We start from the raw sequence: 56,021 nt of genomic DNA, 5'->3' as shown, positions 1-56,021 counted from the left end.
GGCGGCGATCCGGTCCCTCGGGCTGCGGCCCGAACGGCTGGAGCGGATCGTCCTCACGCACTGCCACGGGGACCACACCGGCGCGGCCGGGGAACTGGCAGCGCGCTGGGGCGCCCGGGTGCTGGCCCACCGCCTGGACGCGCCCGTGGTCCGCGGCGAGGTGCCCGTGCCCGAGCCGGTCCTGCTGGACTGGGAGCTCCCCCTTTACGCGCACGCCCTGACCGTCCCCGCGGCCCCGCCCACCCGGGTCGACCAGGAGCTGGAGGACGGTGACGCGCTGGACTTCGGGGACGGGGCGTACGTCGTCCACGCGCCCGGCCACACCGACGGCAGCATCGGCGTCCACCTGCCGCGGCACGGTGTGCTGTTCACGGGTGACTGCGTCGCCGCCGTGGGGCCGCTGATGCTGGGCGTCTTCAACGTGGACCGGGCACGGGCGATCGAGTCCTTCCGCCGGCTGGCGGCGCTCACTCCCTCGACGGCCTGCTTCGGGCACGGCGACCCCCTGACGACGGACACGGCCGCCGCGCTGGCCACGGCCGCGGCGGAGGCCGGGACCGAAGCGGGGGCGGGCGCCCCGGCCGGCTGAGGCGCCCGCCTCCCCCGGCCCCCGTCCCGCGTTCCGCCGGCCCCCCCCCCGGCCGGTCAGCCGACGGGAGCGCCCGCCTCCAGGTACAGCGGCCGGCCGCGCTCCCGGGCCCGCAGGGCCCCGCGCAGCCGCTCGTACCGGTGCCGCGGCAGCAGGTCGGCGGCCTCGTCCTCGGTGACGAAGCGCCACGCGCGCAGCTCGGGGCCGGGCAGCCGGAGCCGGGCCGCCGCCGCGTCCGAGAGGCGGCCGCCGTCGAAGAGCAGGCGCAGCCCGCCGTAGCCGGGCGGTTGCGGCGGCTCCCAGTCGATCACGAGCAGGTCCGGCGTCCTGTCCAGGACGAGCCCGAGCTCCTCGGCGACCTCCCGGACCCCCGCCCGCGCCGGGGCCTCTCCCGCCTCGACGACCCCGCCCGGGAACTCCCAGCCCGCCTTGTACGTCGGATCCACCAGGAGCACCCGGTCCCGCTCGTCGAAGAGCAGCACCCCGGCCGCCACCGTCTCCCGCGTCGGCTCCGGGGTCTGCACGATGTCGCAGACCGGCGCGGTCTCCGTGCGGACGGCCTCGGCGATCCGCTCGGCGGTCTCCCGCGGGGTCAGCACGCCGTTGTCGATGACGTGCGCGTCCGCACTGAGCCAGCCGAGCGCCTGCCGGTAGGCGGGAAGGTGCTCGTACGCCCACTGGCGGGCCCGCAGGTCCGCCTCCGGCGGGGCGCCCGGCTCCTCCCGGGTCGCGATCCGCTCCCGCAGGATCGTTTCAGCCGGAGCGAGCAGCACGTGCCGTACAGCGATCCGCCGCGCCGCCAGACCGCCGAAGACCTCGTCCCGGTACTCCTGCCTGAGCAGCGTCATCGGCACGACGAGCACCCCGCCCAGCTCCCCGAGCAGGGCCGCCGCGGTGTCCACCACCAGCCGCCGCCAGCTCGGCAGGTCCTGGTGGTCGGAGACCTCCGCCAGCCGTTTCGCCGGCAGCAGCACGCGCAGGGCGTCCGCGATGAGCTCCGGGTCGAACAGGGTGCCGTCCGGCAGGATCCCGGCCAGTTCGCGGGCGGTGCTGGTCTTCCCGGCACCGAATGCGCCGTTGATCCAGACAATCACGTCTACCCCTCTCCGCATGGCTCGTCCGGAGCCCCCAGTGGACTGCCCGCCCCACCCTGCCACGGAAACCTCACTATCGGCCGAGTGCTTATCCTCAAGGTCAGAGCCCTGCCCGCCACCTCCGGAGGTTTTCCCGCCGTGCCCCACAACCGCCATTCGTCCCAGCTTCGTTACGGCAGCAGGCCGACCATGAAGGACGTGGCGTCCCGGGCCGGCGTGGGACTGAAGACGGTGTCCCGGGTCGTCAACGGCGAGGCGGGGGTCACCCCTGACACCGAGAGGCGGGTCCAAGAGGCCATCGACGCCCTCGGTTTCCGCCGCAATGACAGCGCGCGCGTCCTGCGCAAGGGCCGTACCGCCACCGTGGGCCTGGTCCTGGAGGACCTCGCCGACCCCTTCTACGGTCCCGTGAACCGGGCGGTGGAAGAGGTGGCCAGGGCGCACGGAGCCCTGCTCATCAACGGTTCCAGTGCCCAGGACCCCGAAAGGGAGCGCGAGTTGGCCCTCGCGCTGTGCGCCCGCCGGGTGGACGGACTGATCGTGATCCCGGCCGGGGAGGACCACCGTTACCTGGAGCCGGAGATCCGGGCAGGGGTGGCCACGGTGTTCGTGGACCGGCCGGCGGGCCGGATCGAGGCGGACGTCGTACTGTCGGACAACTTCGGCGGCGCCCGGGACGGCGTGGCCCACCTGATCGCCGCGGGCCACCGCCGGATCGGCTTCATCGGGGACCACCCGCACATCCACACGGCGACGGAGCGGCTGCGCGGCTACCGCGCCGCGATGGCGGAGGCGGGGCTTCCGGTGGCCGGATCCTGGCTGTCCCTCGGCTCCACGGCCCCGGAACCGGTGACGGCGGCGGCCCGCCGGATGCTGGCCGGCCCCGAACCGGTCACCGCCGTCTTCGCCGGCAACAACCGGGTGACGGTCACGGTGGTACGCGTGCTCGCCGACCGGCAGCGTCCCGTGGCCCTGGTCGGCTTCGACGACTTCGAGCTGGCCGACCTGCTGCGCCCGGGCGTCACGGTCGTCGCCCAGGACGCCGCCGCCCTCGGCCGGGTGGCCACCGACCGCCTCTTCCAGCGCCTGGGGGGTGCCGATCTCGCACCGGAGCGCATCGAGCTCCCGACCCGCCTGATCCCCCGCGGCTCGGGCGAACTCCCCCCGACCGACTGACCTTTCACCGAACCAGCCCGCGCAGCCCGGGCACGGCCGCGGGCTGCGGGTGCGGGTACTGCGCTGCTGGTTGGTGCCGCCGGTGGGGGTGCGTACGGCCCGGGGTGGGTGAACGCGGGCCGGGCCGTGCGTGCCGGTCGGGGTCAGGCGCTCGCCGTCAGTGTCGCCGAGCGGCGCGGGATGGCGAAGGCGTCCAGCTCGGCGCGGGTCAGGCCGGTCAGGGCGGCGACCTCCTCGGCGCCGACCGCCCCGCAGTCGAGGCCGCGGACCAGGTAGCCGGCCAGGGCCTTGGCCGTGGCCGGCTCGTCCATGACATCGCCCTCGATCTTGGCGACGTACGCCTTCAGGCGCGCGGCGGCGGTGGCGAGGCCCTCGCGGTAGAAGGTGAAGACGGCCGCGTAGCGGGTCGGCAGGTGCGCCGGGTGCATGTCCCAGCCCTGGTAGTACGCCCGGGCCAGCGCGCGGCGGGTGAGGCCGTAGTGCAGCTTCCAGGCCTGGTGCACGTGCTCGGTGGTGCCGATCGGCAGGACGTTGGTCGATCCGTCGGACACGCGCACACCGGTGCCGGCGGCGGCGACCTGCATGATCGCCTTGGCGTGGTCGGCGGCCGGGTGGTCGCTCGACTGGTACGCGGCGGAGACGCCGACGCAGGCGCTGTAGTCGAACGTGCCGTAGTGCAGGCCGGTGGCGCGGCCCTTGGAGGCCTCGATCATCCGGGCGACGGTGGCGGTGCCGTCGGAGGCCACGATGGACTGGCTGGTCTCGATCTGGATCTCGAAGCCGATCCGGCCGGGGCGCAGGCCGCGGGCCGCCTCGAAGGCCTCCAGCAGCGCGACGAAGGCGCTGACCTGCTCGGCGTAGGTGACCTTGGGCAGGGTCAGGACGAGGCCCTCGGGGAGGCCGCCGTGCTCCAGCAGGCCGGAGAGGAAGATGTCGGTGGTGCGGATGCCGCGGTCGCGGACGTTGGACTCCATGCACTTCATGCGGATGCCCATGTACGGGGCGTTCGTGCCGTTGGAGAAGGCCTCGGAGACGAGTCGCGCGGCGCGGGCCGCGGCCTGGTCCTCCTCCTCGTCGGAGCGGACGCCGAAGCCGTCCTCGAAGTCGACGCGCAGGTCCTCGACGGGCTCGCTCAGCAGCTTGGCGCGGACGCGGTCGTAGACCGGTACGGCCAGCTCGTCGGAGATGCCGAGTACCGCGGCGAACGTGGCGGCGTCCGGGGCGTGCTCGTCCAGGGCGGCGAGGGCCTGGTCGCCCCAGGAGCGGATGGTGTCCGCGGCGAAGACGTCGCCGGGTACGTAGACGGTGTGGATGGGCTGGCGGGTGCCGGGGTCGCCCGGGTAGTGCCGCGCGAGCTCCGCGTCCACCGGGGCGAGGGAGGCGCTGATGCCCTCGCTGACCGCGTCGGCGAGGCTCGTCGCCACCTTCTCCTGCTGACCCATCGTGCACTCTCCTCTTTTCCGCTTCACGGAAGGTTAGATCCGCATGGCAGAATTTAGTCATGCGGTTCCGCTCCGTCAATGGTCACCCGGTCGCCGTGGACAAACGACTCGGGGCCGCGCGGTGAGAATCACCACACGGCCCCGAAGAGGCGAAGCTGGGAAGAGAAGCGCAGGTCAGCCCTTGCGGGACTGGATCTCCTCGGTGAGCTGCGGGACGACTGCGAACAGGTCGCCGACCACGCCGTAGTCGACGAGGTCGAAGATCGGGGCCTCGGCGTCCTTGTTGATGGCGACGATGGTCTTCGAGGTCTGCATGCCGGCCCGGTGCTGGATCGCGCCCGAGATGCCCGAGGCGATGTACAGCTGCGGGGAGACCGACTTGCCGGTCTGGCCGACCTGGTTGGAGTGCGGGTACCAGCCGGCGTCCACAGCGGCGCGGGAGGCGCCGACGGCCGCGCCGAGGGAGTCCGCGAGCGACTCGATCACGTGGAAGTTCTCGGCGCCGTTGACGCCGCGGCCGCCGGAGACCACGATCGCGGCCTCGGTCAGCTCGGGGCGGCCGGTGGACTCGCGCGGGGTGCGGCCGGTGACCTTGGTGCCGGTGGCCAGCGCGCCGAAGGTGACGGCGAGCGCCTCGACCGCGCCGGCGGCCGGAGCGGCCTCGACGGGGGCCGAGTTCGGCTTCACGGTGATGACGGGGGTGCCCTTGGAGACGCGGGACTTGGTGGTGAACGACGCGGCGAAGGCGGCCTGCGTGGCGACCGGGCCCTCGTCACCCGCCTCCAGGTCGACGGCGTCGGTGATGATGCCGGAGCCGATACGGACGGCCAGGCGGGCCGCGATCTCCTTGCCCTCGGCGGAGGACGGGACGAGCACGGCGGCCAGGGAGCCCGCGGCGGACGCGGCCTCGTAGGCGGCCTGGAGCGCGTCCACCTTGGGTACGACGAGGTACTCGGTGAACTCGGGGGCGTCGGCGGTGAGGACCTTGACCGCCCCGTGCTCGGCGAGCACCGCGGCGGTGGCGGCGGCACCGGCGCCCAGGGCGACGGCGACGGGCTCGCCGAGGCGGCGGGCCAGCGTCAGCAGCTCAAGGGTGGGCTTGCGGACGGCGCCGTCCACGTGGTCGACGTAGACGAGAACTTCAGCCATGGGACTGCTCTCCTGCGATTGCGAAGTGTCTGGGGGCTATGGAGGGTCGACCGGGGTTCTAGATGAACTTCTGGCCGGCCAGGAACTCGGCCAGCTGCTTGCCGCCCTCGCCCTCGTCCTTGACGATCGTGCCGGCGGTGCGCGCCGGACGCTGCGCCGCGGAGTCGACCGCGGTCCAGGAGCCTTCCAGGCCGACCTCGTCGGCCTCGATCTCCAGCTCCTCCAGGTCCCAGGACTCCACCGGCTTCTTCTTGGCGGCCATGATGCCCTTGAAGGACGGGTAGCGGGCTTCGCCCGACTGGTCCGTCACCGAGACGAGCGCCGGGAGGGAAGCCTCCAGCTGCTCGCTGGCGGTGTCGCCGTCACGGCGGCCGGTCACGGTGCCGTCCGCGACCTTGACCTCGGAGAGCAGGGTGACCTGCGGGACGCCCAGGCGCTCGGCCAGGATCGCCGGGAGCACGCCCATGGTGCCGTCGGTCGAGGCCATGCCCGTGATGACCAGGTCGTAGCCGGCCTTCTCGATGGCCTTGGCGAGCACCAGCGAGGTGCCCATGACGTCGGTGCCGTGCAGGTCGTCGTCCTCGACGTGGATCGCCTTGTCGGCGCCCATGGACAGCGCCTTGCGCAGCGCGTCCTTGGCGTCCTCGGGGCCCACCGTCAGCACGGTGATCTCGGCATCGTCGGCCTCGTCGGCGATCTGCAGCGCCTGCTCGACGGCGTACTCGTCGAGCTCCGACAGCAGGCCGTCGACGTCGTCGCGGTTGACGGTCAAGTCTTCGGTGAACTGCCGGTCGCCGGTGGCGTCGGGCACGTACTTCACACAGACAACGATCCTCAGGCTCACGCCGGCTCTCCTACCGCATCGTCTTTTCTGGTACCGCCTTGTGCAGGCAGCATAGGCGCCTCGTCGGGCGGATCCCGGTCGGGGCGGCCCGCGCTCCGAAGGGAATGTTACTCGTCAGTACATCGTGGGTCCCACCAAGAGGCAAGGCCGCTGAACTGTGATCTGCCCAACGCCGCCCGCCACGCCCCAGCAGGGACGATTCAGTCGCGCAGCGCGTTGAAGCGCCCTTGGTGGTACAGCAGGGGACGGCCCTCCCCGGCCGGGTTCCCGGCGACCGCCTCCGCGATCACCACCCGGTGCGCCCCGGCCGGCACCCGGGCCACCACCCGGCACACCAGCCAGGCGAGTACGCCGCCCAGTACGGGCACCCCGTACGGCCCGGCGGCCCATTCGGTGCCCGCCCCGAAGCGGTCGGCTCCGCTACGGGCGAACAGACCGGCCAGCTCCCGCTGGTGCTCGCCCAGTATGTGGACTCCGAGGTACTCGCGATCACGCACGGCGGGCCAGCTGGAGGCGCCGGTGCCGATGGTGAAGGACAGCAGCGGCGGATCGGCGGAGACGGAGTTGAGCGAGGTCGCGGTGAAGCCCACCGGCTGCCCGTCGTCCTCCGCGGTGACCACCGCGACGCCGGCGGCGTGCTGCCGGAAGACGGAGCGCAGGAGGTCCGGCGAGCCGGGCAGGCCGGCGTCGGGACGGGGGGACGGAGCGGTCGGGGCCGTCATGGGGGATCTTCCTTCTGCCACGGGAACGCGGACGCTGTCGCTGCCTGGGTCGGGGACGCTCAGTGACCCGGACAGCGCGCGCCGGCGTGGCGGACCAGGTCCACGTGGACCCGTCCGTAGAGCAGGAGTTCATGCCGCATACCGCCAGCCTGGCGATCTCCCGTGTACACAGTCAAGCGGGAACGGCCAGATGTCAGGCGCGTCACGCTGCGTGGGGGCGCGCGCACCGGCGCGCCCGGGCCGGCTCGCGGGCCGTCCGACGCCTCATACGGCGGCGCCCAGGGCGGCGATCACATCCGCCTTCCGGGGCATGCCGGCCGCCCGGCGCACGATCCGCCCCGCCGAGTCCAGGACGAGCACGGTCGGGGTCTTCTCGATCGCCAGGGCCCGCACGAGGTCGAGCCGGTGCTCGGCGTCGATCTCGATGTGCGCGACCCCCTCGACCATCGCCGCGACCTCGGAGAGGATCCGCCGGGTGGCCCGGCAGGGCTGGCAGAACGCGCTGGAGAACTGCACCAGGCTGGCCCGCTCCCCCGGGCGCGCGCCCAGTTCCGCCTCTCCCAGCCGCCGCGGTCCCCCGGCTCCCGGCCGCACCCGCCCGCCCCGGTCGCCGTCTTGCCCGCCCCGGTCGCCGTCCAGATCGCCGTCCCGTACGCCCCGTACGTCCCGCCCGAGCACGCGTACTCCTCTCGCCGCCATCGCCTCGCCGCCCGCCATCCTCGTACGCTCATCAGCTGATCGGAGCGCCCGCACCCCCTCCAGGTGCCCGGCGTGACGAGAATCTCCCCTGGCACGGGCGTCTGGACTGGTCACCGGCGCCCGTTTGGGGCACGATCCCCATGGCCGCGTACCTACGCTGCCGTAACTTATGGCCGGGAGCACCTCCCCAGGCAGAAAGCGGGGTCTCCGCACCATGGCTGAACTCATCTACCCCCCGGTGATCGGCGCCGCGCACTCGCTGTTCCGGGCGCTCGACATCCGCATCGACATGCAGGGCACCGAGAACATCCCGCGCAAGGGCGGCGCCGTCCTCGTGTCGAACCACATCGGCTACCTCGACTTCATCTTCGCCGGCCTGACCGCCCGGCCGCAGAAGCGCCTGGTGCGCTTCATGGCGAAGGAGTCGGTGTTCCGCCACAAGGTGTCCGGTCCGCTGATGCGCGCGATGAAGCACATCCCGGTGGACCGCGAGCAGGGTGAGTCGGCGTACCAGCACGCTCTCCAGTCCCTGCGCTCCGGCGAGATCATCGGCGTGTTCCCGGAAGCCACGATCTCCCAGTCCTTCACCCTCAAGAGCTTCAAGTCCGGCGCGGCGCGCATGGCGCAGGAGGCCGGGGTCCCGCTGATCCCGGTGGCGCTGTGGGGTACGCAGCGGCTGTGGACCAAGGGCCGCCCGAAGGACCTCAAGCGCAGCCACATCCCCGTGACGATGCGCGTCGGCGAGCCGATGGACGCCCCCACCGACCAGTACGCGGGCGCCATCACGCGCCGCGTGCGCGACCGCGTGCAGGAGCTGCTGGACGCCGCGCAGCGCGCCTACCCGGGCAAGCCGGCGGGACCGGACGACTCGTGGTGGCTGCCCGCGCACCTGGGGGGCACCGCGCCGACCGCGGCGCAGGTACGCGAGGCCGGCTGATACCGGCGGTCGTCCAGGGGCCCCGCAGCGGACGCGCCGTGACGGGGACGCGCCGGGGCGCCGGCGGGGTGCTCAGTGCGGGTCCTCGGCGTGCGCGGGCATCTCCCGCGCGTGCTTGATGATCTCGGCGGCGCGCGGCCGGGTGGAGCCCGCCCGGCCGCTCCGCAGCGGGATGCGGGACGTGGCTGCCGGCCTGGTCCTTGCTGGTCGCCGACCCGGCGTCCCCCAGCTCGATCGACCCGCCGGCCTGCGAGCGCGGCGTCGAACGCGGCCTTCCCTCAGTCCTCGGCCCCCGCCCGCCGGCGGCGCCGGTGCGCCGCGACCCGGGCGCGGCCGGAGCAGGCGGGCGAGCAGTACCGCCGCGCGCTGCCCGGTCCGGTGCCGAGGAAGAGCCGCCCGCAGCCGTCCGCGGCGCAGGCCCCCCAGGCGATCCGCCCGTGCGCGGTGAGGAGTTGGGCGAGCGCGAGGGCCCCGGACGCCAGGAACCACTCCCCCCACCCCGCCTCCCCGCCCCGGTCGACGTGCAGGTGCCAGGGGTGGCCGTCGTGCCGGGTCAGCCGGGGCCGGGTGCCGTACTCGGCGAGCAGTGCGTTGAGGGCCCGCGCCGCACGGTCCTCGTCGGTCTCGGCGAGTACGTCGCCCATGCGGCGCGCCGCGGCCCGCAGTTCGGCTGCGTCCGCCTCGGGGAACGCTGTCTCGGTCAGGTCCTCGGGGCGCTCCCCGTGCCCGGCGAGGATCTCCGCCAGCGCGGCGCGCGGGAGGTCGGGGGCCGCGCGGACCGCCTCGGCGATGTCGAGCAGCCGCCGGACCGCCGCGAAGCCCGTCTGCCCGACTCGGCCGGAGCCCGAGTTCCCCATGCCGGCTCCTTTCGCCGTACACGTCTACCGCGTAACGTCTTTCTCCTGTATCACGTTACACGCTCAGGAGGGGGTTCCGGATGGGCGGGTTCAAGCGGTACCTGGCCGCGGCGCTGGCAGCGCGGTTCGCTTCGGAGGGCATGGCCATGGCCGTGGTGCTGCTGGCGCTGGAGCGGACCGGGGACGCGGCGTACGGGGCCTTCGTCCTCACGGCATGGCTGGCCCCGCACGTCCTGGCCGCCCCGCTCGCGGGTGTCGCGGCCTCCCGGACCCGCCGGCGGCGGCTGTTCCACGTCGCCGCCCTGGGCGGGTTCACCGCCGCGGTGGCGGCCCTGGGCGTCCTGCTGGGCCGGGCCCCGCTGCCGGTGGTCCTCGCGGTCGCGGTGCTGGGCGGCAGCTGCGGGCCGATGGTCACCGGCGGGCTCTCCAGCCTGGTCACCGGCCTGGTCCCGGCGGGCGCCGGCCGCGACCGGGCCTACGCCTGGGACGCCTCGACCTACAACGCCGCGTCCGTGACCGCGCCCGCCGCCGTCGGCCTGTTCGCGGCACTGGGCTCCACGGGCCCCGCCCTGGCGGTGCTGGCCGGATCCGGGGCGGTGGCGGCGGCCCTGGCCGCGACCCTGCCGTTCCGGCCGCCCGGCGCCGCCGAGGCCGGCGCGGCCCGGGACGGCGTCGTCGAGTTCGGAAAGGTCCGGGACGGCGGCGCGGCCGGCGGGGGTCGCGACCGGCCGCGGGCCGGCATCGGCGCCGGGCTCGCCGCGCTGTGGCGGGTCCGCGAGCTGCGCGCCGTCACAGGGGCGACCACCCTGGCGTTCGTCGGTCTCGGCTCCCTCACCACGACCTCGGTCCTGCTGGCCGGCGGCCTGGGCAGCCCGGGCGCCGGAGGCGTGCTGATGACGGCCTTCGCCGTGGGCGCGCTGACCGGCTCGCTGACGCTGGGCCGGATGACCGCCGTCGCGCCCGGCCGGCTGGTCCGCTGGGGCCTGGCCGGGACCGGCGCGGCGCTCGGCGCCGCGGCGCTCGCACCGTCCGTCGCCCTCGCGGCCGTGTTGTTCGCGGTGGCCGGTGTCTGCGACGGGCCGCTGCTCACGGCGACCCTGCGGATCCGCTCGGAGCACGCTCCGGACCCCGTACGGACCCAGGTGTTCACGCTGGGGGCCGGGCTCAAGCTGACGGCCGCGTCGGCCGGGGCGGCCCTGGTGGGACTCGCGGCGGACGCGCCCGCGCCCGCGCTGCTGGCCGGGATCGCCGGACTGCAGCTTCTGGCGGCCCTGCTGCACAGGGCGGTGGCCGGGCGGGGCCCCGTACGGCCGGCGGCGGAGTCTGAAGCCGTGTCGGGAGCGCGCGCCACAGCGCCGCGCGGTCGACGGAGGTGCGGAGCGCCGTGAGGGGAGCGGGGTGCGGTGCGGCGTACAGCTCGGGGTGGTCGATTTCCCCGAGCTCGGGCCGTACGGCGAACGCCAGCCGCTCCTCGTCGAGGTCGAACCGGGCGTCCACGCCGGGCCGGTTGCCGCGTGCGTCCACCCTGGACCAGCGCGTGGCGCCGGGCAGCCGCAGGGCGGCCAGGCCGTGCAGGACCGGGTTCGCGCCGTCGTCGTCGGTCAGGCGCTGGTAGCAGAGCCCGGCCGGGATGCCCTGGGCGCGCAGCAGCGCGACGAGGGCGTGCGCTTTGGCGTAGCAGATGCCGTTGCGGGTGCGCAGCACGTCGGAGGCGCGCCAGGCGACCCGGTCGTCGCCCGAGTCCGCCGAGTGCGGGATCGCGTCGCGGACGAACGTGAAGGCGGCTTCCGCGTATGAGTATGCGTCGCCGGTGGTGGACCACAGCGCGTCGGAGGTCTCCTCGACGATGGCGTGCCCGTGGTCGATCACCTCGTCCGAGGCCTGGTACGCACGGATATCCGGGTTCAGTTGGATCAGCTGCATGCCGCGGAGCATAGGTATGCCCCCGACCGCGAATCAATGGATTTACGATCAGAGGCATACCTATGCGAATTCGGGGTCAGCGCGACAGCTCTTCCTTCAACGCCTGGAGGAAGCCGTCCACGTCCTCTTCCTGCGTGTCGTAGCCGCACATCCAGCGGACGTCGCCGGCGACCTCGTCCCAGAAGTAGAAGCGGTAGCGCTTCTGCAGACGCCGCGACACCTCCTGCGGAAGCCGCGCGAACACGGCGTTCGCCTGGACCGGGTAGAGGATCTCCACACCGTCGCAGCCGCGCACGCCGGCCGCGAGGCGCTGCGCCATCGCGTTGGCGTGGCGGGCGTTGCGCAGCCACAGGTCCTTGGCGAGCAGCGCCTCCAGCTGCACCGACACGAACCGCATCTTGGACGCGAGCTGCATCGACATCTTGCGGATGTGCTTCATCTGCCGGACCGCGTCCGGATTGAGCACGATCACGGCCTCGCCGAACATCATGCCGTTCTTGGTGCCGCCGTACGAGAGCACGTCCACGCCGGCGGTGTTGGTGAAGGTCCGCATCGGCACGTCGAGGGAGGCCGCGGCGTTGGCTATCCGGGCCCCGTCCAGGTGGACCTTCATGCCCTTGCCGTGGGCGTGCTCGCAGATGGCCCGTATCTCGTCCGGTGTGTAGACCGTGCCGAGCTCGGTGTTCTGCGTGATCGAGACGACCTGCGGCATCGCGCGGTGCTCGTCCTCCCAGCCCCACGCCTCCTGGTCGATCAGCTCGGGGGTGAGCTTCCCGTCCGGAGTGGGGACGGCGAGCAGCTTGAGGCCCGCCATGCGCTCGGGCGCGCCGCCCTCGTCGACGTTGATGTGCGCCGACTTGGCGCAGATCACGGCGCCCCAGCGGTCGGTCATGGCCTGGAGGGCCGTGACGTTGGCACCGGTGCCGTTGAAGACCGGGAAGGCTTCCGCGTACGGGCCGAAATGGCTGCGGATGATCTTCTGCAGGTGTTCGGTGTACTCGTCCTCGCCGTAGGCGACCTGGTGGCCGCCGTTGGCGAGCGCGATGGCCTCCAGGATCTCCGGATGCACCCCCGCGTAGTTGTCGCTGGCGAAACCGCGTACCGCCGGATCGTGGTGGCGGCGGGCATCGGTCCTCACGGTTGCGGAGTGAGCCACAGACGCTGTCCGTTCACATCGATTGCAGGCCGCTCCCAGACTCCGGCGATGGCCTCGGCCAGCTCCTTGACGTCGGTGAAGCCCGCGAACTTCGCATTGGGACGCTCCGCGCGCATCGCGTCGTGCACCAGTGCCTTGATGACCAGGATCGCAGCCGCCGCCCCCGGACCGTGTTCTCCCCCCGCCTTGCGGAAGGAATCGGCCATGGCGAGGGTCCAGGCCTCGGCCGCCGCCTTGCCCGCGTTGTAGGCGGCGTTGTTGGCGACCGGCTTGTGCGCCCCGGACTGGCTGACCAGGACGTAGCGGCCCCGGTCGCTGCGCAGCAGGCCGTCGTGGAAGGCCATGGACGTGTGCTGGACCGTGCGGATGAGGAGCTTCTCCAGGAAGGCCCAGTCCGCGGGGTCCGCCTCGGTGAAGGAGTTGCTGCCGCGCCAGCCGCCCACGAGGTGGACGAGTCCGTCCACGCGGCCGAACTCCTTCTCGGTCCGCTCGGCCCAGGCCTTCGTGGCGTCGAGGTCGAGCAGGTCCACGGTGTCACCGGTGACAGTGGCGCCGCCGTGGGCGTACCGCGCCGCGTCCACCGCCTCGGCGAGCCGCGCCGGGTCGGCGTCGGACGCGATGACGACGGCTCCCGCCTCGGCGAGGCGGAGCAGCGCGGCACGGCCGGCGGGCCCGCCGGCCCCCGCCACCGCGACCACCGCTCCGTTGAGCTTTCCGTTGCCGTTCCCGGAGCCGTTCATCTGTGCAGCCTCCTGTGGACGAACGCTCACGCGGCGACCCGCTCGGCGTGCTCCGCGTTCAGGGCGGTGATGCCCTTGGTCGAGGCGATCACGCCCTTGAGCTTCTTGGCGAGGGCCTCATAGAACATGCTGAGCGGAAACTCGTCGGGAAGCACGTCGTCCACGAGCTTGCGCGGCGGCTGCGTCATGTCGAGGGCGTCGGGGCCCTTGGCCCACTTGGATCCCGGGTGCGGGGCGAGGTACGTGGAGACGAGCTCGTAGGCCTTGAACCAGTGGACGAGCTTCGGGCGGTCGATGCCGGCCCGGTAGAGGTCCTCGATCTCGGCGCACAGCTGGTTGGTGACCTGCGGGGCGCGCATCCAGTCGATCTTCAGCTTGTTGTCCGTCCAGCGCACGACGTCGTGCTTGTGGAGGTAGGCGAAGAGCAGCTGTCCGCCGAGCCCGTCGTAGTTGCGGTTGCGGTCGCCGGAGACCGGGAAGCGGAACATCCGGTCGAAGAGGACGGCGTACTGGACGTCGCGGCCGTGCTCGTTGCCCTCGGACTCCAGCTTCACGGCCTCCTTGAAGGCGGTGAGGTCGCAGCGCAGCTCCTCCAGGCCGTACATCCAGAACGGCTGGCGCTGCTTGATCATGAAGGGGTCGAACGGCAGGTCGCCGTGGCTGTGGGTGCGGTCGTGGACCATGTCCCACAGGACGAAGGCCTTCTCGCAGCGCTCCTGGTCCTCGACCATGCGGGCGATGTCCTCGGGCAGCTCGATGCCCAGGATGTCGACGGCCGCCTCGGTGACCTTGCGGTAGCGGGCCGCCTCGCGGTCGCAGAAGATGCCGCCCCAGGTGAAGCGCTCGGGGGCCTCGCGCACGGCGATGGTCTCCGGGAAGAGGACGGCGGAGTTGGTGTCGTAGCCCGGGGTGAAGTCCTCGAAGGTGATGCCGAGGAAGAGCGGGTTGTCGTACCGGGTGCGCTCCAGCTCGGCGAGCCACTCGGGCCACACCATCTTGAGGACGACGGCCTCCAGGTTGCGGTCCGGGTTGCCGTTCTGCGTGTACATGGGGAAGACGACGAGGTGCTGGAGCCCGTCCTCGCGCTCGGCGGCCGGATGGAAGGCCAGCAGGGAGTCGAGGAAGTCCGGGACGCGGAAGTCGTCCGCGGCCCACTTGCGCAGGTCGGCGACGAGCGCCTGGTGGTACGCGGTGGCGTGCGGGAGCAGCGGCGAGAGGGTCTCGACGGCGGAGACGACGCGTTCGAGGGCGGCCAGGACGGTGGCGCGGCCGTGCGCCCCCTCGGCCTCGAAGTCGATGGAGCCGTCCTTGCCCTGCCAGGGGCGGATCTCCTCCACGGCGGCCTTGAGCTCGGGCCATGCGGGGTGGTCTACCACCCTCGCCCCAGCGGTTATCACGGCCCCGCCGGCACCCGGCACAAGAGTTTCCGTCATGTCACTTCCTCCACAGGAGAACCTCACGTCGCCACAGACTAGGCAGACGAGGCTCTTTCTCTCAAGAGGGAAGGCGGGAAATTATCCTGCATCACCCCCTGATTCACCGGAAGTCTTCCCGTTCGACACGGTGGAATGGATGGCTCCGCTCAGGCGCGCCATGGCTACGCAGGCGTGCGGAAGCACATCGGCAGCCGCGGAACCGCCGGGCGGCGGGACACGGCCGCCAGGAGCCGGCGGGCCCTCGGCGGCGCCGGCGGCCGTCCCGCCGACGCCGGGGAAGCCGGCGGCCCGTCGGGCCGCGGTGAGCGCGGTCCGGGAGGAGGCGCGTCAAGGCCGTGGAGACGCGCCCACGCCCGGGTGACGCGGCGGGGGCCGGTCCCGTCGCGGGGCGGCCCGCACCCCTGGCGTGAAGCGGCCCACGCGCCCCAGCGAGCCCCCGCACGGCCGGTCCCATCGCAGGCCCCGCGCACTAGCATGCGACCTCATCCTCATCGCGCGCGGCCGGCCGGGACACCGCGACCGCGCGGGCAGCCGCCGTCGACGGAAGCGAGAGAACCTTGACTTTCCTCACCATCGGTCACCGCGGGGTCATGGGTGTCGAACCGGAGAACACCCTGCGGTCGTACCTCCGAGCGGAACGTTCCGGCATGGACGTCATCGCCCTCGACCTCCGACTGAGCAAGGACGGCGCCCTCGTCGCCCTGCACGACCCCGAGGTGGACCGGACCACCGACGGCTCCGGCGCCGTAGCCGACCTCACGCTGGCGGAGCTGCGCGAGCTGGACGCCGGCCAGGGCGAGCGCGTACCGCTCTTCGAGGAGGCCCTGGACGCGGTCCGGACCCCGTTCCAGGCGACGGTGGGGGACGCCGCCGCCGCCGGGGTCCTCGCGGAGCTGATCCTGCGCCGCGACCTGGTCTCCCGCGTGGAGGTGGCCTCCTTCGACGAAGCGGTACTGGCCGGCGCGGCCCGCACCGTGCCCGGCCTGCGCACCACCCTCTACGCGAGCCCGCACGGCGACGACATCGCCGACCGGGCGCTGGCGGCCGGCGCGGCCGCGGTCGCCCTGGACATCCGGCGCCTGACCCTGGAGACCGTGGAGGCCGCGCACGCGGCCGGGCTGCGGGTGACGGGCTGGACGGTCAACACCCTGGACCAGCTGCGCCTCGCGCGGGCCCTCGGGCTGGACGGCGCCGTCACGGACCACCCCGAGATCCGCAGCACCGGACGCTTCACGGCCTGAGGGGGGATCGGGGCGCCGCCCGCGAACGGCGGCGCCGCCGGTGCGGTCAGAGGGACTTGACCAGCAGTTCGAAGGCCAGGTCGTCGCGGAGCGGCACGCCGAAGCGCTCGTCGCCGTAGGGGAAGGGGCTCAGTTCGCCCGTGCGCCGGTAGCCGCGGCGCACGTAGTAGGCGATGAGCTCCTCGCGGACGTTGACCACCGTCATCCGCATCTCCTCGGCTCCCCACGTCTCCCGGGCACGACGCTCGGCCTCGGCGAGTATCTCCTTGCCGAGGCCGGCTCCCTGGAGTCCGGGGCGGACGGCGAACATGCCGAAGTAGACGTAGTCGCCGCGGTGTTCGAGCTGGCAGCAGGCGACGACGGCGCCCTCGCGCTCGACGACGAGCAGGATGCTGTCCGGGGACTCGACGATGCCCCGGACAGCCGCCTCGTCGGTGCGCTGCCCGTCCAGGTAGTCCGCCTCCGTGGTCCAGCCGGCCCGGCTGTCGTCGCCGCGGTACGCGGATTCGACGAGGGCCACCAGATCGGCCACGTCCGCCTCGACGGCACTGCGGAAGCTCAGGGCGGTGGGGTCGGCGGTCGACATCGGGGGCTCCGTTCTGGGTGGTGGCATATGACATGCCGGGCACGGCGAGGAGAGCCTAACCCGGGGCGGCGTGCGGGCGGCCGGGGCCGGGCATCTCTCCCGTGACACCGAAGAGCCGGGAGGTTCCGCCGTGCACGGTACCGCCATGTCCCTGCCCGCCACCGTCTCCGCGTGGCTGCTCGTCGTGCTGTGCGCGGCGAGCGGCGCGTACTGCCTGCTGCGGGCGGGCAGAGCGGGCGGAGCCGCGCGCGGGTCGGCGGCGGGCGAGGCCGTGATGGGCTTCGGCATGGCGGTGATGGCCGCCCCGGGCGGGGTCGGGACCTGGGGGCCGCCGGTACTGCTGGCCGTCTTCTGCGGGGCCGCGGCGCACGCCCTGTGGCTGCTGCGGGGCGGCGCGCACCACGCCCACCACCTCGTCGGCTCGCTGGCGATGGCGTACATGGCCCTGGCGATGACGACGGCCCCCGCGCTGTCGGTGGCGGGCACCGGGCACGGGGGCGGCGGGCCCGCCTCCGGGCCGCCCCTGGTCACCGGGGCCCTGCTCCTCTACTTCGCCGGGTACGTGCTGCTCGGCGGGTCCCGGCTGGTGGCGACGGCCGCGGGAGCGGCGCCGGGCGGCGCCGTGACACCGCCGGAGGCCGGCGCGGCGGGAGGCGCGCCGCGGTCCGCCGAGGTGGTCCGGGCCTGCCGACTCGCCATGGGCACAGGGATGTTGGCCATGCTCCTCACGATGTGAGACCCCCGGGAAACGTGTCCTGCGTCACCAAAGCTCCCGGGCCGTACCCGCAGGTAGCCGCTCGCTCATAGGCTGGCTCCATGATGGTCCCCGCCGCTCTCCTGGTGCTCGGCGTCCTGACCGCGCTGCTCGCCCCCCGCCTGCTGGCCCGAGCCCGATGGCCCGACCGCGAACCGGTCGTCGCCCTGTGGGTGTGGCAGTGCGTGGTGGGCGCGGTGCTGCTGTGCTTCGGACTGTCGATGCTGCTGAGCGCGGCGGCCGCCTGGCAGGCCGTCCGCGGCCGCCTCTTCGCCGCCGCGCCGCACGGAGTGGTCGACGCCTACGCCCTGGGCGCGGCCGGCGGGCCGTGGGCGGCCTTCACGGCGCTCACGCTGGCGGGCGGCGCCCTGTGGACCGGGGCGATGCTGACCCGGGAGGTGCTGCGGGCCCGGGCGGACCGGCGGGCCCGGGGCACCGAGCTGCTCGTACGGGCCCCGCTGCTGCCCGGCGAGGACCCGGCCGGCGCGCGGCTCGTCGTACTGGAGGGCCGGCGGCCCGACGCCTGGTGGCTGCCGGGCGCCGCCCCGCAGCTGGTGGTCACCACCGCGGCGCTGGGGCGGTTGAAGGGCAGCCAGCTGGATGCCGTACTGGCGCACGAGCAGAGCCACGCGGCGGCCCGGCACGACTGGCTGCTGCACTGCTCGCGCGCGCTGTCCGGCGGATTCCCGCAGGTGCCGGTCTTCCTGGCGTTCGAGGCGGAGATGCACCGGCTGGTGGAACTGGCCGCCGACGACGCGGCCTCGCGCCGGTACGGGCGGTTGACGGTCGCCCTGGCCCTGGTCGGCCTCAACGAGGACCGGGGCGCGTTCGGGCCGTCCGCCGCCCCCCAGACGCACGTGTCGCACCGGGTGCGGAGGCTGCTGTCCGCGGCTCCCCGGCTGTCCGCCGTCCGCCGGCTCCGGCTGACGGCCCTGGCGACCCTGGTGCCCGCGGTTCCGTTGCTGGTGGCCCTCGTACCGGGGCTGAGCGCGCTGGCGTAGGGGCGGGTCCCGGCACGGGTCGGGGGGCCGTCGGTGCGAGGATCGCCCCTATGCGCAGCGACGGGTTTCGGTGGATCGGCATCGGCGGCGCCCTGGGGGCGGCCGTCCTCACAGCACTGGTGGTGGCGGAATGGCGGCCGCTGGTGTCGCTCGACGAGTCGGTGGCCCGGGACCTGCACAGACATGCCGTGGCCCATCCGGGGATCACGCAGTCCATGCGGATCCTCAGCGACTGGGTGTGGGACCCGTGGACCATGCGGCTGCTGGCCGCGGTCGCCTGCGTCGTGCTGTGGTGGCGGGGGGACCGGGGGCGCGCGGTGCGGGTGGCGGTGGCCACCGCGGTCGCGGCGCTGGTGCAGCAGGGATTGAAGGCGCTGGTGGGCCGGGAGCGGCCGGTGTGGCCGGATCCGGTGGATTCGGCGCACTACTCGGCCTATCCGTCCGGCCACGCGATGACGGCGACCGTGGTGTGCGGGCTGCTGGTGTGGCTGCTCCCCCGGCGGACCGGGCGCCGCACGCGGTGGGTCGCGGTGGCCGTCGCCGCGGTCTCGGCGGTCGGCGTCGGCTTCACCCGGCTCTACCTCGGCGTGCACTGGGCGTCGGACGTGGTCGGCGGGTGGCTCCTGGGCGTGACGGTGGTGGTGCTCGCGACGGCGGGATCCGGCCAGTCGCGCGTCCCGCGCCGCCCGACCTGTCCCGGCCGCCCGTCCGGGCCCGGAGGCGGGTGAGTGGGCCTGCTCTGGGCGATCCCCCGTGTCACCCAGAGCAGGCTACCCGTGCGCTGAGTATATTGGCTCAGAGCCAGTCAACGCAGGAGTAAGCATGTCCCCGCGCAGCGCATCGGTCAATGAAGAATTGCGCAGACGTTCCCGGGAGCGGCTGCTCCAGGCCACGGTCGAGCTCGTCGCCGAGCGGGGCTACGAGGCCACGACCCTCGGCGACATCGCCGACCGGGCGGGGGCGGCCCGCGGCCTGGTGTCGTACTACTTCCCGGGCAAGCGGCAGCTGCTGCAGTCCGCCGTGCACCGGCTGATGCACCTCACCCTGCAGGCGGCCCTGGAGCGCGAGCCCCGACCCGCCGGCGAGCGGGAGGGCGGCGAGCTCCTCGCCCGGGCCGTCGACGCGGTCCTCGGCCTGGCCCGGGACCAGCCCCGGCTGATGCGCACGCACATGGCGGGCATCCTCCAGGCGGAGGGCTTCATCCAGTGCCCGGAGCAGCAGCGCCTCGCGGAGCTGCTGCGGGACACGGTGGTCCGGTACGGGTCGACGGACGTGGACACCGACTACCCGCTGCTGCGGGCCCTGCTGATGGGTGCGGTGGTGGCGGTCCTGCTGCCGGGCGCGCCGATGCCGGCGGCCCGGCTGCGGGCCGAGCTGTTCCAGCGCTACGGGCTGGACTGGGAGCTGGGCGTTCCGCCCGACGGCGGACCGCCCGGCGCACCGTTCCCCGCGCGCGCCGGACGCTGATCGCCGGCCCCTGGCGCAACCGGGCCCGGCGACCGCGCTATGGCGCTACCGGGTCCGGCCTACGCCCGTGGAATCCCGGGGTCAGTGGTACTCGGGCTGCGTCTGCACGTTGAGCCGGTCCATCCGGACCCACTTGGCGCTCTCGGTGCGCCAGTCGTCGAGCCGCAGGACGTCGAGGCCCTTGGTGATGTCGTTCGAGTAGATGTGCCCGTTGTAGTAGTACGCCGACCAGGATCCGCCCAGCCCGAGCTGGTCCGAGACCGGTCCGCGCTCGAAGTAGCCGATCTCCCGCGGCCGCTCGGAGTCGGTGAACTCCCATACCGAGATGCCGCCCTGGTACCAGGCCTGCACCATGATGTCGCGGCCGCCGCCGACCGGGACCAGCGAGCCGTTGTGGGCCACGCAGTTCTCGCTGTCGGCCTGGTGGCGCGGGATCTTGAAGTAGCTGCGGAAGGCGAGCTTGCGCTGGTCCCCGCGGCCCGTGATGTCGTAGATCCCGTCCGCGCCCCGCTCGGGGCCGGTGGCCTCGTTGCAGGTGGCTCCGCCGCCGCCGCCGAGCTCGTCGGTGAACACGACCTTGTCGGCGCGCTCGTTGAAGGTCGCCGAGTGCCAGAAGGCGAAGTTCTTGTTGTCCTGGACCCGGTCGATGACCCGCGGCTGCTCCGGCCTGCTGATGTCGAAGAGGATGCCGTCGCCCATGCAGGCGCCGGCGGCCAGGTTCCTGGACGGCAGCACCGTGATGTCGTGGCAGCCGGTGGTCTTGGAGACGCCCGGGTTGGTGGGCGCGCCCGGGTTGCCGCCGTCGGGGAAGAGGATCGGGAAGGCGACGACCGCGGCGTCCGTCGGCGTCTTCTTCGGGACCTTCACCACCGAGATGCCGTCGTGCGGCGGCCTGCAGTCCGGGAAGGCGTCGTTCGGGGAGTACGAGGCGACGTAGACGTAGATGTCACGGCCGTCCGGCACCAGCGTGTGGGTGTGGGAGCCGCAGGCGGTCTCGACGGACTTGATGTACTTGGGGTTCTTCTTGTCCTTGATGTCGAAGATCTTGATGCCCTCCCACGAGGACTTCTCCGTGGCGGGCTGCGAGACGCTGCTGCAGGAGTCGTCGCTGCGCGAGGAGTCGGTGGAGAGGAAGAGCAGGTCGCCGAGGACCGAGATGTCGTTCTGGCCGCCCGGGCAGAGCACCTCGGTGACGGTCTTGGGTGCCTTCGGGTTGCCGATGTCGTAGATCGTGAAGCCGTTGTAACTGCCCGCGTAGGCGTACTTGCCCTGGAACGCGAGGTCGGAGTTGACGACGGCGGGGTTGGTACTGGGGATGTTGGCAAGGGGCTTGATGTTGCGGCTGTGCACGATCTCGTCCCGGCCGGGTATCTCGCCGGGCGCGAGCTCCCCGCCTTCGAGGGGCCCCGCGCTGTGCCGGTTGGCGTCGCCGGGTGTTAAGTCGCCCGGGTCCGGGCTGGCGGCCGCGGGTCCGGCCGCGAAGAGCGTGGCGAGGAGACCGGCGGCGGCCGCGGCCGCTCCCAGAGCCCGCCTCCGCCCGCTCCTGCTGTGCAATGAGGTCACTGTGCCTCCCATGGGAGTCCGATCGGTTCCGCTCGGGATGGGAACGGAACCCGGACCCCGGCAGTATCTTCCCTTCATGGACATGGCAAAAGACCCCAGTGGGCGCAAGGTCTTACGGGCACGGCTGGGCCGGGCCGCCGCGGCGGCCGCGGCCGCCGGACTCCTGTGCGCACTCGCCGGCTGCGAGGGCGGCCAGGAGGGCGACCGGGCCGGGGACGGCCGGGCCGTCGTCGTGGCGCCCGGGAAGCCGGGCGAGAAGGCCCGCACGCTGACCCCCGAGCAGGCCGCACGGGAGCAGCCGGACGACAGCCCCAACGCCGCCGACCGGGCGTACGTCACGGGCATGATCGCGCACCACCGGCAGGCGCTGACGATGACCTCGCTCGCTCCTTCCCGTGCCTCGGCGGACGGCGTCAAACGGCTCGCCGACCGCATCGCGGCCGCCCAACAGCCCGAAATCGGCTCGATGGAGCGGTGGTTGGCCCGCCACCCGGCTCCCTCGCCGGGGGCCGGCGGGCACGACCACGGCGCGAGCGCCCCGGCCGGTGGCGGCTCCGGCGGCCACGACCACGCCTCGATGCCGGGCATGGCGACGGAGCAGCAGCTGAAGGAGTTGGAGGCGGCCCGGGGCGCGGACTTCGACCGGCTCTTCCTCACCCTGATGACCGCCCACCACGAGGGTGCGCTGAAGATGGCGGGCGAGGCGCTGGCCGGGGGGAACAACGTGGCCGTCGAGGAACTGGCCAACGACGTGATCGCCACCCAGACCGCCGAGATCCACCGGATGCGCGCGATGGGCTGACGGCCGGGTGGCCCGGTGTCATGCTGGGAACACCTGCGGGAGGAGCTCCACCGTGCTTCGTATCGCCGTGGTCGGATCGGGCCCCAGCGGGGTCTACGCGGCCCAGACACTGACCCAGCAGCGCGAGGTGCCGGGGGTGCGGGTGGACGTCCTGGACCGGTTGCCGGCGCCGTACGGCCTGGTGCGGTACGGAGTGGCGCCCGACCACGAGAAGATCAAGTCACTGCAGGGCAGCCTGCGGACCGTGCTGGAGGACGAGCGGATCCGCTTCCTCGGCAACGTCGAGGTCGGCGGGGACCTGCTGCCCGCGGCACGGCTGCTGGACCTTTACCACGCGGTGGTGTACTGCGTGGGCGCGGCGCGGGACCGGCTGCTGGGCATCCCGGGCGAGGAGCTGGCGGGGGTGCACTCGGCCACCGCCTTCGTGTCCTGGTACAGCGGGCACCCGGATGCCTCGTCCGAGGCCTTCGACCTCGCCGCGGTGGACTCGGCCGTGGTGGTCGGGGCGGGCAACGTCGCGGTCGACGTGACACGGATCCTGGCGCGGGGCGCGGCCGAGCTGGCGCCGACGGACATGCCGCAGCCGGCGCTCGGGGCGCTCTCCGACAGCAGGGTGCGCCGGGTGGCCATGGTGGCCCGGCGTGGTCCCTCGCAGGCCAGGTTCACCACCAAGGAGCTGCGGGAGCTCGGCACACTGCCGGAGGTGGACGCCCTGGTGGAGCCCGCCGAGCCGCCGCTCGACCCGGCCTACGCCGATCCGGGCGCCGCCGCCGCACTGCCCGCGGTGGCCCGGCGGAACCTGGAGGTGCTGCGCGGCTGGGCCGAACGGGGCCCGACCGGGGCGGCGCGCCGTGTCACGCTGCGGTTCTACCTGCGCCCCGTGGAGATTCTCGGCGGGCCCGACGGGCGGGTCACCGGCATGCGCTTCGAGCGGACCGCGCCGGACGGCCGGGGCGGGGTGGTGGGCACCGGCGTGTACGAGGACATCGCCGCGCAGCTGGTGCTGCGGTCCGTGGGGTACCGGGGCGTACCGCTGGCCGGGCTGCCGTTCGACGAGCGGACGGGCACGGTCCCGCACGCGGCGGGCCGGGTGCTGCGGGCGGGCCGCGCCTCGGTCGGCGAGTACGTGGCGGGCTGGATCAAGCGCGGCCCGACGGGCGTGATCGGCACGAACCGGCCCTGCGCCAAGGAGACCGCCTCCTCGCTGCTCCAGGACGCGGGGGCGCTGGCGCGGCGCGATCTGCCCCGGGACCCGCTGGACGCGCTGTGCGCGGCGGGGCTGCGGCCGGTCCGGTGGCCGGGCTGGCTGGCCATCGAGACGGCGGAGGCGGATCTGGGCCGTTCGCTGGGGCGCCGCTCCGTGAAGATCCCCGACTGGGAGGGCCTGCTGGGCGCGGCCGGTCCGGGTTAGGCCGTCTCCGGGGCGGCGAGCAGTCGGGCCGCCTCGGCCGCGGCGGCCGTCAGGACACTGTCGAGGAGGCCGGGGAAGAGCTCCTCCAGCTCCGCCCGGCGCAGTGCGTTGAGCTTGGTGGTGCCCTGGTAGGCCTGGCGGACGACGCCGCTCTCCCGCAGGACGCGGAAGTGGTGGGTGGACGTCGACTTGGTGACCGGCAGGGCGAAGTGGGAGCAGGCCAGCTCGGCGTCCGAGCGGGCGAGGTCGCGCACGATCGACAGCCGTACCGGGTCGGAGAGGGCGTCGAGGACGTTCTCCAGGCGGATCGCACCCGGCTCGGGGTGGACGAGGGCGCGGGCCCCCTCACGTTCCGTCATGTCCTGCTCCGCTCGCTCGGTCGGCCCCGGGTCCTGGTCCGGCCCCGGGTCCATCGTACGAGAGTTGTCGTATGAGTTGAAGGAGCCGGCGGATTTCCCGGGAGCCGAAGGTGGCGCGGCGGGTACGGAGGTGCGGCCCGGACCGGGGGTGTGCCCGGGCCGCACCGGCTCACCAGGACCGGTGGTACTGCTCGGGCGTGCGGACGTGCGCGCCCAGTTCGGCCGCCGCGCGCCGGGCCCAGTACGGGTCGCGCAGCAGTTCGCGGCCCAGCAGCACCGCGTCCGCCTCGCCGTTGGCGAGGATCTTCTCGGCCTGCTCCGGTTCGGTGATCAGGCCCACGGCCGCCGCCGCGAGGCCGGTCTCCGCCTTGACCCGGGCCGCGAACGGCACCTGATAGCCCGGGCCGACGGGGATGTGCACCCCGGGGGCGAGACCGCCGGTGGACACGTCGAGGAGGTCCACCCCGTGCTCCTTGAGCAGTGCGGACAGCCGGACCGTGTCGTCGGCGGTCCAACCGTCCTCCTCCAGCCAGTCGGTGGCGGAGATCCGGAAGAACAGCGGGAGCTCCTCGGGCCAGACCGCCCGTACGGCGTCGACGACTTCGAGGGCGAAGCGGGTCCGGTTCCCGAAGGAGCCGCCGTAGGCGTCGGTGCGCCGGTTGCTGTGCGGGGAGAGGAACTGGCCGATCAGGTAGCCGTGCGCGCCGTGCACCTCGACGACCTCGTACCCGGCGGCGAGCGCGCGTTCGGCGGCCGCGGCGAACTGGTCGACGATGCCCCGGATCTGCTCGACCGTCAGTTCCTCCGGCACCGGGTACCCGTCGTCGAACGGCACGGCGCTCGGGGCGACCGGCAGCCAGCCGTGGGCCTCGGGTCCGACCGGGCCGCCGCCGTTCCAGGTCCGGTCGGTGGAGGCCTTGCGGCCGGCGTGAGCGATCTGGATGCCCGGGACGGCGCCCTGGGCCCTGAGGGAGCCGGTGATCCGGCGCAGCGCCTCGACCTGGGCGTCGTTCCAGATGCCGAGGTCGTAGGGGGAGATCCGGCCCTCGGGGGAGATGGCGGTGGCCTCCTGGAGGATCAGGCCGGCGCCGCCCACGGCGCGGGCCGTGTAGTGGGCGAAGTGCCAGTCGTTGGCCACACCCGCCTCGGGGCCGGCGGGCGCGGCGCTGTACTGGCACATCGAGGCCATCCACACGCGGTTCGGGGCGGTGACCGAGCGCAGGGCGTAGGGCTCGAACAGGGCGGCGGACGCAGCAGTCATCGTGCTCTCCAGGGGGTGACCGGGCTCGCCGGGTTCGGCGGCTAAGTACGAGGCTTACCGTACTACGGAACCCACCGTACTACGAGACTTCTCGTACAAGCTCGTCGAGTTCCGCGCGCAGCGCCGCCGCGAGGGCCGCCAGATCGGGTACGGCCGTCCCGTCGGCGACCAGGCCGTAGTGGACCGTGCCCTTGTACGTCGACACCGCGACGGCCAGCGACTGCCCGCAGGCCAGCGGGGCCAGCGGGTACACCTCGCGGACCGGGCTCCCGTCGAGGGAGAAGGTGAAACCGGGCAGCGGGACGCTGGTGACCAGGATGTCGAAGAGCAGCCGGGCCGCCTGGGCCACGAGCGGCCCGCCGAGCCGGTGGCCGAGCGGGTGGACGTGGTCGGCGAGCAGCGCGACCGCACCGGCGCCGCGCGAGGGTCCGGCGTCCTTGTTGCGGTCCATGCCGGTCCGTACCCGGTCCAGCCGCCGCAGCGGGTCGGGCTCGGAGAGCGGGAGCCGCAGCAGGTACCCGGAGAGCCGGTTCGCCGCGCCGGCGCCACCGCCTCCCCCGGGGCCGCGGCGGCGAGACACCGGGATCAGGGCGCGCGGGCCGGGGCCCCGGGGGGCGGGGTCGCCGCGGTCGGCCAGCCAGCGCCGGAGCCCGCCGGCGACCAGGGCGATCAGCACGTCGTTGACGGTGCCGCCCGCGCCCTTGCGGACCAGGTTGACCTCGTCCAGGGGCAGGGCGAGACCGGCGACCGCGCGGGTGCCCGAACCGGCGGGGCCCGTGGTGAGGGCCCCCGGAACGCCGACGGGCAGTCCGGACCGGGCCACGGCGGCCCCGATCTCCAGGGCCTGGCCGACATCCTGGACCCGGGCGGCCAGCAGCCCGGGGAGCCTGCCCAGCGCGGAGCCGGCGCGCTGCGCCGGGAGGGGGCGGGCGGGCGCCGACCGCGGGACCGGGCCCTCGTCGAAGAGCGCGGCCGCCAGGGCGAGCGCGCCGAGGCCGTCGGCGAGCGCGTGGTGGAACTTGAAGAGCACCGCGAAGGAGTCCGGACCGGGCCCCTCCAGTACGTGCGCCTCCCAGGGCGGGAGGTCCCGGTCCAGCGGCCGGGCCATCAGCGCCCCGACGGCGGGGTACGGGACGGGAACGTACCGGCCCGGAACGTGGAGGCCAGGAGCGTACGGGCCCGGAGCGGACGGGCCAGGAGCGGACGGGCCCGGAGCGGACGGTTCCGCAGCGTGCGGGCCCGGTACGTGGGGGCCCGGTACGTGGGGCTCCGCCGCACCGGGGGCGGGCGCGGCGGGGACGCGGAACACGTGCCGGGCGGGGTCGAACCCGGGGTCCGGCGACCATGCGGCCGCGCCCACCGGCAGCAGTACGTCCCGGATTCGGCGGCGCAGGCCCGGCACGGCGGCGCAGCGGGCGGCGAGCAGTGCGGCGGCCCGCTCGGCTGCGCGGGGGCCGGCGGCCTCGAAGACGGCGAGGGCGCCCAGGTGCATGGGGTGGCTGGCGGAATCGATCCGCCAGAAGGCGAGGTCGAGCGGGGACAGGTGCTCGGTGGCCACAAAGGTCCTCTCGCGTCGGACAGCAGTGGCCGAAGTCAACCCATTCCGAACACCTACATACAAGCATCAACCATTTCTCTGGTGTGAATGATCAGTATCTATCAGCCACCTGGCGCCTGGAGCGGCCTGCCGGGCCCCTGTCAGTGGTCGGGTGCAGACTGGCCGGAAAGACATCCGCTGGGAACGCCCTGCAAGGACGACGAAGTCCGGAGGTGCCGGCCATGGCCGACGTACTGCTGCTCGTGGGAACCCGCAAGGGACTCTTCATCGGTCGCCGACGCGGCGGCGCGCCGTGGGAGTTCGACGGCCCGCACTTCAACGCCCAGGCCGTCTCCGCGGTCGCCGTCGACCGCCGGGGTCCGGCCCCCCGACTGCTCGTGGGCGGGGACAGCACGCACTGGGGGCCGTCCGTCTTCAGCTCCGACGACCTCGGGGCCACCTGGCACGAGCCCGCCGCGCCCGCGGTGAAGTTCCCCGAGGACACCGGCGCCTCGCTGGAACGGGTCTGGCAGCTCCATCCGGCCGGCCCCGAGGCCCCCGACGTGGTGTACGCGGGGACGGAGCCGGCCGCACTGTTCCGGTCCTCGGACCGGGGCGAGTCCTTCGAACTGGTCCGCCCGCTGTGGGAGCATCCGAGCCGCAAGAGCTGGGTACCGGGCGGCGGCGGCGAGGGGCTGCACACCGTGATCACCGACCCCCGCGACCCGGACGCGGTGACCGTGGCCGTCTCCACGGCCGGGGTGTTCCGCACCGAGGACGGCGGCGCCAGCTGGGCACCGTCCAACAAGGGGGTGTCGGCGGTGTTCCTGCCGGATCCGCATCCCGAGTTCGGACAGTGCGTGCACAAGATCGCCCAGGACGCCGTGGACACCGACCGGCTGTACCTCCAGAACCACTGGGGCGTCTACCGCAGCGACGACGCGGGCGGCCGGTGGACCGACATCGGCGGCGGCCTGCCCTCGGACTTCGGCTTCGCGGTGGCCGCCCACCCGCACCGCCCGGACACCGCGTACGTCTTCCCGCTCAACGCGGACTCCGACCGGGTCCCGGCCGAGCACCGCTGCCGCGTCTTCCGGACCCGGGACGCCGGCGCCACGTGGGAACCGCTGTCGCGCGGACTGCCCACCGAGGAGCACTACGGGACGGTCCTGCGGGACGCCCTCTGCACGGACGACGCGGACCCGGCGGGCATCTACTTCGGCAACCGCAACGGCGAGCTCTACGCGAGCCACGACGACGGCGACAGCTGGCAACTGCTCGCCGGGCACCTGCCGGACGTCCTGTGCGTGCGGGCCGTGACGCTGGGCCAGTAGAGTGACCGACCGTGGCAGCACGACCGTTGAACGAGATCGTCGAGCCGGGCTGGGCCCGGGCTCTGGAGCCTGTGGCGGGCCAGATCGCCGCCATGGGCGACTTCCTGCGCGCCGAGCTGGCGGCGGGGAGGACCTACCTGCCGGCCGGGGCGCATGTACTGCGCGCCTTCCAGCAGCCCTTCGACGAGGTGAAGGTCCTCATCGTGGGGCAGGACCCGTACCCCACGCCGGGGCACGCGGTGGGGCTGTCCTTCTCGGTGGCGCCGGAGGTGCGGCCGGTGCCGCCCAGCCTGGACAACATCTTCCTGGAGCTGCACCGGGACCTCGGGACCGGACGGCCCGCGAACGGCGACCTCACGCCGTGGACCCGGCAGGGCGTGCTGCTGCTCAACCGCTCGCTCACGACCGCGCCCCGCCGGTCGAACGCACACCAGGGCAAGGGCTGGGAGACGGTCACCGACCAGGCCATCCGGGCGCTCGCCGCGCGCGGCACGCCGCTGGTCTCCATCCTGTGGGGCCGCGCGGCCCGCACGGTGCGGCCGCTCCTCGGCGAACTGCCCGCGGTGGAGTCCTCCCACCCCTCCCCCAAGTCCGCCGACTACGGCTTCTTCGGGTCCAGGCCGTTCAGCCGTACGAACACGCTGCTGGCGAAGCAAGGTGCACAGCCCGTGGACTGGCGCTTGCCGTCCGTGAGTTGAGCGTATCTGATATTCACCGGATAAATACGGACAGATGCCGCGCTATAAGGCCCTGCCCGAACACCTGGTTCCGATAAGCCAGTAGCATGCGGCGCCATGAGCTCCCCCACTGGGCCCGCAAATGGCCTGCCCGTACGAATGCCGCGACCCCGCCAGACCGGACGGCACCGCCGGCCCGAGCCCGCGGTGGCGCCCGAGGGCGCGCCCGCGCTGGTGCTCGCCGTGCCCGGTGCCCCCTCGGCCGCCTCGCGCGCGCTGGCGGAGGAGGTCATCAGCATCGGCCGCTCCGAGCTGCCGGGTCTGGACGCCCGCATCGGGTTCCTTGAGGGCGACGACGCCTCCGAGTTCCCGTCCCTGTCCGGTGTGCTGACGGCCGTCGCCTCCGAGCGCGTCGCGCGCGCGGAGTTCGCACGCGCCGCCGGCCACGAGGTTCCCGCGCCGACCGGCCCCGACGCCGTGGTCGTCCCGCTGCTGCCCGGCCCCGACGGCGATCTGCTGCGCCGGGTGCGCCAGGCCCTGATGGACTCCTCGGCCGCCGCCGAGCTGGCCGACGTACTGGGCCCGCACCCGCTGCTCGCCGAGGCCCTGCACGTGCGGCTGTCCGAGGCGGGCCTCGCGCGAGCCGACCGCGCCCGGCTCTTCACCGTCACCACCGCCGCCGACGGCATCGTCCTGGCCACGACCGGGGGCGAGGAGGCCGTCCAGGCCGCCGGCATCACCGGCATGCTCCTCGCCGCCCGGCTCGCCGTGCCCGTGAAGGCGGCCGCTCTGGACGAGGAGGGGGCGGTCGCCGCGGTCGCCGAGCAGCTGCGCCGCGAGGGCTCCACCCAGCTGGCGCTGGCCCCGTACCTGATCGGCCCCGAGGCCGCCGAGGGGCTGCTGGACACCGCCTGCAAGGAGGCCGAGTGCGCCACCGCGGAGGTGCTGGGCGCCTACCCGGCCCTCGGCAAGCTGGCCGTCGCGCAGTACTCCGCGGCCCTGGGGATCACCCAGGGCGCGGCCGCGCACTGACCCGCGTACTGACCCGCCGGCGCACGGCGATCGCGTCAGGGGCCCGCTACCGGCATCCGGGAGCGGGCCCCGCGCCCGTGCGGCGGCGGGTTCAGGCGAAGACCACGCAGGTGGCAGCGGGTACGGCCACCGAGCCGGCCCGGACCGGCCGCCCGGTCAGCGGGTCCACGTCGAACCAGGTGACGTCCCCCGAGCGCTCGTTGGCGGCGTACAGGCGGCGTCCCGAGGGATCGGCGGCCAGATCGCGCGGCCAGCTCCCGCCGCAGTCCACGGTGTCGGTGAGGCGCGGCGCCGCGGCCCCCTCGGCGAGGGAGAAGGCGGCGATGGCGTCGGCCCCGCGGACAGCCGCCCACAGAAACCTTCCGTCGGGTGAGACGACGATCGCCGACGGGTAGGCCCGTGCGGCCCCTGGCGCGCCCGTGGAGGCCACCGGAACCTCGCCGACCGGTTCCAGCCGCCCGTCCTCCTGGTTCCAGCGGCAGACGGTCAGCTGCGGCTCCAACTCGTGCAGGACGTACGCCACCTCCCCGCCCGGGTGGAACGCGAGGTGGCGGGGACCGGTCCCGGGGCGTACCGCGGTCTCGGCGTGCACCCGCAGCTCTCCCGTGGCCGGGTCGGCCGCGCAGACGCGGACCGAGTCGGTGCCGAGGTCCACGCTGAGGATCCAGCGGCCGGACGGGTCGGGCAGCACCTGGTGGGCGTGCGGGCGCTCCTGACGGCCGGCGTCGGGGCCGGAGCCCCGGTGCGCGAGGACCGAGGCGGTCCCGACCGGAGCGCCGTCCGCCGCGAGCGGCAGCCCGCTGACGCTGCCGGAGGTGTAGTTGGCGGTGAGCAGCAGGCGTCCGGCCACGCTCAGGTGGGTGGGGCCGGCGCCCCCGACGCCGACCGCCTCGCCCAGGGGGTCGAGGCCGTGGGCGGTGGGGCGGAAGGCGGCCACCGCGCCCCGGTCGCTCTCGCTCACCGCGTACAGCACGCCGGAGTCCCGGGCCACCGCGAGGTACGAGGGGTCCTCGACGGCGCCGGTGGCCGTGAGCGGGGTGAGCGCCCCGGTCGCGGGGTCCACGGCGGCGGTGGTGATGCCGTGCCCGCCTCCCGAGGTGAACGAGCCGATATAGGCCCGCAGTCCGCCGCCCCGCCCCGTCGTGTCCGCGTCGCCCACGGGATGCCCCTTCCGCCGTTTCCGGATCCGTCGGTGGCCGACGGTAACAGAAGGTCTAGACCAAATCGCGTCCCTGGGCCCGTTCCCGGGCGCCGGGGTGGTGCACGTACACGGTGGCGCTCGGCAGGTCCTCGTAGGTGCGGTGGAAGACCGGGGTCGCGGAACCGGAGATCGGCGGCACGATCCAGGACCATTCCGCCCCGACCTCGCGCCCCTTGCGCTCCTCCCGCTCCAGGTGGGTGAGGAAGCGGCGGGACTCGGTGTGGTGGTCGGCGATGGTCACTCCGGCGCGGTCGAAGGAGTGCAGGACGGCCCGGTTGAGCTCGACCAGGGCGCGGTCCCTCCAGAGCGAGCGCTCGCTGGCGGTGTCCAGGCCGAGACGGCGGGCGACCGCCGGAAGGAGGTTGTAGCGGTCGGTGTCGGCGAGGTTGCGGGCCCCGATCTCGGTCCCCATGTACCACCCGTTGAAGGGGGCCGCGGAGTAGTGGATGCCGCCGATCTCCAGGCACATGTTGGAGATGGCCGGCACGGCGTGCCAGCGCAGCCCCCAGTCCGCCCAGCTGTCGCCGCCGTCCCCGTCGGGGTGCTCGATGGGCACCTCCAGGACCGCGTCCGCCGGGGTGTCGAACCAGCGGGGTTTGTCGTCGACCCCCTGGACCACCAGCGGGAGGAGGTCGAACGGGCTGCCGGAGCCGCCCGACCAGCCGAGCCGGAGCAGGGCCTCGGTCAGCGGTGCGTTGCGGGCGTCCCCCACCGTGACGGAGGGGTGGTCGCCGTAGCCGGCGTAGCGGACCAGCTGCTCGCTCCAGATGAGCGGGCCCGGTCGGTCCGGGGCGTCCGGGGCGAACACGGTGATCGTCGGCCGGACGCGGCCGCCGTTGGTCGCCTCCCGCAGGTGCTCGAAGCACTCGGCGGCTATCTCGTCGGCGTCGGTGAGCTCCCGGCGGTCGCGCACCCGCAGGGAGTTCCAGTACAGCCTGCCTATGCAGCGGTTGCTGTTGCGCCAGGCCACCCGGGCCCCGTGCACCAGCTCCTCCGGGGTGTGCCGGTAGCTGCCCGTCCCCTCCAGTTCGGCCCGCACGGCGGCGAGCCGGGCCCTCGGATCACCGGCTTCCGGATTCTCCCGGTGGAAGAGTCGGATGAACTCCTCGGCCTCTTCCCACACCTGGGCGGTGGTGGTGGAGCGCTGTTGCAGTATTTCCATTCCGGGCGATTACCCCCTGTCCGACCAGATCCACCCTGTAGGTGCCGGATGAATGTGCAATCAACAATCACCCGTTGTACATGCCGCAGGTCAGTACGGAGCGGATGCGGAACCCGGAGCACCCCTCCGAGTGATCTTCGCGGATCGGACTGCGGGGAGGGATCGCATGGATGTACAGTCCGCCGACGTCCGGGAGTTGTCGGGGCGGGCGCCGTCCGGCCCGACCGCCTCGGCGGCAGCCGGGCCGCTTCAGCGACAGGGCCGGCTCATGAAGAGCGCCTGCTCGCCGGCGGCCGGTGTGCCCGCGTACAGGGTGGTGTCGAGGCCGCAGAAGTCGAAACCCATGCGCAGGTAGGCCTGTACGGCGGGGGCGTTGACCGTGCTGACCTCCAACCACAGGTGCTCGGCGCCGCGTTCGCGGGCGAAGCCGTCCGCGTGCTCCATCAGAGCCCGGCCGATACCGCGCCCCCGGTGGCCGGGCGCGACCTCGATGTCCTCGATCGTCAGCCGCCGGTTCCACCCGGCGTACCCGACGGCGACGAAACCGCAGAGCGTGCCGCCGTCGAGGGCCACGTAGGTGCGCGCGTCCGCCTCCGCGTCCGGGCCCGCGGCGCCTCCGGAACCCTGCTCGTCGTGCTCCTCCGGCGGGAAGACCTTGCGCACCGGCGGGTCCACCGGGACCTCGCGGATCGCGAACCCGGCCTCGGAGGCGGTAGCCCGGAAGACCGTGGTGGTGATGAAGGAGCTGTCCAGCGCTTCGATGGCGCCTGCGTCCGCGGGGCGGGCCGGGCGGTAGACGATGCCGTCGGAGGAGCCGGGCGCGGAACCCTGTGCGGTGGTCATGGGATCCACCGTACGCAGAAAATCCCCCGGCCGAATTCGCTGCCGAGGGATGAAAAGGCGTATATTCGAAGCTTCACGTCTGGTCCACAAATGCTTCGCGCTTTTGCGGAAACAGTCTGTACGAAAGCTTACGAGGACACCGTATCGCGGCGGGAGTGCAATTGTCAACCGAGGAATTCCGTAAAGAGCAGCAATTCGTCACCGATCTCTATCTTCGTCTCGACGACCTGCGTGACCAGGCCGAACGTGCCGTGGACGGGGCGATGCGCGACGTCGGGAGCGGGTTCCAGGCGCGGCTGGAGCGCGATGTCCTGGTCGCCGAGCAGTCCGGACTGCTTTCCGCCCTGAATGCCGGGGAGAACGGACTGTGCTTCGGCCGTCTGGAGTTCTCCGACGGCCGCGACCACCACATCGGTCGGATCGGAATCCGCGCCGACGACGCGGAGCGCACGCCCCTGGTCCTGGACTGGCGCGCCGAGGTCGCCCGGCCCTTCTACCTCGCCACCGGCTACACCCCCATGGGCCTGCGGCGACGCCGGCACATCAGCAGTCGGGGCCGGGTGGTGACGGCCCTGCACGACGAGATCCTCGACCTGGCCGACGCCGAGCGCACCGGGCACGAGGGCGACGACGCCGACGCCGTGCTCCTCGCGGCCCTCGACTCCGCGAGGACCGGCCGGATGCACGACATCGTGCGCACCATCCAGGCCGAGCAGGACCGGATCATCCGCTCCCCGCATCACGGGGTGCTGGTCGTCGAGGGCGGACCGGGCACCGGCAAGACCGCGGTCGCGCTGCACCGGGCCGCCTACCTGCTCTACGCCCACCGCGAGCAGCTCGCCCGGCGCGGCGTGCTGATCGTCGGACCGGGTCCGGCCTTCCTCGGCTACATCGGCGAGGTGCTCCCCGCGCTCGGCGAGACGGGCGTCCTCCTGGCCACGCCGGGCGAGCTCTTCCCCGGGGTCCACGCCACCGGCGCCGACCGCCCCGGAGCGGCCGCGGTGAAGGGCCGGGCCGCCATGGCGGACGTGCTGGCCCGTTTCGTCGCCGACCGGCAGTGCCTGCCGGAGACGGTGCCGGCAGGCCGGGGCGAGGAGTACGACACCGTGCCCGAGCCGGGCCTGGAGATCGACCACGACGACTACGGCACCCTGCTGCTGGACCGCACCATGGCGTACGAGGCACGGGACCGGGCGCGGGCCACCGGCCTCCCCCACAACCGGGCCCGGCCGACCTTCGCGTTCCGGATCCTCGACGGGCTCACCGCGCAGCTGGCCGACCGGCTGGGCGCGGACCCCTACGGCGGGCCGAACCTGCTCGGTCCGGACGACGTCGCCCAGCTGGCGAAGGAGATCGCGACGAGCCCGGCCGTGCACGCGGCGATCGACTCGCTGTGGCCCGTCCTCACCCCCGAGGGGCTCGTCACCGACTACCTGGCGGACCCCGCGCACGTGTCCCCGGCCGAGGCGGAGCTGATCCGGCGCGCGCCGGCCGCGCGGCCCGACTGGACCCCGGCCGACGTGCCGCTGCTGGACGAGGCGGCCGAGCTGATCGGCGCGGACGACAGCGCCCGGCTCGCCGCCGAGGAGCGGGAGCGGGAACGGCGCGTCGCCTACGCCCAGGGGGTGCTGGACCTCTCGCGGGGGTCGGAGTCCTTCGAGTTCGAGGACGAGGAGTCCGAGTTCCTCGCGGCGCACGACCTCATCGACGCCGAGCGGATGGCCGAGCGGCACGAGGAGGCCGACCACCGCAGTACGGCCGAGCGGGCCGCCGCCGACCGGACCTGGGCCTTCGGCCACCTGGTCGTGGACGAGGCGCAGGAGTTGTCGGAGATGGCGTGGCGGCTGCTGATGCGGCGCTGCCCCACCCGGTCGATGACCCTGGTCGGCGATCCGGCGCAGACGGCGGACGAGGCGGGCGTCGGGGCGTGGGAGCGGATCCTGGCACCGTACGTGGGCACGCGCTGGGAGCTCGTCCGGCTGGGGGTCAACTACCGCACGCCCGCCGAGATCATGGACGTGGCGGCGGCCGTGCTGCGGGTGCGGGACCCCGGCTTCGAACCGCCGCGCTCGGTGCGCGCCACCGGGGTGCGTCCCTGGGCGCGGGCGGCCCCGGACCTGGCGCGGGCGGTCCGGGAGGCGGTGGACCGGGAGGCGCGGGACCGGGCGCTCCCGGCCCGGGGGCGGCTGGCGGTGATCGCGCCGCGCCGCCTGCACGCCGCGCTGGCCGCGGAGGTGCCCGGGGTGCGGGCGGGGGCTGAGCCGGACCTGACCCGCGAGGTGGTCCTGCTCGACCCGCGCCAGGCCAAGGGCCTGGAGTTCGACACGGTGATCGTGGTGGAGCCGGCCGAACTCCACCCGAGTGACCTGTACGTGGCGCTCACCCGGGCCACGCAGCGGCTCGGTGTGGTGCACACCGCGGGCCGGCTGCCGGCGGGACTGGAGGGGGTGCGGCGCCCGGACCGGGACGCGGCGGCGGGCGGGCCGCTCAGGCGCTGATGACCAGCGGTGCCCGGGGGTCGGTCCGCAGCGGGGTGGCGAGTGCGACGAGGGCGTGCTCCAGGCCGTGCAGGTGGGCGAGGGCCGGCTCCGCCGGGGCCGGCGGGAGCGGCGTCGGGCGGAACTCGGCCTCCTCGACGCCCCGCGGGGCGGTGAGGGCCTCCACGGCCGCTTCCACGCGCCAGCAGGCGGCGGCCAGCCGGGCGTCGTGCGAGGCCTGCGGATCGGCGGCGACGGCGACGAGTCCGCGCACTTCCCGGGCGCAGTCGTCGAGCAGCACCAGCACCTGCCGGGCCCGCGCCTTGCGGGCGCGCAGCGGGCTCAGCGGGTGGACCAGCGGCGCGAGGGCCATCCGGACCCGGCCCAGGAGCAGTTCCAGCTCGGCGGCGTGCGGGGCGGGGTCGGCGTCGGGGTTCCCGGCGAGGCGGTCGAGGGCGGCCGCGGTGGAGGCCCGTACGCAGTGCAGGGCGCGCTGGATCCAGGCGTTGTTGGCGGCGTGCGTGGTCACCGGGAGGACGAGTACGACGGCGAGGGCGGCGCCGATGGCGCCGATCGCGGTCTCCTGGAACCGCAGGAGCAGCAGGCCGGGGTGCAGTACGCCGAGGAGCCCGTAGAGCAGGCCCGCCATGACGGTGACGAAGAACATCATCCAGGAGTACGAAGGGGCCGCCGTGTAGAAGATGCCGAAGACGCAGACGGCGACGAGCGCCGCGGTGGGCGCGGGCGCGCCGTGCAGGGGGACGGCGATCAGCAGGCCGGCGGCGATGCCGGTGACGGTGCCCAGGACCCGGCGGAAGCCGCGTACGAGGGTCTCGCCGCGCGAGGCGGTGTTCACGAAGATCCACCAGCTGGTGCCGACGGCCCAGTACCAGCGGTCGTCGGAGACGGCCTGGCCGATGGCGAGGGCGAAGGCGCAGGCGGCGGTGGCCTGGAAGGCCTGCCGGGTGGTCGGCCGGGCCAGGCCGGTGCCGGGCAGCCCGGGCGGGGCGGCCGGGGGCGGGGTGCGGCGCTCGATGGGCCACAGGACGTAGCGCACGGTTGCGGCGGCGAGCAGGGCCAGCCCCACGGCCGCGTACAGCTCGGGGAGCTGGGCCGGCAGGGCGTGCAGGAACTGCGTGACGAAGAACATCATGAAGCCGAAGATCCCGAGGGCGTGCCCGCGCGGGCCCCAGCGGCGGGCGTAGACCCCGGCGAAGACGACGGCCAGGAAGGCGAGGTCGCGGGCGGGTGCCACGCCGTGCAGCGTGGTGGCCAGGGCGAGTACGGGGAAGCCGGCGAGGGGCAGCAGGGCGGTGGTCACCCGCTGGGCGCGCACTGTGCCGTCGAGCACGGTGAACAGGGCGAGCAGGGCCGCCAGGCCCCCGGTGATGGAGGCGGTGAGGGAGAGCCCGCACACCTCCGCGGCGGCCACGGCGGCGGCGACGCCGATCACCGCACGGGCCGAGTTCCTCAGTCGCATCCGCCCCGGATCCGGAGCCACGAACATCCTCTTCACGGCGGTGTGCCGCCCCCCTCGCGATGGCGCTCGCCGGGCCGGCGTCCGCCCGGGGTGGTGGGCGGCGTACGGGCACGGCGAAGGCGCCGCGCTCCGGACCGGCTTCGTTGCCGTCCGGCGCCGCGCGGCGCCGAAACTACATGGATACGCCACAGATAAGCATCCGGAGGCCCACTGGCTCAAGTCGGGGCCGTGCCGCTGAGCCAATGGCCCGGTTCCGGGTGCCCCGAGCCGGCCGGCGCAAGTCCAACGGACCGGCCCCGGGCGGCGCCCCCCGGACAGGCGGCGGAGCGGTTGCGGAGCTGGGAGGTACCCCTACCGCCCCGGCAGCGTCCGTACGTGGGCGTCCGGGAGCGCGAGCGCGGCCCACCAGTGGCCGTACCGGCTGTACGGCGCGGGATCCCGGTCGGCCAGCAGCCGCGTGAGGGAGACGGCCTCGGCGGCGAGGCCGTCCCACTGCGCCGGTGAGAGCGCGTGGAAGGCCGTGGCCTCGACCCCGCCCTCGACCGGGCGCCAGACCCCGGCGACGCGGCCGTCGACGAGCAGAGTCGCCAGCACGTCCCCGTTGCGGCGGATGACGAGGGGGCGCCAGGCCGGCGGGATCATCCGGCCGCGGTCGGCGTAGGCCAGCAGGGTGCTGTCCCACATGGCCATGAGGCGCGGCGGCGCCGGGGTGTCGGCGGGCGGCCGCGGGGCTCCGGGGAGGTCGAAGAGCTGCGCGCCGCCGGGTCCGCGGAGGTGCTCGACGGCTCCGTCGAGCCTGCGCAGGGCCTCGCGGATCGAGGTGCGCCGGACCATCGTGAACTGGGCCATGTCCGCCACCGAGGCCGGGCCGAAGCCTTCCAGGTAGCGCAGGAGCAGGGACCGCAGCGCCTCCGGCGCCACCTCCCGCCCGGAGGTGCCGGGGCCGGTGTGCGATGCGACGTACGAGGGGCGGTGGCCGAAGGACCAGGCCCCGCCGGTGGCCGCGTGGTGCAGCGGCGCGTACCCGCGCAGCCCCCACCACGCACCGGCCCCGCGGTCGGCGCCGAGCCGCTCGCCCAGCCACGCCTGCAGGTCGGCGGCCGTACGGGGCCGGTCCGCGTACGCCAGCAGGTGCGGCACCAGTGCTTCGGCGTCCGCCGGTGTCAGGCCTGCCGCGGCGAACCGGTCGCCGAGCCGGGCGGCGTACAGCGTCGGCCGCAGGGCCTCGCGGAAGTCCGGGTAGTCCCCGGCGCCGACCGCGTGCAGGGTGATCCGCATGAGGGTCGCCTTGACGACGGTGCGGTCCGCGAACGCGGCGTCCAAGTGGGCCGGGTCGAAGTCCGCGAGCCGGTTCCACAGTGCCAGGTACGGCGAAGCGGCCTGCTGCGCCTGCAGCGCGACCACGCGCCGTACGCCCTCGACGACCCCCAGCGGCTCCCGGCGCAGCAGCAACTGCCGGCTGAGGGTGGCACGGTTGAGTTCGCGCTCGGTGATCTCCATGGGCACGGATTGTGCACCGTGCCGTCGCGGGGCCCCAGGCCGGGGCGGACCACCGCTCGGAGGCCCGGGGGGCGTCGACTAGGGTCGTCGGCACAGCGAACCGCCTACCGCGTACCGCGCGCACGACCCAGAGGAGCAGCAGTGAGCGAGCCGGCGTCCACCGCCCTGCAGCAGGAGATCGCCCGGGAACTCCTGGTGACCGAGACCTTCGACGCGGAGCACGAGATCGAGCGCCGGGTGGCGTTCCTCACCGAGCGGCTCACCTCGACCGGGCTGCGCTCGCTGGTCCTCGGCATCAGCGGCGGCGTCGACTCCACCACCGCGGGGCGGCTGTGCCAGCTCGCCGTGGAGCGGGCCCGCGCCGCGGGGCACGAGGCCGTCTTCTACGCCATGCGCCTGCCCTACGGCGTCCAGGCCGACGAGAAGGACGCGCAGCTCGCCCTCGCGTTCATCCGCGCCGACCGCGTGCTGACCGTCGACATCCGGCCGGCCAGTGACGCCGCCCTCGCGGCCGCGGTCGACGGCGGGGTGGAGTTCCGCGACGCGGGCCACCAGGACTTCGTGCAGGGCAACATCAAGGCCCGCCAGCGCATGATCGCCCAGTACGCGGTCGCGGGCGCGCACGACGGCCTCGTGGTGGGCACGGACCACGCCGCGGAGGCGGTGTCCGGCTTCTTCACCAAGTTCGGCGACGGCGCGGCCGACCTCGTGCCGCTGACCGGACTGACCAAGCGCCGGGTGCGGGCGGTGGCGGACGCGCTGGGCGCCCCCGCGGAGCTGGTGTGGAAGGTGCCGACCGCCGACCTGGAGACCCTCGCCCCCGGCAAGGCGGACGAGGAGGCGCTGGGTGTCACGTACGACGACATCGACGACTTCCTGGAGGGCAAGCCGGTGGACGGGCGCGCCGTCGAGACCATCACGCGCCGCTACCGGCTCACCGAGCACAAGCGGCAGCTCCCGATCGCGCCGTAGCGACCGCGCCGCGGGGCCCGCCGGGAGGATCACTCCTCCCAGTGGGCCTCCTCCGGCAGCGCGGCCAGTCTGCCCACCGGCGAGAAGGCCACGAGCAGCAGCGACACCGTGAATCCGGCGGCCGTGACGACGAGCGTGGCCCGCAGGCCGATCAGGTCGCCGAGCCAGCCGCCGAGCAGGGCTCCCACGGGCATGGTGCCCCAGGTCAGGAAGCGCAGTGCGGCGTTGGTCCGGCCCAGCATCCGGCGCGGGGTCACCGTCTGGGTGAGGGTGGACAGGTGGATGTTGCCGATGGTCGTGCCGATGCCGCCCAGCAGGAACGAGCCGAACAGGACGGCCATGACGACGGCCGTGGGGCCGCCGGCCAGCGGGGTGAGCGCCTGGGCGAAGGAGCCCACGCCGAAGCCGATGACGATCGCGCGGCCCGGCCCGTACCGTTTGGCGACGCCGACCGCGAGGACCGCGCCGATCAGTGAGCCGACGGCGCCCGTGGCCAGGACGAGGCCGAGGGTGCTGCTGGATTCGTGCAGTTCGCGGATCACGAAGAGCGGCAGGACGGTCTGCATGGCCATGAAGAACAGGTTGTTGAAGCCCGCTCGGAAGGCGGAGACCCGCAGGTAGGGGTTGCGGGCGACGAAGCGCAGCGAGCCGGCGATCTCGCTGAGCATCGGTTTCGGCGCGGCCGGGGGGCGGTCCTCCGCGCGCGGGCGCACGGCCAGCAGGGTGAGCGCGGAGAACAGGTGGATGCCGGCGCCGGCGATCATCGTCGCGGGGACGGACATCACCTGGACCAGCAGTCCGCCCAGTCCCGGGCCGCCGATCCGGGCCACCGAACCGCTGCCCTGGATCCGGCTGTTGCCCTCGGCCAGCCGGTCCTTGCCGATGAGGGAGGGCAGGTAGGTCGAGGAGGACAGGTCGTAGAGGACCGCGAGCGAGCCGATGGCGAAGCCGGTGAGGTACAGGCCGGTCAGGCTGAGCGCGTCGAGCCAGAACAGCACCGGTACCAGGGCGAGCAGCGCGGCGCGGGCGAAGTTGGTGAGGATCAGGAAGGGGCGGGGCCGCATCCGGTCGACCCAGACCCCGGCGAAGAGCGTGAGCAGCAGGTACGGGACGAACTGGGCGCCGTTGAGCAGGCCCGCCTGGCTCGACGTCGCGTCGAGCTCGACGACCGCGAGCAGGGGCAGCACCAGGGAGGTGACCTGGACGCCGAAGCGGGCCGCGCTCTCGCCGAGCCAGTACGTGGTGAAGTCGCGGTCGCGCCACAGGCTCGGCGGGGCCGCCGCGTCCCCGGCGCCCGGGTCGGTGATCTCCGACTGGGTCATGCGCGGGCCTCCGGGCGGGCGCCCGCGCGGCTCGCGCCGGCCGCCGCGTGCGGCGGGGGTGTCGGGTCCGGCACGGGTGTCGCTTCCGCCGCGGGTGTCGGGTCCGGCGCGGGTGTCGGGTCCGGCGCGGGCGCCGCGTCCGTCGTGGGCGCCGCGATCCCGTCGACCTCGTAGACCTCCTCGGCCAGCCGCCGTACCGCGAGCGAGTCGGCCTCCAGCACGGACGGGTCCGCGTGGGTCAGGAAGACCCTCAGGGTGGCGGTGAGCAGGTCGGTGGTGGGTCTGATCGTGTCGCCCGCGCCGAGTTTGACCACCACGCCCCGGACGGCCTCCAGGGCCTCGATGCGCGCCACGGCCCGGGCGTCGACCCGGGTGACGGTGCCGGTGCGCCCGGTGGCGGTGTTGCAGACCACGGCGGGCCGGCGCCGCCGGTAGAAGCGGCCCGCGTACTCGGTCCGGAACGCCTCGGGGCGCGCGTAGGCGAGAGCGGTGAGCGAGGCCTGGTCGTGGCCGAGGCAGACCTGGTGCAGCTCCTGGTTCATGTTTCCGTTCATCCGCGCGCCGATCTCCACCAGCGCGGGCCCCCGGGGGGTCACGATGACCTCGGCGTGCGCCGAGCCGTGGCGGATGCCGAGGGCGTCGAGCACCGTGTGGATGTAGGCGACGAGCGCGGGTACGGGCTCCTCCTCCGAGGCGAGGAGTTCATCGCGGTCGTACACCGGGCGGCCGCCCACCAGGCGCTTGTGGTAGCGCCACACCCCGCAGACGAAGTGGGCGCCGTCCCGGCTCACGGTGTCGACGATGTACTCGGTGCCCTCCAGGAACGACTGGACGAGCACCTCGGTGTTGGGCTTGGCGTAGACGTCCGGTCCGCCGCCGAGCACCGCCCGCGCCGCCGCCTCGATCTCCGCGTCGGTGCGGCAGACGTGGACGCGGTCGGAGCCTCCGGAGCTGACCGGCTTGACGACGACGGGCGACTCCGCGGGCAGGCCCGACTCCTTCCGCCAGCGGATCAGGTCGGCGGGGTCGGCGGACTTGTACTGCCGCGCGCACCGGATGCCCCGCCCCCGCAGGCGCTCCCCCATGGCGTACTTGTCCCAGCGCGAGGCGGAGAGCCGGGTGCCGTTCGTGGGCAGGCCGAGGAGTTCGCTGAGGCGGTCGGCGAGGGACACACCCGAGTCGTGGCCCGCGATGACGAAGGAGGGCGCGTGGGCGCGGACGCGCGCCAGGGCGGGCCCGCCGTCGTAGACGAGGCTCTCGGTGAAGCCGCTGAGGTCGCGCGGCAGGACCGCGGAGACCTCGTCCCGCGCCTGGAGGTGCACGAGGTCCACCCCGTACGCGGCGAAGGCGGCGGGCAGCAGTCGGCCGTTGGTATAGGCGTCGACGACGATTCCGGTCGCCCGGCTCATGCCCGCTCCCCCGCCCGGTGGCCGTCGCGCGGGTGCCCGGCCCGGTCGGCGCCGGTCCGGTCGCCGATCTGGTGGAAGACGCAGCCGACGTGCGAGCCGTCGCCGAGGAACCGGATGTCCTGCGCGCCGTACGGGATGCCCTTGATGAAGGCGCCGCTGTAGCCGTGCACGGTGTGGAAGACGCCCCAGTTGAGCAGGCACGGCGCGAGGACGTCCGGGTCGTCGTCGTCCACGAAGCGCTCCGCGTCGGCCACCACCCGTTCCTGGACCACGTGCGGGCTGTCGAGGGCGGCGGTGACGCGGCGCTCCCATTCCGCGGGGTCGACCATCCAGCCGGCGGTGATGCCCTGGCCGGCGAATCCGGCGCTGGGCTTGAGGACCAGCCGCTCGCGTTCGGACAGCACGTGTGCCACGAGGTCCACGCCCCTGCCCTCGCGGGTGACGCGGCCGACGCGCAGCGGGCGGGTCCAGGGCAGCAGGCGGTCGACGACGTCGAGCTCGGCGGGGTCGAGGATGTCGCGGTGGGTCTCGTCGCTGAGGAGGCCCAGGCAGTCCTTGATGCCGTAGAGGTCGGCGGGCAGCGGCGCGAACAGGTGGGCGGCGCCCGCGGCGACCGCGTCCAGGAGCGGGGCCGCCAGTTCGCTGGTCTCGGGGGTGCCCGTGAGACGGCTGAGCTGGAAGGTGCGGAAGAGGCGGTCGACGCGGCGGCCGGCGGCGGTCAGCACGCCGCCTTCGTAGCGGAGCTGGCCGATGTGGCAGGGGAAGGCCTCGTGCCCCAGCTCGGCGAGCTGCTCGACGAACAGTTTCAGGTGCCCGAACTCCAACGCCGTCTCCGGGCTGTTGGGCCACTTCACGACGGCGATCGGCAGACCGGAGGAGGGGGTGGAGGCCTCCATGGACGCCATCACCCCGGCGGCCGGGTCGCCGTAGCCGAGGCCGTGCCGCGCCGCGAACTCGGTGAGCGCGGTGTCGGAGAGCATGCCCCGGCACATCTCCGCTATCTCACAACCCCCCAGTGAACTGGTGGTGTTGAACTCGACCAGCCGGAAGACTCCCTGTTCGCGCAGCAGGTCGGCCCGGCCCAGCGGAACGGCCGGGCCGGGGACGGCGCAGCGCACGGCCGCTTCGGCCTGGACCGCGGGCAGCCCGAGGGCGCGGGCCATACGTCCGGGGTCCCCGCCGTAGAGGCGCTCGGGCAGGGAGCACAGCACCCGCAGGAAGACGCCGAGGTCGTGGTCGAGGGCGCGGGTCTCGGCGGCTTCGAGGAAGGTCGGGCGGTTGAAGACCGGTCGGCCGAGCCAGGCGTGGGTGCGGTCGAAGGCGGGGTCCGAGGTGGTGACGGCGCGGGCCTTGCCGCGCGTGCCGTCGAGGAACTCCCTGGTGATCCGGTTCTCGACCGGCGTGCCGCGCTCCATGCGCTGTCCCCTGTCTGTCATCTGCGGTGGCCGGCTCTCAGCCGGTGCTTGTCGTGGGGTGGTGCCAGGCGTGCGGGACCACCTTGCCGGTGCGGCTGTTGCGGGCGAGCCGGTCGACGCGTTCGACCCGCACGCTCTCGGGGTGCTGCGCGGCGATCGCGGTCAGGGCGTAGACGCGGCGCAGCAGTTCGGACAGGATCCGGCGCGCGTCCCGCTCCGGCCCGGTGTAGCGGACGGTCAGGGCGCGCAGCGCCTCCGGGTCGGCGGGGTCCGCGGTCAGGGCCAGCTGGCCGTCGGTGACGCCCGGCACGGCGCGGACCACGTCGAGGAGGTCGCCGAGCCGGATCATGGTGTTGTGGAACTTCAGCCGGTCGTCGGCGCGGCCGAGCACCCGGAAGCCGTCCTCGGTTGTGCAGGGGCAGCTGTCGGGAGTGATCCGGTCGCCGAGGCGGTAGCGCACCACGGGGGTGGGCCAGCCGTCCCCCACCCGGGTGAGCAGGGTGCGCTCCTCGTCGTACTCCAGCAGCTGCTCGGGCAGCAGGTGGAGCAGGCCGGGCGCGCACCCGGGGCCGCTGGTGGCGATGACGTACGTCTCGATGGAGCCGTAGTTGCCCCACAGGGCGGCCTGCGGGAAGGCGCGCAGGACCGCTTCCCGGCGGGCGGGTGTCAGCGGCTCGCCCGCCCAGACAACGGTGCGTACGGGCAGTTCGGCGCCGGTGGCGACGACCGCGTCGGCGAAGTCGGCCAGGGCGCTCGGGGCGCCCGCGAGGGCGTTCACCCCGGTGTCGCGGAACACGTCCGCCCAGTCCGGGAGTTCGGCGGCGGCGACCGGCCCCATGGGCAGCACGGAGGCCTGGCAGTGGGCCGCGAGGGCGTTGTAGAAGTAGTGCGCGCCCCACAGCCGGCCCGGGCGGAACAGGTTGAGCAGCACGTCCCCGGCGTGGAGCGGGCGCCAGCCGGCTCGCAGCAGCCGGGGGATGCCCTGGTCCGGGGCGATGGTGGTGATCTTGAGCTTGCCGGTGGTGCCGCCGCTGGCGACGACCTGACCGCCGGCGGCGGCCGCGAGGGCGCGGCTGACCGCGGTCACCTGGGCCGGACCGCTCTCGGGCAGCCCTGCCGTCCCGGGGGCGGCCGCGGCGGACGGAACCGGATGACCGCCCAGGACTTCCAAGCGGGCCGCCTCGATCCGGATCCGGTCGGGGTCCACCGACCCGACGCGCCTCATCGCGCGTCCCGGAGCGTACGGGCGACCCGCTCGGCGATCACCGGCACCGCGCCGAGCAGGTGCTCCAGTCGGGCTCCGAGTGCGAGCAGGGCGGCTTCCTGGTCCGGCCGGCCGACCAGTTGAGCGCCGACGGGTCCGTGCGCGGGGTCGACCGCGGCCGGCTGCACCAGGGCGGGCAGCCCGGCGAAACTGGCGATCGGGGTGTAGCCGAGGCGGTCCGCGTAGTCGGCGTCGTCGGGCTTGGGCAGGGTGGGCCGGCCGGCCCGTTCGGCGACCCGTTTGGGCGGCGTCGAGCTGACGGGCATCAGCAGCATGTCGATGCCCTCGCGGTCGAGGAACGCGAGGAGTCCGGAGCGGAACCGCGCCTGTGCGTCGAGCAGTTCGGCGCGGCGTCCGGATGCCGGTTCGGGTCCCAGGGAGGCGCGGGCGACGGGTGAGATCCGCAGCGTGAGCCGGGCCTCGACCTGCTCGACCACTTCGGCGACGTCGATCGCGCACAGCTCCCAGGCGTGGGCGCGGGCGCTCCACAGGTCGTCGGGGAGCTCCACCTCGCGGCAGAGCACGCCGAGTTCGGCCAGGGCCGCGGCGGTACGGGCGACGCCCTCGGCCAGTACGGGTGCGCAGCCCCGGGTATTGGCCACGGTGGCCACGCGCGGAATCCGGCCGGGCTCCGGCCCGGCGGGCCCGGCCCCGACGACCGGCCCGCGCCGCCACAGCCGGCGCAGGTCGGCGACCGTACGGGCCATCAGCCCCAGGGCGTCCTGGGTGGGCGACACCGGCAGTGCGCCGGTGAGCCGGCCGGGGTGCCAGGTGGTCCGCAGTCCCGCGATCCCGCAGTTGGTCGCGGGCCAGCGGGTGGAGCCGAGGACGTCCGTGGAGAGCGCGAAATCGCAGATGCCGGCGGCGACGGAGACGGCGGACCCGGTGCTTGAGCCGCCCGGGGACAGATCGGGAAAGGCCGGGTTCAGGACGTCACCGGGGGCGCCGATGTTCAGTTCGGTGGCGTACGCCTTGCCGATGACGGCCGGTCCCAGGGCGCGGATCCGGGCCACCGCGGCCGCGTCGGCGGCCGGGTGGTGGCGGTGCGTCGCGTGTCCCAGGGTGGTGGGCATGCCGGCGACGTCCACGGTGTCCTTCACGCCGAGCGTGATTCCGGCGACGTCGGCGCCGCCGTCGAGCCAGACCATCGCCCGGGTCACCCGGTCGGCCTCGGCGATCCAGCGGCGGCGGGCCTCGCGCCACCGGTCGCGGTCCAGGCCCGCGTCGGCCAGGGCTTTCGCGCGCCCTTCGACGGGTCCGAGCAGCAGGGCGGCGGGGATGTCGCCGGTCCCGGGCTCCAGGGTCTGTTCGAGATAGCCGAGTGCTGCGGCTGTCGTCACGGTGCGACTCTCTCGGTTCGTCCGGATCCGCGTCGGCGGACCGGGGCAGCGGGCAGGGGGCTTCGGGGCACCGGGCGTGGGTCGGCGGGGCAGCACGCCGGGGCCGGCGGGCCGCCGGTGCGGCGGCGGACCGTCCGCCGGGTCAGCGGCCGCCGGGTGGGCGGCCCCGGGTCAGCGGCCGGCCAGGAAGGCGTCGAGGCGGCGCTCGTACGCGGCGAAGCGGGTGGCGACGACGTGGTGGACGAGGTCGGCGGGCGCGAGCAGCCGCGACACCGCCCCGTCGGCCTCGAACTCCGACAGCCACAGGGTGCCGTCCGCCAGCAGCAGGTCGACGCAGAGGTAGGCGACGCCGAGCCGCCGTGCGGCGAGTTTGACGAGGTCGTGGACGCGGGGATCGATCTCGGTGCGCACGGAGTAGCTGCCGCCCCGGGTGACGTTCGCGACGTGCGAACCCTGGCGCGGGATCCGGTCGAACATCGCGACGATGGTGCCCTCGACGGCGACGACCCGGATGTCCGCGGTGACACCCGCCAGCCGGGGCTGGATCGCGACTCCGGTCCGGCTGCCGGCGGCGAGCCCGAGCACCGCTTCGAGGCTGTCGCGGTCCGGGCAGGCCACACAGCCCTGCCCGCCGCTCCAGGAGAGCGGCTTGACGAACACCGGGAACCAGTCGTTCGGTACGAGGTTGAGGTGCCGCAGCCGGTGCACGTCGCGGTCGGCGGCGAGCCGGATGGTGGGGACGACCGGGACCGGCGAGTCCAGGAAGGCGTTCAAGGTCGCGTACTTGTCGTTGAGCAGGATGCCCGTGTCGAGCGGGATCGGCAGCCAGAAGCCCAGGGTCGCGAGGGAGCGCATCAGCGAGACGCCGGCCCACAGGTCGATCTCGTGGGTGGGGCTCGTACGCACGCCGTAGACGATGATGTCCCGCTCGGGGGACAGGGGTTCGTCCCGCCAGTAGGCGGTCCCCCGCGCGATGGCTATGTGGTCGGGGGCGGCCACGCCGAAATCGAGTCCGGCCCGGTCGGCCGCCGCTTTGTAGTCGACCCAGAACTCCCCCTCCTCATAAGCGCGGAGGAGTTCCGAACTCCGGTCGGGAAATATGTAGAGAATGCGTCTGCGCTGCATCTCGGCGCTCATCTCCCCAGTACGCTTCCGCCATTGACGTCGAATACCTGCCCGGTGATCCATCCGGCGGCCGGCGAGGCCAGGAAATGAATCACGGAGGCGATGTCACCGGGTACGCCCGCGCGGCCGACGAGTGTGTCGGCCACCAGGCTGTCGTGCCGCGCCGAGCGCCCGGAGGGGTCGAAGAACTCGGTGTCCTGGACGTAGCCGGGCGCCACCGTGTTCACCAGGATGCCCTCCGGCCCGCCCTTGCGGGCCAGGCCCTGGGACCAGCCGATCATCCCCGCTTTGGCGGCCGTGTACCCGTCGGCGCCGCCCCGCCGCGCGGCCACCGAGCTCACGTTGACCACCCGCGCGCCCGGCCGCAGCAGCCGCGGCCAGAGCGCCTCGGTGAGCACGGCCGCCGAGAAGAGGTTGGCGTCGAGCGTGCGCCGGAAGGAGTCGGCGTACCCGGCCAGTCCGGGCTGCTTGGCCCTGTCGATCCCGCCCGCGTTGTTCACGAGCACGTCGACCGGTCCGTCGGGGAGCGCGGCGAGCACCTGTTCGACGCCGGCCGTCTGGGCGAGGTCGGCGGCCACGATGTGGACGGTGGCGGGGGCCAGGCTCGCGGCCACGTCCTTCAGCACGTCCGCGCGCCGGCCGACCACGACCACCTCCGCGCCGTCCTGGGCGAAGAGGCGGGCCGCGGCCCGGCCGATGCCCGTGCCCGCTCCGGTGACAACGACTCTGGTCAAGAACGCTCCCTCGGTAGACCCTGTTCCAGATCCCGCCCGGAACGATGCCCGGCGGCGCTTAACGAACGCTTAACACCGGGAATGGATACCCGAGTCGGCGCGGAATACGTGCGGGCGGGTTTCAGGAACCCTTAAGCGCATGGACATCACCGTCGGGCCGGTGTTAGCTGACGGTCGACTCTCATCCAGCGGTTGTGCCGGGAGATCAAGTGATTGTGCATCACGACAGACGGTTGGACATCCTGCGCGAAGCGCGGCGGGAGACCGAGGAAACGGCCGGAACACCCGGGCCCGAATTCTATGCGCGCAAACTCGCCCGGGTGTGGGAGAGGGCTTCGGCCGCACCGGCCTACCGGGCTCTCGGACCCTTCTCCCCGGAGGCCTTCGCCGCGCTGGCGCCCACGCCCCGCGAGGAACTGAAGGCCCGGCCGCTCGACTTCGCGACCGTCACGCCGGGCGAGGCGCTGCGGTACTACGAGACCACCGGCAGCACGGGCAGCCCGACCCCCACGCCCAGGCTCGCCGAGGACGTCATCTGGAACACCGTCTCGGTCGCCGAGGCCTGGCGGTCCGTCCTGGACGAGGACGAGCGGATCCTCAGCCTCATGCCCTCGGACGTGGTCCCGGTCGGGGACCTGATCGCCCAGGTCAGCGACTACCTCGACCTCTCCCATGTGCGCGCCTACCCGTTCGCCGCCGGCATCACCGGCTGGGACCGGCTGGTGGACCTGTGGCGCGGCTACCGCCCCACCACCGTCTTCCTGGCGCCCGGCGTGGCCCTGGAGTGGACCCGGCTGGCGGCCGCCCGCGGCCTGCTGCCCGAGCTCGGCGCCGGACTGCGCAGGCTGATGCTGCTCGGGGAGGTCAACACCGCGCCGTTCCGTACCCGGTTGGGGCAGTGGTGGGGAGCCGATGCCCACGACGCCAGCTATGGCAGCACCGAGACCGGTACCCTCGCCACCGCCTGCGCGGCCGGCGGCCAGCACCTGCTGCCCGCCGCCACGTACTTCGAACTCGACACGGGGGACGCGATCGTTCCCGTCCGCGGCGGCGGCACCGGGCAGCTGGTCGTCACCCCGCTGAACGCCTACGCCCGCCCGCTGCTGCGCCTGCGCACCGGGGACGTGGTGACGCTCACGCACGGCTGCCCCTGCGGCCGGGACACCGCGCTGGTCACGGTGCACGGCCGGGCCTCCGACACCCTGCGCGTGCACGGCGTCGTGCTCACTCCGCGCGACGTGGAGGAGGTGGTGTTCGGCGCGGCCGAGGCCACCGGGTACCTGATCGAGGTCGGGCCGGACGGCGACTTCGCCCAGTTGCTGCTGGAGCGCCTCTCCGGCGCGGACCGGATCGACGAACCGGCCGTCGCGGAGGAGGTGCGGCGCGTCTCCAAGGAACGGCTCGGCCTCTCCTGGGACCGCGTCGCGTTCGTCAACTCCCTGCCGCAGAGGACCAAGAGCGGCGCCTCGCAGAAGAGCTGGAAACGCTCGAACATACGGATACTGGAGCGCACTCCGTGACCGGCGCGGCGGCGCGAGCCCTCGGCGCGGTCACCGGCGAGCCCGACCTGTGGTGCACGTACGCCGCGACGAGGACCCTCGCCTGGCTGGACCGGGCCGACACGGCGGCGGCCCCCGGGGCCACGGCGGACTACCTCCTCTCCCGCCGCAACCACGACGGCGGTTACGCGTGGAGCGCCGGGATGCCCTCCGACGCCTGGGCGACCTTCTACTGCACCCAGGCCCTGCGGGACCTCGGCCACCCGCTGCCCGCCCCCGAGCGGACGGCCCGCTGGCTGGAGTCCACCTGGACCGGCGAGGCGTACGGCATGCAGCCCGGCCAGGGCGCCGAGGTGTGGGCCACGCACTTCACCGCCCGCACCGCCGCCTCCCTCGCCGGCCCGGCCGCCGGCTCCCCGTACGCCGGCTCCGACCGGAGCCGCCACCGGCGGCTGCTGCGCTGGCTGGGCGAGCTCCAGGGCCCGGACGGCGGGCTCGGCTGGACCCCGGCGGACGCCCGGCACGGCCGCGCGGACGTACGGGCCTGCTACTACGGGGTACTGGCCTGGGCGGCCGTCCCCGGCGAGCCGCCGCCGTGGGACGTGGGCCGACTGGTCGCCTGGCTGCGCGCGCGGCAGGACGCGTCCGGCGGCTTCCGCTTCTCCCCCGCCGCCGAGGTGCCGTGCATGTGGGCGACGTACCGGGCGGCGGGAGCGCTCGCCGCGCTGGGGGCGACGGCCGCGGAGCCGGAGCGCTGCGTGGAGTGGGTGCTGCGGCTGCGCGGCGCGTCGGGCGCTTTCGTGCGCTGGGAGGAGTACGCGGTGGAGGACGTGTGGGCGTCCTTCTGCGCGGTCGGCAGCTTGCGCGCCCTCGGCGTCTCCACCGACGCGGTCGCCGAGGCCGTCACCCGGCGTATCACCGCCCTGGCCGTCCCCGGCGGCGGGTACACGTACCGGGAACCGGCGCTGGCCGCCGACGCGCTGACGACCGCGGCGCTCGCCCTGGACCCGGCGACCGGACCGGGCCGGCGCGCGGAGCTGGTGCGCTGGATGGAGGCGTGCCGGCTGCCCAACGAGGGCGGGGTGATGTACATGCCCGGGCGCGGCGCGGAGGTCCGGAGCACTCTGTGGGCCGTGGCGGCGGGCGCGTTCGCCGGGGACCCGCCGGCGCGCGCGGGGATCGCCGACTGGCTCACCGCCCTGCAGAACGACGACGGGGGCTTCGGCTACTGGAGCGGGCGCGGCTCCGACCTGGTCTCCACCGCCTCCGCCGTGGAGACCCTGCGGCTGCTCGGCACGCCGGTGGCCCGTGCGGTGGACGTCCGGGCGCTGGTCCGCTTCACCGCGTCCTGCGCGCATCCCGGCGGCCGCTTCGGCCAGGTGCCCGGCGCCCCGGCGAGCCTGCGCTCGACGCTGCAGGCCCATCGGGTCCTGGCGGCCGCCGGTGCGCCCGTGCCGGCGGCGGAGACGGCCTCGGCGCTTCAGGCGCACCGCGTACGCGGGGGCGGGTTCGCCAACGAGGGCGACCGGCTGCCGGACCTGCTGTCCACGTACGAGGCGCTGGTGGCTCTCGGGCGCGCCGGCCTGCCCGTGGACAGCGGGCACCTGGGGCTGTTCCTCAAGGCCGTCGACCGGCCGGACGGTACGGCCTGGTCCCCGCTGGCGCCCGCCGGCGGCGGTCCGCTCGCCGCCCTCCTCGGAGCGCTGCTGCGGCGGACGGCCGACGCCGCGACCGGGCCGGGCGGCGACGCCGGCGCCGGATCCGCGGCCGCCGACGGCGGCGCCGGTGCCGGCGCGGATGGCGGCCGCATCCGGACCGGAGCCGGACTGCCGGCCCTGACGCTCTCCTGACCCGGGCCCGCCCCGCAGGCCCCCGCGCCCCGCAGTCCCCCGACCCGCCTCCCCCTGGGACCACGATGCCTACGATCACCATCGCGACCGCGGACCTGTCCGCCCCCCGGCGCCGGGCGGTCGCCCTGAGCATCACCCGCTGGCTGACCGGCCGCGGCGTCCGACGCGCCCATGTCGTCGTCCGCTTCGAACCGGTCGCCGAGGACCGGGTCTTCGCCGGCGGCTGGCCGGTGGCGGCGCTGCCGCGCCCCGCCGAGGGGGAGGGCCTGCACCACGCCTCGGTGCTCTGCTGCGTCTCCCCGGACCGGGACGAGGAGTTCCGCTCCCAGCTGGCCGCGCACATCGCCGAGGCCCTCGGGGTGACGGTCCGCAGTCCGTTCTTCTACCTGGAGTTCCGCCCCACCTCGCCCGCCGACGTCTACATCGCGGCGGCGGGTCCACTTCACCGGTCCGACCTGCCGGTCGGACCGGACGTCAGCGAAGGACGGCCGTGATGACGACACCCCTCGAATCCGTGCACACCCGGCTCCGCGTGCTCCTTGCGTCCCGGCTGGGGGCGGAGTTCGCCTCGGTCCCGGACGACACCGACCTCCGGGCAGCGCTCGGGGACGGCTACGACAGCCTCACCGTGATGGAGTGCATCAGCGCGGTGGAGGGCGAGTTCGACATCGAGGTGGACTTGGTGGGCGACGACGTACGGCACTGGTTCGCCACCGTCGGGCGCATGTCCCGGTTCGTCGCGGACCGGCTGGAGGACGCCGGGGTCCTGGGGACCGGCCGGTGACGCGGACGGCCGCGCCCCCGCCCGGGGAGATCGCCTTCGACACCTCCGGCACCACCGCCGCGCCCGTCACCTGGCTGCGCAGCGCCGCCCAACTGGCGGCCGAGGCCGAACTGCTGGCCTCGGCCCTCGGCCGGGTGGACCGGGTGGTGTGCTTCGCCCCGCCGCGCCATCTGTACGGCAGGATCTTCGGGGTCGAGATCCCCCGGCTGCTGGGCGTGCCGGCGGTGCTGTGCTGGGACCGGCCGCTGGATCCGCCCGAGTTCGAGGCGGGGGCCAGGACCCTGGTGGCCTGTCTGCCGTCGACGTGGCAGCTGCTGCGCCGCCTTCCGGTGCCCGCCGCACGCCGCGAGGTGATCGCTGTGCACAGTACGGCCCGGGCCACCGGCGCCACGTTCGAGGTGGCGGCCCGGCTGGCCGGCACCGGCTTCCGCGCGGTGGAGGTGCTCGGCTCGACGGAGACCGGCGCCGTCGCCACCCGGAACATCGACCCCGTGGCCCGGGACGGGGCCCCGTGGCGGCTGCTGCCCGATGTCGGGTGGAAGGACACCGGCCCGGGGATCCGCCCGCTGACCGTCACCGGGCCCCGGCTGGCCCGCCGGCCGGGCCGGGCCGCGCCCGGGGAACTGGTGATGCCGGACCTGGTGGTCGCCGAGGGCGCGCGGACCTTCCGCAGGATCGGCCGGGCCTCGGGGATCGTGAAGGTCAACGGGGTGCGCTGCGACCTGGGCCGGATCGAGCAGCTCGTCCGGGAGGCCTTGCCCGGCACGGACGCGGCCTGCGTGCCGGTGGCCGACGAGATCCGGGGCGAGCACTACGGGCTGTACTACGCGAGCGACGGCGATCTGGAGCCGGCCCGGGTACGGTCCCGGCTCGCCGGGGCTCTCGGCTCCTGCCCCGGGCCCCGTACGGTGGTCCGCGTCCGGCGCATCCCGCGGGCCGGTGACCGGGTCCTGACGGGCGAGCTGCCGGGCCTGGCCGCCGCCGACCCGCGGGGGGCGCGATGACGGCCGCCCCGGCGGGCGCGCCGACGGCGCCGGGCCCCGCCGCGGAGCCGGGACCGGACCCGGACGATTCCCGGTGCGGCGGCGTCGAGGACCTGCTCGCCCGCAGTGCCTGGACCGCGCGGATCGAGACGACGGCGGCCGACCGGACGCGGATGGCCGCGAGCCGCGAGGTCTTCGAACGGGCCCGGGAGCGCAGGGACGTGTACGGGGCCACCCGCGGCTTCGGCCCGCTCGTCGACTACCCGGCCGACACCGATCCCGGAGCCCAGGGACTGGGCCTCATCCGGCACCTCGCGGCCGGCCAGGGCGAGCCGCTGGCCCCGGCGGTGACCCGCACCATGGTGTGGCTGCGGCTGCGGGGGATGACCGCGGGCCACTCCGCCGTGGAACCGGAGCTGTGGCGCTCGCTCGCCGACCAGTGGAACGCCGGTTTCACTCCGGTGGTGCCGCGCGACGGCAGCCTGAGCGCCAGCGGGGACCTCGTACCCCTCGCCCATGCCGCGCTGGCCGCCACGGGAGCCGGGGAGGGCCAGGCCGCCTGGACGGATCCGCGCCGGCCGGGCGCCGGCCGCGAGCGGCCCGACGTCGTGCTGCGCCGGCTCGGCCTGCCGGGCGCGGTGTGGGACGCGCGGGGCGCGCTCGCCTTCGTCAACGGCTCCGGGGCGTGCCTGGCCCAGGCGCTGCACAACCACCGGGAGCTGGCCGCCGCGGTCCGGCTGGCCGCCGCGGCCACCGGCCGCCTGGCCGCGCTCCTGGGCGCCGATCCGGATCCCTACCACGACGGACTGAGCCGGGTGCGCAACCAGCCGGGGCAGCGGCGCGCGGCGGCCCTGATCCGGGCGGAGCTGCCGCCCGGTCACGTACGGGGGGCGGCGCGGCCGTTGCAGGAGCGGTACTCGCTGCGGTGCGCGCCGCAGGTGCTGGGCGCGGTCCTGGACCAGCTGCGGTTCCAGGAGGAGGTACTGCTGGCGGAGGCGGCGGGCTGTACGGACAACCCGGTGACCGTCGACGGCGCGATCCTGCACGGCGGCAACTTCCACGCCGCGCCGGTCGCCCTGGCCTCGGAGTCGCACGCGACCTGCGCCCAGCAGGTCGCGCTGCTGATGGAGCGCCAGCTCGCCCTGCTGCTCGACCCCCGGGCCAACGGCGGTCTGCCGCCCCTGCTGGCGCCCGTCCCGGGCCGGGACAGCGGGCTCGCCGGCGTGCAGATCGCCGCGTCCTCGCACCTGTCCCGGATCCGTCAGCTCGGCTACCCGGCGTCGATGACGACGATCCCCACGAATCTGGAGAACCAGGACCACGTGCCGCTCGCCCTCAACAGCGCCACCGCGGTCGCCGACATGCTCGACCGGCTGCGCTGGATCGCCGGCGGGCTGCTGCTGGCCCTGACCCAGGCGGGGCACCTCACCGGGGCCCGCCCGAGCGGCCTGTGGGCGCGGCTAGCCGAGGCCGCTCCGCCCCTCCAGCGCGACCGCCCGCTGGCGGCCGAGGTCGCGGCCCTGGCCGAGCTCGCGCTGGCGGCCGGGACGTAGCGCGCTGCGGGTCAGCTCGTCGTAGCGGGCCAGGAGTTGGACCAGGGCCCGGGTGCGCTCGGCGGGCAGCCCGGTGGCGGGCCGGTACGCGGCGGCGGTCAGGTTGGGCCGCTCCACCGCGAGCCACTGGGCGGCGGCGCGCGCGTGCGGGAAGAGCCGGTCGGGGCCGTCGAGGGCCAGCAGGGCGCGGGGCGGGCGCAGCAGCCGCAGCGCCGAGCGGGCGTGCACGAGGTAGTGCTCGGCGAGCCGGCCGGCGGCGGCGCGGCGGACCGGCTCGGAGTCCTCCCGACCGGCGGCCCGCAGGGCGTACCGGCGCAGCAGCGGGTGCAGCCGGAACCGGTTGCTGGCGTGCTGCTCCAGCAGGTTGCGGTCCAGCAGGCTCTCCAGCACGGGCCGGATCCGTGCGGGCGGGGCGGCCGTCAGCGCGGTGATCGCCGCCGCGTCGGCGTCCGGCCCGGGGAGCAGCCCGAGGCAGCGGAAGACGCGCTGCTCGGTGTCGGTGAGGGCGCGGTACGAGGCGTGGAAGGCCTGGCTCACGCTGCGGCTGCCCAGCCGCAGTTCGTCGAGGGCGTGGTCGCCCCGGAGTCGGCCGACGAGTTCCTCGGCGGGCCAGGTGGGCCGTTCGCGGAGCCGGACGGCGGCGAGCCGGACGGCCAGCGGCAGGTTCCCGCACAGCCGTGCCACCTCGACGGCGGCCCGGCCGCGCCGCTCCGGCGCGGCGGCGGCGTCGGTCCCGGTGATGGCGGTCCCGGTGATGGCGGTCCCGGTGATGGCGGTGAAGAGCGCCGCCGCCTCCGCGGTGGACAGTACGCCCAGGGGCAGCTGGTGGGCGCCGTCCACCTCGGCGAGCGGACCGCGGCCGGTGATGACGACGAGGCTGGCCGAGTCGCCCGGCAGGAGCGGGCGGATGTGCGCGGCGTCGGCCGCGTTGTCCAGGACGACGATCATGCGGCGCCGGGCGAGCGTCGCGCGCCAGCGGGCGGCGGCCAGGACGGTGCCGGAGCCGGTGCCGTCCCCGCTGGGGTGTTCGCAGGGCTCCCCGGCCATGCGCAGCAGCAGGTCGAGCGCTTCGTGGGCGGGCATCGGGCCGCGTTCGGCGCTGTGGCCGTGCAGGTCGACGAAGAGTTGGCCGTCGGGGTAGGCGGCGCTCGCGAGGTGCGCGACGCGGGTGGCGAAGGCGGTCTTGCCGACGCCGGCCATGCCGGTGACGGCGAGGATCGCGGCGCCGGGTCCGGCGGCCCGGACGAGCGCGTCGGCCCGGTCGAGTTCGGCGGTGCGGCCCGTGAAGTCGACGAGGTCCCGCGGAAGCATCCGGGGCC

The 56,021-nt window shown here is 74.4% G+C and carries 49 protein-coding genes and 2 pseudogenes (1 of these 51 running past the window's edge); 22 read left to right on the top strand and 29 right to left on the bottom strand.

The window, feature by feature from the left end; all coding sequences use genetic code 11:
* A protein-coding gene (locus tag ACFWUQ_RS06970; protein ID WP_384533925.1) for an MBL fold metallo-hydrolase crosses the window boundary here: on the top strand, positions 1-589 show its 3' portion. It extends 134 nt beyond the left edge of the window; 589 of the gene's 723 nt are visible here — the last part of the coding sequence; its start codon lies off the left edge, out of view; it ends in the stop codon at positions 587-589.
* Positions 590-645: 56 nt separating this feature from the next.
* On the opposite strand, the gene ACFWUQ_RS06965 is transcribed toward ACFWUQ_RS06970, so the two are convergent.
* Positions 646-1,701 (bottom strand): NUDIX domain-containing protein, encoded by a 1,056-nt coding sequence (locus ACFWUQ_RS06965; RefSeq protein ID WP_384533923.1) that lies wholly within the window; start codon positions 1,699-1,701, stop codon positions 646-648.
* Between the two features lie 171 nt (positions 1,702-1,872).
* On the opposite strand from ACFWUQ_RS06965, the gene ACFWUQ_RS06960 reads away from it, so the two are divergent.
* A complete protein-coding gene (locus tag ACFWUQ_RS06960) occupies positions 1,873-2,859 on the top strand; it encodes a LacI family DNA-binding transcriptional regulator (protein ID WP_384534018.1) in 987 nt (328 codons plus the stop codon).
* A gap of 143 nt (positions 2,860-3,002) precedes the next feature.
* Here the strand turns inward: ACFWUQ_RS06960 and ACFWUQ_RS06955 are convergent, their stop codons facing one another.
* The 5 genes from ACFWUQ_RS06955 to ACFWUQ_RS06935 form a co-directional block, all read right to left on the bottom strand.
* Complete coding sequence (locus ACFWUQ_RS06955; protein ID WP_384533922.1) at positions 3,003-4,301, bottom strand: DUF6986 family protein; 1,299 nt, start codon at positions 4,299-4,301, stop codon at positions 3,003-3,005.
* 174 nt (positions 4,302-4,475) lie between these two features.
* The gene (locus tag ACFWUQ_RS06950) at positions 4,476-5,450 is read right to left on the bottom strand and encodes an electron transfer flavoprotein subunit alpha/FixB family protein (protein ID WP_384533919.1); all 975 of its coding nucleotides are present in this window, start codon (positions 5,448-5,450) and stop codon (positions 4,476-4,478) included.
* 58 nt (positions 5,451-5,508) lie between these two features.
* Complete coding sequence (locus ACFWUQ_RS06945) at positions 5,509-6,294, bottom strand: electron transfer flavoprotein subunit beta/FixA family protein (RefSeq protein WP_384533916.1); 786 nt, start codon at positions 6,292-6,294, stop codon at positions 5,509-5,511.
* A 200-nt stretch (positions 6,295-6,494) separates the two neighbouring features.
* Positions 6,495-7,016, bottom strand: a complete 522-nt coding sequence (locus ACFWUQ_RS06940; protein WP_384533913.1) for a flavin reductase family protein — start codon at positions 7,014-7,016, stop codon at positions 6,495-6,497.
* Between the two features lie 264 nt (positions 7,017-7,280).
* Positions 7,281-7,610, bottom strand: coding sequence for a thioredoxin family protein (locus ACFWUQ_RS06935; protein WP_384534015.1), 330 nt, complete (start codon positions 7,608-7,610; stop codon positions 7,281-7,283).
* Between the two features lie 319 nt (positions 7,611-7,929).
* Between ACFWUQ_RS06935 and ACFWUQ_RS06930 the strand changes: the two genes are divergently transcribed.
* Positions 7,930-8,652 (top strand): lysophospholipid acyltransferase family protein, encoded by a 723-nt coding sequence (locus ACFWUQ_RS06930; RefSeq protein ID WP_384533911.1) that lies wholly within the window; start codon positions 7,930-7,932, stop codon positions 8,650-8,652.
* Positions 8,653-8,930: 278 nt separating this feature from the next.
* Here the strand turns inward: ACFWUQ_RS06930 and ACFWUQ_RS06925 are convergent, their stop codons facing one another.
* Positions 8,931-9,509: a CGNR zinc finger domain-containing protein gene (locus tag ACFWUQ_RS06925; protein ID WP_384533908.1), complete on the bottom strand. Its 579-nt coding sequence runs from the start codon at positions 9,507-9,509 to the stop codon at positions 8,931-8,933.
* Positions 9,510-9,589: 80 nt separating this feature from the next.
* Between ACFWUQ_RS06925 and ACFWUQ_RS06920 the strand changes: the two genes are divergently transcribed.
* Positions 9,590-10,897 (top strand): MFS transporter, encoded by a 1,308-nt coding sequence (locus ACFWUQ_RS06920; RefSeq protein ID WP_384533907.1) that lies wholly within the window; start codon positions 9,590-9,592, stop codon positions 10,895-10,897.
* Here ACFWUQ_RS06920 and ACFWUQ_RS06915 read toward each other — a convergent pair.
* From ACFWUQ_RS06915 to ACFWUQ_RS06900, 4 genes and pseudogenes are all read right to left on the bottom strand, one after another.
* Positions 10,836-11,432 (bottom strand): annotated as a pseudogene (locus ACFWUQ_RS06915) (transglutaminase family protein); the annotation flags it as partial. The gene ACFWUQ_RS06920 and the pseudogene ACFWUQ_RS06915 sit on opposite strands and share 62 nt — an antisense overlap.
* Positions 11,433-11,508: 76 nt before the next feature.
* Positions 11,509-12,570 (bottom strand): threonine aldolase family protein, encoded by a 1,062-nt coding sequence (locus ACFWUQ_RS06910; protein ID WP_384533904.1) that lies wholly within the window; start codon positions 12,568-12,570, stop codon positions 11,509-11,511.
* Positions 12,567-13,328, bottom strand: a complete 762-nt coding sequence (locus tag ACFWUQ_RS06905; protein WP_384533902.1) for an SDR family NAD(P)-dependent oxidoreductase — start codon at positions 13,326-13,328, stop codon at positions 12,567-12,569. The genes ACFWUQ_RS06910 and ACFWUQ_RS06905 overlap by 4 nt, the downstream gene beginning before the upstream one ends.
* A 26-nt stretch (positions 13,329-13,354) precedes the next feature.
* On the bottom strand, positions 13,355-14,761 hold the full coding sequence (locus ACFWUQ_RS06900; RefSeq protein ID WP_384533899.1) for a DUF6421 family protein: 1,407 nt from the start codon (positions 14,759-14,761) through the stop codon (positions 13,355-13,357).
* Between the two features lie 560 nt (positions 14,762-15,321).
* On the opposite strand from ACFWUQ_RS06900, the gene ACFWUQ_RS06895 reads away from it, so the two are divergent.
* Positions 15,322-16,005 carry a glycerophosphodiester phosphodiesterase gene (locus tag ACFWUQ_RS06895; protein ID WP_384533896.1) on the top strand — a complete coding sequence of 228 codons (684 nt, stop codon included), beginning with the start codon at positions 15,322-15,324 and terminating at the stop codon, positions 16,003-16,005.
* Positions 16,006-16,051: 46 nt separating this feature from the next.
* Here the strand turns inward: ACFWUQ_RS06895 and ACFWUQ_RS06890 are convergent, their stop codons facing one another.
* A complete protein-coding gene (locus tag ACFWUQ_RS06890; RefSeq protein WP_384533894.1) occupies positions 16,052-16,591 on the bottom strand; it encodes a GNAT family N-acetyltransferase in 540 nt (179 codons plus the stop codon).
* Positions 16,592-16,736: 145 nt separating this feature from the next.
* Here ACFWUQ_RS06890 and ACFWUQ_RS06885 point away from each other — a divergent pair, with 145 nt between their 5' ends.
* The 4 genes from ACFWUQ_RS06885 (at position 16,737) to ACFWUQ_RS06870 (ending at position 19,813) form a co-directional block, all read left to right on the top strand.
* Positions 16,737-17,327 (top strand): DUF5134 domain-containing protein, encoded by a 591-nt coding sequence (locus tag ACFWUQ_RS06885; RefSeq protein ID WP_384533891.1) that lies wholly within the window; start codon positions 16,737-16,739, stop codon positions 17,325-17,327.
* An 80-nt stretch (positions 17,328-17,407) separates the two neighbouring features.
* Complete coding sequence (locus ACFWUQ_RS06880) at positions 17,408-18,346, top strand: M56 family metallopeptidase (RefSeq protein WP_384533888.1); 939 nt, start codon at positions 17,408-17,410, stop codon at positions 18,344-18,346.
* A gap of 50 nt (positions 18,347-18,396) precedes the next feature.
* The gene (locus ACFWUQ_RS06875; RefSeq protein ID WP_384533886.1) at positions 18,397-19,074 is read left to right on the top strand and encodes a phosphatase PAP2 family protein; all 678 of its coding nucleotides are present in this window, start codon (positions 18,397-18,399) and stop codon (positions 19,072-19,074) included.
* A gap of 94 nt (positions 19,075-19,168) precedes the next feature.
* Entirely contained in the window at positions 19,169-19,813 is a 645-nt protein-coding gene (locus tag ACFWUQ_RS06870; RefSeq protein WP_384533883.1) for a TetR/AcrR family transcriptional regulator, read from the top strand.
* A gap of 81 nt (positions 19,814-19,894) precedes the next feature.
* On the opposite strand, the gene ACFWUQ_RS06865 is transcribed toward ACFWUQ_RS06870, so the two are convergent.
* The gene (locus tag ACFWUQ_RS06865; RefSeq protein WP_384533880.1) at positions 19,895-21,376 is read right to left on the bottom strand and encodes an LVIVD repeat-containing protein; all 1,482 of its coding nucleotides are present in this window, start codon (positions 21,374-21,376) and stop codon (positions 19,895-19,897) included.
* A gap of 82 nt (positions 21,377-21,458) precedes the next feature.
* Here ACFWUQ_RS06865 and ACFWUQ_RS06860 point away from each other — a divergent pair, with 82 nt between their 5' ends.
* Positions 21,459-22,178 (top strand): DUF305 domain-containing protein, encoded by a 720-nt coding sequence (locus ACFWUQ_RS06860; protein WP_384534012.1) that lies wholly within the window; start codon positions 21,459-21,461, stop codon positions 22,176-22,178.
* 52 nt (positions 22,179-22,230) lie between these two features.
* Positions 22,231-23,589 (top strand): FAD-dependent oxidoreductase, encoded by a 1,359-nt coding sequence (locus ACFWUQ_RS06855; protein ID WP_384533878.1) that lies wholly within the window; start codon positions 22,231-22,233, stop codon positions 23,587-23,589.
* On the opposite strand, the gene ACFWUQ_RS06850 is transcribed toward ACFWUQ_RS06855, so the two are convergent.
* The 3 genes from ACFWUQ_RS06850 to ACFWUQ_RS06840 all read right to left on the bottom strand — a co-directional run bounded on the left by ACFWUQ_RS06850 (position 23,586) and on the right by ACFWUQ_RS06840 (position 26,767).
* Positions 23,586-23,948 carry an ArsR/SmtB family transcription factor gene (locus ACFWUQ_RS06850; protein ID WP_384533875.1) on the bottom strand — a complete coding sequence of 121 codons (363 nt, stop codon included), beginning with the start codon at positions 23,946-23,948 and terminating at the stop codon, positions 23,586-23,588. The two genes, ACFWUQ_RS06855 and ACFWUQ_RS06850, sit on opposite strands and share 4 nt — an antisense overlap.
* A gap of 169 nt (positions 23,949-24,117) precedes the next feature.
* Complete coding sequence (locus tag ACFWUQ_RS06845; protein WP_384533872.1) at positions 24,118-25,209, bottom strand: NADH:flavin oxidoreductase/NADH oxidase; 1,092 nt, start codon at positions 25,207-25,209, stop codon at positions 24,118-24,120.
* Positions 25,210-25,288: 79 nt separating this feature from the next.
* Positions 25,289-26,767, bottom strand: a complete 1,479-nt coding sequence (locus tag ACFWUQ_RS06840) for a wax ester/triacylglycerol synthase domain-containing protein (RefSeq protein ID WP_384533869.1) — start codon at positions 26,765-26,767, stop codon at positions 25,289-25,291.
* A 221-nt stretch (positions 26,768-26,988) separates the two neighbouring features.
* Between ACFWUQ_RS06840 and ACFWUQ_RS06835 the strand changes: the two genes are divergently transcribed.
* The 3 genes from ACFWUQ_RS06835 (at position 26,989) to ACFWUQ_RS06825 (ending at position 29,789) form a co-directional block, all read left to right on the top strand.
* Positions 26,989-28,080: a WD40/YVTN/BNR-like repeat-containing protein gene (locus ACFWUQ_RS06835; protein ID WP_384533866.1), complete on the top strand. Its 1,092-nt coding sequence runs from the start codon at positions 26,989-26,991 to the stop codon at positions 28,078-28,080.
* Positions 28,081-28,091: 11 nt separating this feature from the next.
* Complete coding sequence (locus ACFWUQ_RS06830; protein ID WP_384533863.1) at positions 28,092-28,778, top strand: uracil-DNA glycosylase; 687 nt, start codon at positions 28,092-28,094, stop codon at positions 28,776-28,778.
* Positions 28,779-28,874: 96 nt separating this feature from the next.
* Entirely contained in the window at positions 28,875-29,789 is a 915-nt protein-coding gene (locus ACFWUQ_RS06825; protein WP_384533860.1) for a sirohydrochlorin chelatase, read from the top strand.
* Between the two features lie 91 nt (positions 29,790-29,880).
* On the opposite strand, the gene ACFWUQ_RS06820 is transcribed toward ACFWUQ_RS06825, so the two are convergent.
* The 3 genes from ACFWUQ_RS06820 to ACFWUQ_RS06810 all read right to left on the bottom strand — a co-directional run bounded on the left by ACFWUQ_RS06820 (position 29,881) and on the right by ACFWUQ_RS06810 (position 32,995).
* Entirely contained in the window at positions 29,881-30,948 is a 1,068-nt protein-coding gene (locus ACFWUQ_RS06820) for a lactonase family protein (protein ID WP_384533859.1), read from the bottom strand.
* A gap of 55 nt (positions 30,949-31,003) precedes the next feature.
* On the bottom strand, positions 31,004-32,152 hold the full coding sequence (locus ACFWUQ_RS06815) for a nitric oxide synthase oxygenase (RefSeq protein ID WP_384533856.1): 1,149 nt from the start codon (positions 32,150-32,152) through the stop codon (positions 31,004-31,006).
* Positions 32,153-32,401: 249 nt separating this feature from the next.
* Positions 32,402-32,995, bottom strand: coding sequence for a GNAT family N-acetyltransferase (locus ACFWUQ_RS06810; RefSeq protein WP_384533854.1), 594 nt, complete (start codon positions 32,993-32,995; stop codon positions 32,402-32,404).
* A gap of 161 nt (positions 32,996-33,156) precedes the next feature.
* On the opposite strand from ACFWUQ_RS06810, the gene ACFWUQ_RS06805 reads away from it, so the two are divergent.
* Positions 33,157-35,493, top strand: a complete 2,337-nt coding sequence (locus ACFWUQ_RS06805) for a HelD family protein (RefSeq protein WP_384533851.1) — start codon at positions 33,157-33,159, stop codon at positions 35,491-35,493.
* Here the strand turns inward: ACFWUQ_RS06805 and ACFWUQ_RS06800 are convergent.
* Positions 35,483-36,979, bottom strand: coding sequence for an FUSC family protein (locus ACFWUQ_RS06800; RefSeq protein ID WP_384533848.1), 1,497 nt, complete (start codon positions 36,977-36,979; stop codon positions 35,483-35,485). The two genes, ACFWUQ_RS06805 and ACFWUQ_RS06800, sit on opposite strands and share 11 nt — an antisense overlap.
* Positions 36,980-37,303: 324 nt before the next feature.
* Entirely contained in the window at positions 37,304-38,452 is a 1,149-nt protein-coding gene (locus tag ACFWUQ_RS06795) for a winged helix DNA-binding domain-containing protein (RefSeq protein WP_384533845.1), read from the bottom strand.
* Between the two features lie 141 nt (positions 38,453-38,593).
* On the opposite strand from ACFWUQ_RS06795, the gene nadE reads away from it, so the two are divergent.
* Positions 38,594-39,424, top strand: coding sequence for an ammonia-dependent NAD(+) synthetase (nadE, locus tag ACFWUQ_RS06790; protein WP_384533843.1), 831 nt, complete (start codon positions 38,594-38,596; stop codon positions 39,422-39,424).
* A gap of 29 nt (positions 39,425-39,453) precedes the next feature.
* On the opposite strand, the gene ACFWUQ_RS06785 is transcribed toward nadE, so the two are convergent.
* The 7 genes from ACFWUQ_RS06785 to ACFWUQ_RS06755 form a co-directional block, all read right to left on the bottom strand.
* Positions 39,454-40,746, bottom strand: coding sequence for an MFS transporter (locus tag ACFWUQ_RS06785; protein WP_384533840.1), 1,293 nt, complete (start codon positions 40,744-40,746; stop codon positions 39,454-39,456).
* Complete coding sequence (locus tag ACFWUQ_RS06780; protein WP_384533838.1) at positions 40,743-42,155, bottom strand: ATP-grasp domain-containing protein; 1,413 nt, start codon at positions 42,153-42,155, stop codon at positions 40,743-40,745. Before ACFWUQ_RS06780 ends, ACFWUQ_RS06785 begins: the two co-directional genes overlap by 4 nt.
* The gene (locus ACFWUQ_RS06775) at positions 42,152-43,570 is read right to left on the bottom strand and encodes a hypothetical protein (RefSeq protein WP_384533835.1); all 1,419 of its coding nucleotides are present in this window, start codon (positions 43,568-43,570) and stop codon (positions 42,152-42,154) included. Before ACFWUQ_RS06775 ends, ACFWUQ_RS06780 begins: the two co-directional genes overlap by 4 nt.
* 37 nt (positions 43,571-43,607) lie before the next feature.
* Positions 43,608-44,795: an AMP-binding protein gene (locus tag ACFWUQ_RS06770; protein ID WP_384533832.1), complete on the bottom strand. Its 1,188-nt coding sequence runs from the start codon at positions 44,793-44,795 to the stop codon at positions 43,608-43,610.
* On the bottom strand, positions 44,792-46,174 hold the full coding sequence (locus ACFWUQ_RS06765; protein WP_384533829.1) for an amidase family protein: 1,383 nt from the start codon (positions 46,172-46,174) through the stop codon (positions 44,792-44,794). Before ACFWUQ_RS06765 ends, ACFWUQ_RS06770 begins: the two co-directional genes overlap by 4 nt.
* Before the next feature lie 171 nt (positions 46,175-46,345).
* The gene (locus ACFWUQ_RS06760; RefSeq protein ID WP_384533826.1) at positions 46,346-47,311 is read right to left on the bottom strand and encodes a RimK family alpha-L-glutamate ligase; all 966 of its coding nucleotides are present in this window, start codon (positions 47,309-47,311) and stop codon (positions 46,346-46,348) included.
* Positions 47,308-48,033 carry an SDR family NAD(P)-dependent oxidoreductase gene (locus ACFWUQ_RS06755; protein WP_384533824.1) on the bottom strand — a complete coding sequence of 242 codons (726 nt, stop codon included), beginning with the start codon at positions 48,031-48,033 and terminating at the stop codon, positions 47,308-47,310. Before ACFWUQ_RS06755 ends, ACFWUQ_RS06760 begins: the two co-directional genes overlap by 4 nt.
* Positions 48,034-48,248: 215 nt before the next feature.
* On the opposite strand from ACFWUQ_RS06755, the gene ACFWUQ_RS06750 reads away from it, so the two are divergent.
* From ACFWUQ_RS06750 to ACFWUQ_RS06725, 6 genes are all read left to right on the top strand, one after another.
* The gene (locus ACFWUQ_RS06750) at positions 48,249-49,553 is read left to right on the top strand and encodes a phenylacetate--CoA ligase family protein (protein ID WP_384533821.1); all 1,305 of its coding nucleotides are present in this window, start codon (positions 48,249-48,251) and stop codon (positions 49,551-49,553) included.
* Positions 49,550-51,382 (top strand): prenyltransferase/squalene oxidase repeat-containing protein, encoded by a 1,833-nt coding sequence (locus ACFWUQ_RS06745; RefSeq protein ID WP_384533819.1) that lies wholly within the window; start codon positions 49,550-49,552, stop codon positions 51,380-51,382. Before ACFWUQ_RS06750 ends, ACFWUQ_RS06745 begins: the two co-directional genes overlap by 4 nt.
* Positions 51,383-51,447: 65 nt before the next feature.
* Positions 51,448-51,876: a hypothetical protein gene (locus ACFWUQ_RS06740; RefSeq protein ID WP_384533816.1), complete on the top strand. Its 429-nt coding sequence runs from the start codon at positions 51,448-51,450 to the stop codon at positions 51,874-51,876.
* Complete coding sequence (locus ACFWUQ_RS06735; RefSeq protein ID WP_384533813.1) at positions 51,876-52,166, top strand: acyl carrier protein; 291 nt, start codon at positions 51,876-51,878, stop codon at positions 52,164-52,166. Before ACFWUQ_RS06740 ends, ACFWUQ_RS06735 begins: the two co-directional genes overlap by 1 nt.
* Positions 52,163-53,170, top strand: coding sequence for an AMP-binding protein (locus ACFWUQ_RS06730; RefSeq protein WP_384533811.1), 1,008 nt, complete (start codon positions 52,163-52,165; stop codon positions 53,168-53,170). Before ACFWUQ_RS06735 ends, ACFWUQ_RS06730 begins: the two co-directional genes overlap by 4 nt.
* Positions 53,167-54,702 carry an aromatic amino acid ammonia-lyase gene (locus ACFWUQ_RS06725; RefSeq protein WP_384533808.1) on the top strand — a complete coding sequence of 512 codons (1,536 nt, stop codon included), beginning with the start codon at positions 53,167-53,169 and terminating at the stop codon, positions 54,700-54,702. Before ACFWUQ_RS06730 ends, ACFWUQ_RS06725 begins: the two co-directional genes overlap by 4 nt.
* Here the strand turns inward: ACFWUQ_RS06725 and ACFWUQ_RS06720 are convergent.
* Positions 54,610-56,021 (bottom strand): annotated as a pseudogene (locus tag ACFWUQ_RS06720) (hypothetical protein); the annotation flags it as partial. The gene ACFWUQ_RS06725 and the pseudogene ACFWUQ_RS06720 overlap by 93 nt on opposite strands.

It is taken from the genome of Streptomyces sp. NPDC058662 (assembly GCF_042716255.1).
Taxonomy (GTDB): domain Bacteria; phylum Actinomycetota; class Actinomycetes; order Streptomycetales; family Streptomycetaceae; genus Streptomyces.
Note: the sequence above shows the minus strand (reverse complement) of the source record. Positions and strands in the feature narration are given on the sequence as shown.

Bases quoted from the DNA above. Each gene is read 5' to 3' on its own strand.
- ACFWUQ_RS06965 (WP_384533923.1), bottom strand. From the start codon at position 1,701: ATGCGGAGAGGGGTAGACGTGATTGTCTGGATCAACGGCGCATTCGGT.
- ACFWUQ_RS06960 (WP_384534018.1), top strand. From the start codon at position 1,873: ATGAAGGACGTGGCGTCCCGGGCCGGCGTGGGACTGAAGACGGTGTCC.
- ACFWUQ_RS06955 (WP_384533922.1), bottom strand. From the start codon at position 4,301: ATGGGTCAGCAGGAGAAGGTGGCGACGAGCCTCGCCGACGCGGTCAGC.
- ACFWUQ_RS06950 (WP_384533919.1), bottom strand. From the start codon at position 5,450: ATGGCTGAAGTTCTCGTCTACGTCGACCACGTGGACGGCGCCGTCCGC.
- ACFWUQ_RS06940 (WP_384533913.1), bottom strand. From the start codon at position 7,016: ATGACGGCCCCGACCGCTCCGTCCCCCCGTCCCGACGCCGGCCTGCCC.
- ACFWUQ_RS06930 (WP_384533911.1), top strand. From the start codon at position 7,930: ATGGCTGAACTCATCTACCCCCCGGTGATCGGCGCCGCGCACTCGCTG.
- ACFWUQ_RS06925 (WP_384533908.1), bottom strand. From the start codon at position 9,509: ATGGGGAACTCGGGCTCCGGCCGAGTCGGGCAGACGGGCTTCGCGGCG.
- ACFWUQ_RS06920 (WP_384533907.1), top strand. From the start codon at position 9,590: ATGGGCGGGTTCAAGCGGTACCTGGCCGCGGCGCTGGCAGCGCGGTTC.
- ACFWUQ_RS06905 (WP_384533902.1), bottom strand. From the start codon at position 13,328: ATGAACGGCTCCGGGAACGGCAACGGAAAGCTCAACGGAGCGGTGGTC.
- ACFWUQ_RS06900 (WP_384533899.1), bottom strand. From the start codon at position 14,761: ATGACGGAAACTCTTGTGCCGGGTGCCGGCGGGGCCGTGATAACCGCT.
- ACFWUQ_RS06890 (WP_384533894.1), bottom strand. From the start codon at position 16,591: ATGTCGACCGCCGACCCCACCGCCCTGAGCTTCCGCAGTGCCGTCGAG.
- ACFWUQ_RS06885 (WP_384533891.1), top strand. From the start codon at position 16,737: ATGTCCCTGCCCGCCACCGTCTCCGCGTGGCTGCTCGTCGTGCTGTGC.
- ACFWUQ_RS06880 (WP_384533888.1), top strand. From the start codon at position 17,408: ATGATGGTCCCCGCCGCTCTCCTGGTGCTCGGCGTCCTGACCGCGCTG.
- ACFWUQ_RS06875 (WP_384533886.1), top strand. From the start codon at position 18,397: ATGCGCAGCGACGGGTTTCGGTGGATCGGCATCGGCGGCGCCCTGGGG.
- ACFWUQ_RS06870 (WP_384533883.1), top strand. From the start codon at position 19,169: ATGTCCCCGCGCAGCGCATCGGTCAATGAAGAATTGCGCAGACGTTCC.
- ACFWUQ_RS06860 (WP_384534012.1), top strand. From the start codon at position 21,459: ATGGCAAAAGACCCCAGTGGGCGCAAGGTCTTACGGGCACGGCTGGGC.
- ACFWUQ_RS06850 (WP_384533875.1), bottom strand. From the start codon at position 23,948: ATGACGGAACGTGAGGGGGCCCGCGCCCTCGTCCACCCCGAGCCGGGT.
- ACFWUQ_RS06845 (WP_384533872.1), bottom strand. From the start codon at position 25,209: ATGACTGCTGCGTCCGCCGCCCTGTTCGAGCCCTACGCCCTGCGCTCG.
- ACFWUQ_RS06835 (WP_384533866.1), top strand. From the start codon at position 26,989: ATGGCCGACGTACTGCTGCTCGTGGGAACCCGCAAGGGACTCTTCATC.
- ACFWUQ_RS06825 (WP_384533860.1), top strand. From the start codon at position 28,875: ATGAGCTCCCCCACTGGGCCCGCAAATGGCCTGCCCGTACGAATGCCG.
- ACFWUQ_RS06815 (WP_384533856.1), bottom strand. From the start codon at position 32,152: ATGGAAATACTGCAACAGCGCTCCACCACCACCGCCCAGGTGTGGGAA.
- ACFWUQ_RS06810 (WP_384533854.1), bottom strand. From the start codon at position 32,995: ATGACCACCGCACAGGGTTCCGCGCCCGGCTCCTCCGACGGCATCGTC.
- ACFWUQ_RS06800 (WP_384533848.1), bottom strand. From the start codon at position 36,979: ATGTTCGTGGCTCCGGATCCGGGGCGGATGCGACTGAGGAACTCGGCC.
- ACFWUQ_RS06795 (WP_384533845.1), bottom strand. From the start codon at position 38,452: ATGGAGATCACCGAGCGCGAACTCAACCGTGCCACCCTCAGCCGGCAG.
- ACFWUQ_RS06785 (WP_384533840.1), bottom strand. From the start codon at position 40,746: ATGACCCAGTCGGAGATCACCGACCCGGGCGCCGGGGACGCGGCGGCC.
- ACFWUQ_RS06780 (WP_384533838.1), bottom strand. From the start codon at position 42,155: ATGAGCCGGGCGACCGGAATCGTCGTCGACGCCTATACCAACGGCCGA.
- ACFWUQ_RS06775 (WP_384533835.1), bottom strand. From the start codon at position 43,570: ATGGAGCGCGGCACGCCGGTCGAGAACCGGATCACCAGGGAGTTCCTC.
- ACFWUQ_RS06770 (WP_384533832.1), bottom strand. From the start codon at position 44,795: ATGAGGCGCGTCGGGTCGGTGGACCCCGACCGGATCCGGATCGAGGCG.
- ACFWUQ_RS06760 (WP_384533826.1), bottom strand. From the start codon at position 47,311: ATGAGCGCCGAGATGCAGCGCAGACGCATTCTCTACATATTTCCCGAC.
- ACFWUQ_RS06740 (WP_384533816.1), top strand. From the start codon at position 51,448: ATGCCTACGATCACCATCGCGACCGCGGACCTGTCCGCCCCCCGGCGC.
- ACFWUQ_RS06735 (WP_384533813.1), top strand. From the start codon at position 51,876: ATGACGACACCCCTCGAATCCGTGCACACCCGGCTCCGCGTGCTCCTT.
- ACFWUQ_RS06725 (WP_384533808.1), top strand. From the start codon at position 53,167: ATGACGGCCGCCCCGGCGGGCGCGCCGACGGCGCCGGGCCCCGCCGCG.